Annotated in this window: 68 protein-coding genes and 1 pseudogene (2 of these 69 running past the window's edge); 9 read left to right on the top strand and 60 right to left on the bottom strand. The window is 71.0% G+C overall.

What is annotated here, in order from left to right; genetic code table 11:
• On the bottom strand, positions 1–400 hold the beginning of the coding sequence (gene cobC / locus ACIBEF_RS00290; protein WP_396789832.1) for an Rv2231c family pyridoxal phosphate-dependent protein CobC. 686 nt of this gene lie to the left of the window's left edge; only the first 400 of its 1,086 coding nucleotides appear in the window; its start codon is at positions 398–400; its stop codon lies off the left edge, out of view.
• 121 nt (positions 401–521) lie between these two features.
• Between cobC and ACIBEF_RS00295 the strand changes: the two genes are divergently transcribed.
• Positions 522–2,651 carry a transglycosylase domain-containing protein gene (locus ACIBEF_RS00295; protein ID WP_396789834.1) on the top strand — a complete coding sequence of 710 codons (2,130 nt, stop codon included), beginning with the start codon at positions 522–524 and terminating at the stop codon, positions 2,649–2,651.
• Between the two features lie 42 nt (positions 2,652–2,693).
• Here ACIBEF_RS00295 and ACIBEF_RS00300 read toward each other — a convergent pair whose 3' ends face one another.
• Together ACIBEF_RS00300 and ACIBEF_RS00305 are read right to left on the bottom strand one after the other, a co-directional pair.
• Positions 2,694–3,263: a GNAT family N-acetyltransferase gene (locus ACIBEF_RS00300; RefSeq protein WP_091405515.1), complete on the bottom strand. Its 570-nt coding sequence runs from the start codon at positions 3,261–3,263 to the stop codon at positions 2,694–2,696.
• Entirely contained in the window at positions 3,260–4,663 is a 1,404-nt protein-coding gene (locus tag ACIBEF_RS00305; RefSeq protein WP_396789836.1) for a cobyrinate a,c-diamide synthase, read from the bottom strand. Before ACIBEF_RS00305 ends, ACIBEF_RS00300 begins: the two co-directional genes overlap by 4 nt.
• Positions 4,664–4,868: 205 nt before the next feature.
• Here ACIBEF_RS00305 and ACIBEF_RS00310 point away from each other — a divergent pair, with 205 nt between their 5' ends.
• Complete coding sequence (locus ACIBEF_RS00310; RefSeq protein WP_396790410.1) at positions 4,869–5,690, top strand: SURF1 family protein; 822 nt, start codon at positions 4,869–4,871, stop codon at positions 5,688–5,690.
• A 10-nt stretch (positions 5,691–5,700) separates the two neighbouring features.
• Here the strand turns inward: ACIBEF_RS00310 and ACIBEF_RS00315 are convergent, their stop codons facing one another.
• The 5 genes and pseudogenes from ACIBEF_RS00315 to ACIBEF_RS00335 all read right to left on the bottom strand — a co-directional run bounded on the left by ACIBEF_RS00315 (position 5,701) and on the right by ACIBEF_RS00335 (position 10,993).
• Positions 5,701–7,293: an ATP-dependent DNA ligase gene (locus tag ACIBEF_RS00315; RefSeq protein WP_396789838.1), complete on the bottom strand. Its 1,593-nt coding sequence runs from the start codon at positions 7,291–7,293 to the stop codon at positions 5,701–5,703.
• Positions 7,294–7,549: 256 nt separating this feature from the next.
• The gene (locus ACIBEF_RS00320) at positions 7,550–7,756 is read right to left on the bottom strand and encodes a hypothetical protein (protein ID WP_030333429.1); all 207 of its coding nucleotides are present in this window, start codon (positions 7,754–7,756) and stop codon (positions 7,550–7,552) included.
• Positions 7,757–7,833: 77 nt separating this feature from the next.
• Complete coding sequence (locus ACIBEF_RS00325; protein WP_396790412.1) at positions 7,834–9,177, bottom strand: dipeptidase; 1,344 nt, start codon at positions 9,175–9,177, stop codon at positions 7,834–7,836.
• Positions 9,178–9,213: 36 nt separating this feature from the next.
• A pseudogene (locus ACIBEF_RS00330) lies at positions 9,214–10,125 on the bottom strand (M48 family metallopeptidase); the annotation flags it as partial.
• 106 nt (positions 10,126–10,231) lie between these two features.
• Entirely contained in the window at positions 10,232–10,993 is a 762-nt protein-coding gene (locus ACIBEF_RS00335) for a hypothetical protein (RefSeq protein WP_396789840.1), read from the bottom strand.
• Between the two features lie 223 nt (positions 10,994–11,216).
• On the opposite strand from ACIBEF_RS00335, the gene ACIBEF_RS00340 reads away from it, so the two are divergent.
• Positions 11,217–11,618, top strand: a complete 402-nt coding sequence (locus ACIBEF_RS00340; RefSeq protein WP_355009007.1) for a rhodanese-like domain-containing protein — start codon at positions 11,217–11,219, stop codon at positions 11,616–11,618.
• Positions 11,619–11,769: 151 nt separating this feature from the next.
• On the opposite strand, the gene ACIBEF_RS00345 is transcribed toward ACIBEF_RS00340, so the two are convergent.
• The 16 genes from ACIBEF_RS00345 to ACIBEF_RS00420 form a co-directional block, all read right to left on the bottom strand.
• Positions 11,770–13,311 carry a cobyric acid synthase gene (locus tag ACIBEF_RS00345; RefSeq protein ID WP_396789841.1) on the bottom strand — a complete coding sequence of 514 codons (1,542 nt, stop codon included), beginning with the start codon at positions 13,309–13,311 and terminating at the stop codon, positions 11,770–11,772.
• Positions 13,308–14,300 carry a cobalamin biosynthesis protein gene (locus ACIBEF_RS00350; RefSeq protein ID WP_396790414.1) on the bottom strand — a complete coding sequence of 331 codons (993 nt, stop codon included), beginning with the start codon at positions 14,298–14,300 and terminating at the stop codon, positions 13,308–13,310. Before ACIBEF_RS00350 ends, ACIBEF_RS00345 begins: the two co-directional genes overlap by 4 nt.
• 216 nt (positions 14,301–14,516) lie before the next feature.
• Complete coding sequence (locus tag ACIBEF_RS00355) at positions 14,517–15,281, bottom strand: single-stranded DNA-binding protein (RefSeq protein ID WP_396789843.1); 765 nt, start codon at positions 15,279–15,281, stop codon at positions 14,517–14,519.
• Between the two features lie 58 nt (positions 15,282–15,339).
• Positions 15,340–15,828: a hypothetical protein gene (locus ACIBEF_RS00360; RefSeq protein ID WP_396789845.1), complete on the bottom strand. Its 489-nt coding sequence runs from the start codon at positions 15,826–15,828 to the stop codon at positions 15,340–15,342.
• A gap of 111 nt (positions 15,829–15,939) precedes the next feature.
• Positions 15,940–16,935 carry a hypothetical protein gene (locus ACIBEF_RS00365; protein WP_396789846.1) on the bottom strand — a complete coding sequence of 332 codons (996 nt, stop codon included), beginning with the start codon at positions 16,933–16,935 and terminating at the stop codon, positions 15,940–15,942.
• 337 nt (positions 16,936–17,272) lie between these two features.
• Entirely contained in the window at positions 17,273–17,683 is a 411-nt protein-coding gene (locus ACIBEF_RS00370; RefSeq protein WP_396789848.1) for a GntR family transcriptional regulator, read from the bottom strand.
• A gap of 117 nt (positions 17,684–17,800) precedes the next feature.
• On the bottom strand, positions 17,801–18,052 hold the full coding sequence (locus ACIBEF_RS00375) for a hypothetical protein (RefSeq protein ID WP_396789850.1): 252 nt from the start codon (positions 18,050–18,052) through the stop codon (positions 17,801–17,803).
• 202 nt (positions 18,053–18,254) lie between these two features.
• Entirely contained in the window at positions 18,255–20,342 is a 2,088-nt protein-coding gene (locus ACIBEF_RS00380) for a hypothetical protein (RefSeq protein WP_396789852.1), read from the bottom strand.
• Between the two features lie 16 nt (positions 20,343–20,358).
• Positions 20,359–21,645 (bottom strand): hypothetical protein, encoded by a 1,287-nt coding sequence (locus ACIBEF_RS00385; protein ID WP_396789854.1) that lies wholly within the window; start codon positions 21,643–21,645, stop codon positions 20,359–20,361.
• Positions 21,642–21,968, bottom strand: a complete 327-nt coding sequence (locus ACIBEF_RS00390) for a hypothetical protein (RefSeq protein WP_396789856.1) — start codon at positions 21,966–21,968, stop codon at positions 21,642–21,644. The genes ACIBEF_RS00385 and ACIBEF_RS00390 overlap by 4 nt, the downstream gene beginning before the upstream one ends.
• Positions 21,969–22,083: 115 nt before the next feature.
• Complete coding sequence (locus tag ACIBEF_RS00395) at positions 22,084–22,347, bottom strand: hypothetical protein (protein ID WP_396789858.1); 264 nt, start codon at positions 22,345–22,347, stop codon at positions 22,084–22,086.
• Positions 22,344–22,493: a hypothetical protein gene (locus ACIBEF_RS00400; protein ID WP_396789860.1), complete on the bottom strand. Its 150-nt coding sequence runs from the start codon at positions 22,491–22,493 to the stop codon at positions 22,344–22,346. Before ACIBEF_RS00400 ends, ACIBEF_RS00395 begins: the two co-directional genes overlap by 4 nt.
• Positions 22,493–22,723, bottom strand: a complete 231-nt coding sequence (locus ACIBEF_RS00405) for a hypothetical protein (RefSeq protein WP_396789862.1) — start codon at positions 22,721–22,723, stop codon at positions 22,493–22,495. Before ACIBEF_RS00405 ends, ACIBEF_RS00400 begins: the two co-directional genes overlap by 1 nt.
• A gap of 256 nt (positions 22,724–22,979) precedes the next feature.
• Complete coding sequence (locus ACIBEF_RS00410) at positions 22,980–23,126, bottom strand: hypothetical protein (RefSeq protein WP_396789864.1); 147 nt, start codon at positions 23,124–23,126, stop codon at positions 22,980–22,982.
• Positions 23,127–23,144: 18 nt separating this feature from the next.
• Entirely contained in the window at positions 23,145–23,552 is a 408-nt protein-coding gene (locus tag ACIBEF_RS00415; RefSeq protein ID WP_396789866.1) for a DUF3307 domain-containing protein, read from the bottom strand.
• Positions 23,553–23,591: 39 nt separating this feature from the next.
• A complete protein-coding gene (locus ACIBEF_RS00420) occupies positions 23,592–23,762 on the bottom strand; it encodes a hypothetical protein (protein WP_396789868.1) in 171 nt (56 codons plus the stop codon).
• A 102-nt stretch (positions 23,763–23,864) separates the two neighbouring features.
• On the opposite strand from ACIBEF_RS00420, the gene ACIBEF_RS00425 reads away from it, so the two are divergent.
• The 4 genes from ACIBEF_RS00425 to ACIBEF_RS00440 all read left to right on the top strand — a co-directional run bounded on the left by ACIBEF_RS00425 (position 23,865) and on the right by ACIBEF_RS00440 (position 24,834).
• Positions 23,865–24,092, top strand: coding sequence for a hypothetical protein (locus tag ACIBEF_RS00425; protein WP_396789870.1), 228 nt, complete (start codon positions 23,865–23,867; stop codon positions 24,090–24,092).
• A 137-nt stretch (positions 24,093–24,229) separates the two neighbouring features.
• Positions 24,230–24,406, top strand: coding sequence for a hypothetical protein (locus ACIBEF_RS00430; protein ID WP_396789872.1), 177 nt, complete (start codon positions 24,230–24,232; stop codon positions 24,404–24,406).
• A 30-nt stretch (positions 24,407–24,436) separates the two neighbouring features.
• On the top strand, positions 24,437–24,601 hold the full coding sequence (locus ACIBEF_RS00435) for a hypothetical protein (protein WP_396789874.1): 165 nt from the start codon (positions 24,437–24,439) through the stop codon (positions 24,599–24,601).
• A 14-nt stretch (positions 24,602–24,615) separates the two neighbouring features.
• On the top strand, positions 24,616–24,834 hold the full coding sequence (locus ACIBEF_RS00440; RefSeq protein ID WP_396789876.1) for a hypothetical protein: 219 nt from the start codon (positions 24,616–24,618) through the stop codon (positions 24,832–24,834).
• A gap of 73 nt (positions 24,835–24,907) precedes the next feature.
• Here the strand turns inward: ACIBEF_RS00440 and ACIBEF_RS00445 are convergent, their stop codons facing one another.
• Positions 24,908–25,093, bottom strand: coding sequence for a hypothetical protein (locus ACIBEF_RS00445; RefSeq protein ID WP_396789878.1), 186 nt, complete (start codon positions 25,091–25,093; stop codon positions 24,908–24,910).
• Between the two features lie 27 nt (positions 25,094–25,120).
• On the opposite strand from ACIBEF_RS00445, the gene ACIBEF_RS00450 reads away from it, so the two are divergent.
• Complete coding sequence (locus ACIBEF_RS00450; protein WP_396789880.1) at positions 25,121–25,375, top strand: hypothetical protein; 255 nt, start codon at positions 25,121–25,123, stop codon at positions 25,373–25,375.
• Positions 25,376–25,508: 133 nt separating this feature from the next.
• Here ACIBEF_RS00450 and ACIBEF_RS00455 read toward each other — a convergent pair whose 3' ends face one another.
• The 5 genes from ACIBEF_RS00455 to ACIBEF_RS00475 form a co-directional block, all read right to left on the bottom strand.
• On the bottom strand, positions 25,509–25,883 hold the full coding sequence (locus ACIBEF_RS00455) for a hypothetical protein (RefSeq protein ID WP_396789882.1): 375 nt from the start codon (positions 25,881–25,883) through the stop codon (positions 25,509–25,511).
• Entirely contained in the window at positions 25,880–26,296 is a 417-nt protein-coding gene (locus ACIBEF_RS00460; protein WP_396789887.1) for a hypothetical protein, read from the bottom strand. The genes ACIBEF_RS00455 and ACIBEF_RS00460 overlap by 4 nt, the downstream gene beginning before the upstream one ends.
• A 4-nt stretch (positions 26,297–26,300) precedes the next feature.
• A complete protein-coding gene (locus ACIBEF_RS00465; protein ID WP_396789888.1) occupies positions 26,301–27,188 on the bottom strand; it encodes a hypothetical protein in 888 nt (295 codons plus the stop codon).
• 2 nt (positions 27,189–27,190) lie between these two features.
• On the bottom strand, positions 27,191–27,550 hold the full coding sequence (locus tag ACIBEF_RS00470; RefSeq protein ID WP_396789890.1) for a hypothetical protein: 360 nt from the start codon (positions 27,548–27,550) through the stop codon (positions 27,191–27,193).
• 97 nt (positions 27,551–27,647) lie between these two features.
• Complete coding sequence (locus tag ACIBEF_RS00475; protein ID WP_396789892.1) at positions 27,648–30,809, bottom strand: SGNH/GDSL hydrolase family protein; 3,162 nt, start codon at positions 30,807–30,809, stop codon at positions 27,648–27,650.
• Between the two features lie 51 nt (positions 30,810–30,860).
• Here ACIBEF_RS00475 and ACIBEF_RS00480 point away from each other — a divergent pair, with 51 nt between their 5' ends.
• Positions 30,861–31,307 carry a hypothetical protein gene (locus ACIBEF_RS00480; protein ID WP_396789894.1) on the top strand — a complete coding sequence of 149 codons (447 nt, stop codon included), beginning with the start codon at positions 30,861–30,863 and terminating at the stop codon, positions 31,305–31,307.
• On the opposite strand, the gene ACIBEF_RS00485 is transcribed toward ACIBEF_RS00480, so the two are convergent.
• The 30 genes from ACIBEF_RS00485 to ACIBEF_RS00630 form a co-directional block, all read right to left on the bottom strand.
• Positions 31,304–33,190 carry a hypothetical protein gene (locus tag ACIBEF_RS00485; RefSeq protein ID WP_396789896.1) on the bottom strand — a complete coding sequence of 629 codons (1,887 nt, stop codon included), beginning with the start codon at positions 33,188–33,190 and terminating at the stop codon, positions 31,304–31,306. The two genes, ACIBEF_RS00480 and ACIBEF_RS00485, sit on opposite strands and share 4 nt — an antisense overlap.
• 1 nt (position 33,191) lies before the next feature.
• Positions 33,192–33,446 carry a hypothetical protein gene (locus tag ACIBEF_RS00490; RefSeq protein ID WP_396789898.1) on the bottom strand — a complete coding sequence of 85 codons (255 nt, stop codon included), beginning with the start codon at positions 33,444–33,446 and terminating at the stop codon, positions 33,192–33,194.
• A gap of 14 nt (positions 33,447–33,460) precedes the next feature.
• On the bottom strand, positions 33,461–33,853 hold the full coding sequence (locus ACIBEF_RS00495; protein ID WP_396789900.1) for a hypothetical protein: 393 nt from the start codon (positions 33,851–33,853) through the stop codon (positions 33,461–33,463).
• Positions 33,846–34,130, bottom strand: coding sequence for a hypothetical protein (locus ACIBEF_RS00500; protein WP_396789902.1), 285 nt, complete (start codon positions 34,128–34,130; stop codon positions 33,846–33,848). The genes ACIBEF_RS00495 and ACIBEF_RS00500 overlap by 8 nt, the downstream gene beginning before the upstream one ends.
• 86 nt (positions 34,131–34,216) lie before the next feature.
• Positions 34,217–34,786 carry a hypothetical protein gene (locus ACIBEF_RS00505; protein WP_396789904.1) on the bottom strand — a complete coding sequence of 190 codons (570 nt, stop codon included), beginning with the start codon at positions 34,784–34,786 and terminating at the stop codon, positions 34,217–34,219.
• Between the two features lie 69 nt (positions 34,787–34,855).
• Positions 34,856–35,311 (bottom strand): hypothetical protein, encoded by a 456-nt coding sequence (locus ACIBEF_RS00510; RefSeq protein WP_396789906.1) that lies wholly within the window; start codon positions 35,309–35,311, stop codon positions 34,856–34,858.
• Entirely contained in the window at positions 35,311–35,610 is a 300-nt protein-coding gene (locus tag ACIBEF_RS00515; RefSeq protein ID WP_396789908.1) for a hypothetical protein, read from the bottom strand. Before ACIBEF_RS00515 ends, ACIBEF_RS00510 begins: the two co-directional genes overlap by 1 nt.
• Positions 35,607–35,954, bottom strand: a complete 348-nt coding sequence (locus ACIBEF_RS00520; RefSeq protein ID WP_396789910.1) for a hypothetical protein — start codon at positions 35,952–35,954, stop codon at positions 35,607–35,609. Before ACIBEF_RS00520 ends, ACIBEF_RS00515 begins: the two co-directional genes overlap by 4 nt.
• A 15-nt stretch (positions 35,955–35,969) precedes the next feature.
• Positions 35,970–36,344 (bottom strand): hypothetical protein, encoded by a 375-nt coding sequence (locus ACIBEF_RS00525; protein ID WP_396789912.1) that lies wholly within the window; start codon positions 36,342–36,344, stop codon positions 35,970–35,972.
• 81 nt (positions 36,345–36,425) lie between these two features.
• Positions 36,426–36,683 (bottom strand): hypothetical protein, encoded by a 258-nt coding sequence (locus ACIBEF_RS00530; RefSeq protein WP_396789914.1) that lies wholly within the window; start codon positions 36,681–36,683, stop codon positions 36,426–36,428.
• 11 nt (positions 36,684–36,694) lie between these two features.
• Entirely contained in the window at positions 36,695–37,603 is a 909-nt protein-coding gene (locus ACIBEF_RS00535) for a hypothetical protein (RefSeq protein WP_396789916.1), read from the bottom strand.
• A gap of 65 nt (positions 37,604–37,668) precedes the next feature.
• On the bottom strand, positions 37,669–38,061 hold the full coding sequence (locus ACIBEF_RS00540; RefSeq protein WP_396789918.1) for a capsid cement protein: 393 nt from the start codon (positions 38,059–38,061) through the stop codon (positions 37,669–37,671).
• Positions 38,062–38,070: 9 nt separating this feature from the next.
• Positions 38,071–38,574, bottom strand: a complete 504-nt coding sequence (locus tag ACIBEF_RS00545; RefSeq protein ID WP_396789920.1) for a hypothetical protein — start codon at positions 38,572–38,574, stop codon at positions 38,071–38,073.
• Positions 38,575–38,621: 47 nt separating this feature from the next.
• Positions 38,622–39,467 carry a hypothetical protein gene (locus ACIBEF_RS00550; RefSeq protein WP_396789922.1) on the bottom strand — a complete coding sequence of 282 codons (846 nt, stop codon included), beginning with the start codon at positions 39,465–39,467 and terminating at the stop codon, positions 38,622–38,624.
• Between the two features lie 34 nt (positions 39,468–39,501).
• Positions 39,502–40,872, bottom strand: a complete 1,371-nt coding sequence (locus ACIBEF_RS00555; RefSeq protein WP_396789924.1) for a phage portal protein — start codon at positions 40,870–40,872, stop codon at positions 39,502–39,504.
• Positions 40,869–42,452, bottom strand: coding sequence for a hypothetical protein (locus ACIBEF_RS00560; RefSeq protein WP_396789926.1), 1,584 nt, complete (start codon positions 42,450–42,452; stop codon positions 40,869–40,871). The genes ACIBEF_RS00555 and ACIBEF_RS00560 overlap by 4 nt, the downstream gene beginning before the upstream one ends.
• Position 42,453: 1 nt before the next feature.
• Complete coding sequence (locus tag ACIBEF_RS00565; protein ID WP_396789928.1) at positions 42,454–42,873, bottom strand: hypothetical protein; 420 nt, start codon at positions 42,871–42,873, stop codon at positions 42,454–42,456.
• A 102-nt stretch (positions 42,874–42,975) separates the two neighbouring features.
• Entirely contained in the window at positions 42,976–43,224 is a 249-nt protein-coding gene (locus ACIBEF_RS00570) for a hypothetical protein (RefSeq protein ID WP_396789931.1), read from the bottom strand.
• A gap of 489 nt (positions 43,225–43,713) precedes the next feature.
• Positions 43,714–44,637 carry a hypothetical protein gene (locus ACIBEF_RS00575; protein ID WP_396789933.1) on the bottom strand — a complete coding sequence of 308 codons (924 nt, stop codon included), beginning with the start codon at positions 44,635–44,637 and terminating at the stop codon, positions 43,714–43,716.
• Between the two features lie 348 nt (positions 44,638–44,985).
• Positions 44,986–46,005, bottom strand: coding sequence for a tyrosine-type recombinase/integrase (locus ACIBEF_RS00580; RefSeq protein ID WP_396789935.1), 1,020 nt, complete (start codon positions 46,003–46,005; stop codon positions 44,986–44,988).
• Positions 46,002–46,250 (bottom strand): hypothetical protein, encoded by a 249-nt coding sequence (locus tag ACIBEF_RS00585; RefSeq protein WP_396789937.1) that lies wholly within the window; start codon positions 46,248–46,250, stop codon positions 46,002–46,004. Before ACIBEF_RS00585 ends, ACIBEF_RS00580 begins: the two co-directional genes overlap by 4 nt.
• Before the next feature lie 75 nt (positions 46,251–46,325).
• A complete protein-coding gene (locus ACIBEF_RS00590) occupies positions 46,326–46,997 on the bottom strand; it encodes a DNA cytosine methyltransferase (protein WP_396789939.1) in 672 nt (223 codons plus the stop codon).
• Positions 46,994–47,560 (bottom strand): restriction endonuclease, encoded by a 567-nt coding sequence (locus tag ACIBEF_RS00595; RefSeq protein ID WP_396789941.1) that lies wholly within the window; start codon positions 47,558–47,560, stop codon positions 46,994–46,996. The genes ACIBEF_RS00590 and ACIBEF_RS00595 overlap by 4 nt, the downstream gene beginning before the upstream one ends.
• Entirely contained in the window at positions 47,557–47,814 is a 258-nt protein-coding gene (locus ACIBEF_RS00600; RefSeq protein ID WP_396789943.1) for a hypothetical protein, read from the bottom strand. Before ACIBEF_RS00600 ends, ACIBEF_RS00595 begins: the two co-directional genes overlap by 4 nt.
• 10 nt (positions 47,815–47,824) lie before the next feature.
• The gene (locus tag ACIBEF_RS00605; RefSeq protein WP_396789945.1) at positions 47,825–48,178 is read right to left on the bottom strand and encodes a hypothetical protein; all 354 of its coding nucleotides are present in this window, start codon (positions 48,176–48,178) and stop codon (positions 47,825–47,827) included.
• Positions 48,175–48,375: a hypothetical protein gene (locus ACIBEF_RS00610; protein ID WP_396789946.1), complete on the bottom strand. Its 201-nt coding sequence runs from the start codon at positions 48,373–48,375 to the stop codon at positions 48,175–48,177. The genes ACIBEF_RS00605 and ACIBEF_RS00610 overlap by 4 nt, the downstream gene beginning before the upstream one ends.
• A 536-nt stretch (positions 48,376–48,911) precedes the next feature.
• Positions 48,912–50,258: a replicative DNA helicase gene (dnaB, locus tag ACIBEF_RS00615; RefSeq protein ID WP_396789947.1), complete on the bottom strand. Its 1,347-nt coding sequence runs from the start codon at positions 50,256–50,258 to the stop codon at positions 48,912–48,914.
• A gap of 94 nt (positions 50,259–50,352) precedes the next feature.
• Positions 50,353–50,805 (bottom strand): single-stranded DNA-binding protein, encoded by a 453-nt coding sequence (locus tag ACIBEF_RS00620; protein WP_396789949.1) that lies wholly within the window; start codon positions 50,803–50,805, stop codon positions 50,353–50,355.
• Positions 50,802–51,107: a hypothetical protein gene (locus ACIBEF_RS00625; protein WP_396789951.1), complete on the bottom strand. Its 306-nt coding sequence runs from the start codon at positions 51,105–51,107 to the stop codon at positions 50,802–50,804. The genes ACIBEF_RS00620 and ACIBEF_RS00625 overlap by 4 nt, the downstream gene beginning before the upstream one ends.
• Positions 51,104–51,576 carry the 3' portion of a Rad52/Rad22 family DNA repair protein gene (locus ACIBEF_RS00630; RefSeq protein WP_396789953.1) on the bottom strand. 361 nt of this gene lie beyond the right edge of the window, so 473 of the gene's 834 nt are visible here — the last part of the coding sequence; its start codon lies beyond the right edge, outside the window; its stop codon occupies positions 51,104–51,106. Before ACIBEF_RS00630 ends, ACIBEF_RS00625 begins: the two co-directional genes overlap by 4 nt.

Genomic DNA, 51,576 nt, shown 5'->3' on the forward strand with positions numbered 1-51,576 from the left:
CGGCGGCGTCGAGCAGCACCCGCTCGACCGGGTGTCCGGCGGCCCGCAGCGCCGCCTCCGGCTCGGTGAACTGAGGGTGCACCACCACGGGGCGGCGCACGCCGCGCAGCGCCTGAGCGATCAGCACGAACCCCTCGGCGGCGCCGGCGGTGAGCAGCACCTCGTTCGGGTGACGGCGGTGTCGGGCGGCGACCGCCGCCCGGGCCGGCGCCGGGTCCGGATAGCGGGCCAGGTCGGTCAGGGTCGCGGCGATCGGGTCGGCCAGCCAGGCGGGCGGTCGCGCCCGACGGACGTTGACGGCGAGGTCGATCAGGCCGGCGGTCGCCTCCGCGTCGCCGTGATGGGCGAGGTCCGGCTCGACCCCGGCGGGTGGGGCGACCGCGCTCGGCTGATCAGACATGTCCGCGATCCTGCCGGGAAGGCGGCCGGTGGGACAGCCGATCTCGGCGTAAGCCACGTCACCACTCGTCGGTTTAAGAGTTCTTCTCATGTACGAATCGGAAATGTCATAACTTGACCAGGTGAGCAACCGACCCCTTGCTGCCGCTGGTCGTCTCGTCCCTCTCCTCCGCGCCGGGCTGATCGCCGGAATCGTGATCGCCGCCGTCGCCTACCCGGTCGTCGCCCTCACCGGGCTCGGCGCGAAGGCCACCGCGCACGCCGTGGACCAGAAGACCCGGGTGCTGAAGACCGCCCTGCCCGCCGAGACCTCGTACGTCTACGGCCCGGACGGCAAGACCGTGCTGACGATGTTCTACGAGGAGTACCGGCAGTACACGAAGCTGTCGGACATGTCGCCGAACATCCAGCAGGCGATCATCGCCGCCGAGGACTCCCGCTTCTACCAGCACCACGGCGTCGACCCGAAGGGCGTGGCCCGGGCCTTCGTCTCCAACGCCCGCTCCGGCGGCTCCCAGGGCGCGTCGACGCTGACCATGCAGTACGTCCGGATGGCCCTGCGGGACAGCGCGACCACGCCCAAGGAGGTCCAGGAAGCCACCCAGCAGACCAGCCTGCGCAAGGTCAAGGAGATGCGGATGGCGCTGGACCTGGAGAAGGAGGTCAGCAAGGACGAGATCATGGAGCGCTACCTGAACTCGGCGTACTTCGGGCACCGGGCGTACGGCATCTACGCCGCCAGCGAGATCTTCTTCTCCAAGACTCCGAAGGACCTCACCCCGGTCGAGGCCGCCACCCTCGCCGGACTGGTCAAGTCCCCCTCGGAGTACGACCCGGCCGACTCCGACCAGAAGGAGGCCACCGGGCGGCGCAACTACGTGCTGGACCGGATGAGCCAACTCGGCTACCTCTCCCCCGACTCGGCCACCGCCGCCAAGTCCGAACCGATCCGGCTCAAGCTGACCACCCCACCGCACGACTGCGCAGCGGTGCCGGAGAAGTACAACAGCTGGGGCTTCGCCTGCGACTACCTGAAGAACTGGTGGAGCGCCCAGCCCGCGTTCGGGGCGAACCGGCTGGAACGGATGGACAACCTGCGCCGGGGCGGCTACCGCATCGTGCTCAGCATCGACCCGAAGATCCAGGAGGCAGCGGAGAAGAACGTCGGCGCCAAGGAGGCCACCGGCAGCCCGTTCGCCAACGGGATCGTGGTCTCCGAGCCGGGCACCGGGCGGGTGAAGGCCATGGCGGTGAACCGGACGTACTCGCTGGACCTGGCCGACAACCCGCAGAGCTCCAACCCGGAGGCCGGGCCGAATGTGAAGGCCAACTATCCGAACACTGTGGCACCGCTGCTCGGCGGCGGTGACCTGGCCGGCTACCAGGCCGGATCGACGTTCAAGATGTTCCCGATGCTGGCCGCGCTCGACGCGGGCATGACCCTCTCCACCTCGTTCAACGCCCCGTACCGCTACCGCTCCGAGGTCTACGACGGCTGGGCGCCCTCCAACGCCAGCGGCGCCATGTCCGGTCAGCAGACCATGTGGTCCGGCTTCGGCAAGTCGGTGAACACGTACTTCGTCTGGCTGGAGGAGAAGGTCGGCGCGGACCGGGCGGTCCGGTTGGCCGAACAGCTCGGGCTGCGGTGGCGCACCGACGTCGACCGGGACCACGCGTCCCCGGACAAGGCGAAGAAGTGGGGTGCGTTCACCCTGGGCGTCTCCGACGCCACCCCGCTGGAGATGGCGAACGCGTACGCCGCCATCGCGGCCGACGGTCGCTACTGCGAGGCCATCCCGGTGCAAGCGATCATGAATCGGGACGGCACGCCCGCCACGTACGCCACAGCGGGCGGTCTGCACCGTGAGGTGGCCAAGCCGCGCTGCCGGCAGGTCGTGAGCGCGGACGCGGCACGGGCGGCCACCGACGCGGCCCGCTGCCCGACCGGCGACACCCCGGCGCGCGGCAGCTGCGGCGGCTGGTCCACCGCCGACAGCGTGCGGGGCACCGTCGGACGCCCGGTGGCCGGCAAGACCGGTACGACCGACAGCACCCGGTCGGCCTGGTTCGTGGGCTACACCCCGGAGTTGGCCGCCGCGAGCTTCATCTCCGACCCGGACAACCCGTTCAACGCGGTCGGCGACGGGCAGTCCCAGATCCCGATCAAGGCGGTTTCGGAGACCCTACGCGACGGTTTGAAGGGCACCCCGACCCGTCAGTTCACCCCACCGTCGGACGCCATAGTCGGCTGAGCTGCGCGCGGCTCGGCGCAGGTCCGCGCGGGTGCGCGCGGCTCAGCGCAGGTCGGCGGCGACGAACGACCACAGCTCCAGATCCACCCGGCCGCCGCTGACGAAGCCGGCGTTGCGCAGCAGCCCCTCGTAGCTGAACCCGGCCTTCTCGGCGACCCGACGCGAGGCCAGGTTGCCGGGAGCCACCCGCAGCTCGACCCGCTGGAAGCCGTGCTCCAGGATCAGCGCGATGGCCACCGCGTCGACCGCCTCGGCGGCGAAGCCGAAGCCCCGCGCGTGCGCTGCCATCGCGTAGGAGATCTCGGTGAGGCGGGCGCCCCAGTCGGTGCGCCGGGTCCACAGCGAGCCCACCACCTGGTCGTCCTCCCGCCGGAGCACCGCGTAGTGGTCACCCTCTCCGCTGTCGCGCCGCTGCCGGGCCAGATCGGTGCACCAGGCCAGCCCGTCGATCGGGCCGGAGTCGTCGGGCAGCGGCAGCCAACGCCGGGTGAGCTTGTCGGCGAAGATCTCCCCGGCCGCCGCCGCGTCGGCCGCTGTGAGCTGCCGCACCTCGGTACGCGGGGTGGAGACGGTCAGCGCCGGAAATCGGCGCACCGCCACCTGACCGATCACACCGACACCTCGCCCGACTGCGCGGGCACCACCTCGCTCGTCGGATCGGCCGCCGCCGCGGCGACCAACCGGGCCGCCGTCGCCGGATGGCTCGCCCAGTGCAGCGTGAGCTGCGAGGCGTGCACGTTGCGCCAGACGAAGCCCTCGGGCGTGCCGCCGTCCCAGCTCCAGGCCGGGCGCTGACCGGCGCGGGGGGTGAGCACCGCGCGGTGCGCCTTGTGCCCGACCAGCACCGTGCCGGTGGCGGCGACGACGCTGTCGGTCTGGGCGGTCGCCTCCCGGTAGCCGGCCACCACCCCGTCACGGCTGACGCCCACCGCGTCCAGGACGCCGCACATCGGCAACCCGTCCAGCTCCCGGGCCAGCCAGAGCAGCCCGGCGCCCTCGGCGACCACCGGACGCCCGGTCCGCGCCAACTCGGCCACCGCGATGCAGAGCCGCCGGTTGGCCGACAACTGCTCGGCGTACGCCTCGGGCAGCGCGCCGCCGACGACCAGCGCGCGGGTGCCGACCGGCAGCGCCTCGTCGCGCAGCGGGTCGACGACGACGACCTCGGCGCCGGCGGCCCGGAGCAGCTCGGTGGTCTCCGGGTGGCTGAAACTGCCGCCCGGCCCACCGGCCACCGCCACCAGTGGGCGGTTCGCCGGGGGTGTGAACGTGCCGAGGGCCTCCTCGGGGGACCACGCCGGCGCCGGCAGCGGCGGGGCGGAGCGGGCCAGCCCGAGCAGCCGTTCCAGGTCGACGGTGGCGGCGACGGCCTCGCCCAGCCGGCGGACCGCTCGGACGGCGTCGGCCGAACCCTCGACCACCGGGGCCACGCCGTGCCGCCGCGACGGCAGTACCGCCGGCAGGTCCTGTCGACGCAGCGCGCCGTAGACCGGCACCCCCACGTCGTCCAGCGCCTCGCGCAGCATCCCCTCGTGCCGCGACGACGCCACCCGGTTGAGGATCACCCCGCCGAGCCACAGCTGCTCGTCGTACGAGCGGAAACCGTGCACCAGGGCCGCCACCGACTGGCCCATCGCGGCCACGTCGACAACGAGCACCACCGGGCTGCGCAGCGCGGCGGCCGCGGCGGCGGTGGACTCCTGCTCGGGACGGCCGCCGACCGAGTCGTACAGGCCCATGCTGCCCTGCACCACGGCCAGCCCGGCACCGGCGGCACCGTGCGCCACCAGCGGGGCGAGCCGGTCGAGGCCGACCAGTCGGGGGTCGATCACCCGACCCGGCCGGCCGGAGGCGAGACCGAGGTAGGCGGCGTCGACGTGGTCCGGCCCGAGCTTGAACCCGGCGACGTCGACCCCTCGCTCGGCCAGGGCGGCTAGCAGCCCGATCGCCAGCGCGTTCTTACCGTGCCCGGAGGACGGCGCGCTGAGCACCAGGCGCGGCACGACGGTCATCATCGACTCCTCGCGAGCGGCGGCGGGTACGCGACGGGACGACCGAGGCCGATCCGTCGGCGTGACGATACCCGCCCGGCTGGAGGCGCGAGCACCGCCAACCGGGGTGCCCGGCCCGGCCCTGGCCGGACCCCCGGTCGCCGGTCCCGGCCCGTCCGGCCCGGTCCAGGTCAGTGGCGCCGGTCATACGAGTAGCCTCGGTGCCGTGTACCGGTTCCTGCTGAGCCCACGCTGGCTGGGCGCTCTCGCGCTGACCCTGGTCGCGGCCGCCGTCATGGTGTTCCTCGGCAACTGGCAGCTCGACCGCTACCGGGGGCGCACCGAGGTCAACGAGCGGATCGACGCGGGCCAGCGGATGGCTCCGGTGCCGCTCACCGACGCGCTGCGCGCCCCCGCCGGCGGCGCGGGGACGGCCGGTCCGGCCCCCGCCGAGGACAAGGTCTGGACCCGGGTCACCGTCACCGGCCGGTACGACCCCACGAACACCGTGCTGGTCCGTGGCCGCACCGTGGACAGCCGGGTCGGTTTCGAGGTGCTCACCCCGTTGGTACTCGCCGACGGCACGGCGGTGCTGGTGGACCGGGGCTGGATCCCGCCGGCACCCGGTGGGGCGACCGCCCATCCGTCGGTGCCGGCCGCGCCGACCGGCGACGTGACGGTGGTCGGCCGGGTGCACGAGACCGAGAGCGGCGCCGGCGCGGTGGCCCGACGCGACGGCCTGCTGGAGATCCGGCGGATCGGGGTGTCCCGGCTGGCCGGCGAGCTTCCCTACCCGGTCTACGGCGCGTATCTGCTGCTCGACGAGCAGACCCCGGCAGCCGATCCGGTGTTCAAGGCGGTGCCGGTGGGGCATGCCAACAACTGGCAGAACTTCGGCTACGTCGTGCAGTGGTGGCTGTTCGCGGTGATGGCGCTGTTCGGCTACGGCTGGGTGGCCCGTCGGGAGGCCCGCCGGGCCGCCGGAATCGGCACCACCCCGGCTCCGCTGGACCGGGCCGCCGAGCCGACGCCGACCGCTTCCGCCTGACCTCGCCCGGTCAGCCGGTGACGCGGCCGGCGTGGATGGCACGGACCGCGTCGATGGTGTCCGCCTCGGCGGCGGACTTGTCGTCGCGATAGCGCACCACCCGGGCGAACCGCAGTGCCATCCCACCGGGATAGCGCGAACTCGTCTGCACCCCGTCGAAGGCGATCTCCACCACCTGCTCGGGCCGGACCCGGACCACCCAGTCGCCGCGTTCCACGGCGAGGTCGAGGAACCGTTCGGTCTGCCACCGCAGCAGCTCGTCGGTGAGCCCCTTGAACGTCTTGCCGAGCATCACGAAGTCGCCGGTGTGCGCGTCACGCGCGCCCAGATGCAGGTTGGACAACCAGCCCTTGCGTCGGCCGCTGCCCCACTCGACGGCGAGCACCACCAGGTCGAGGGTGTGCCGCGGTTTCACCTTGACCCAGGCGGCACCGCGCCGGCCGGCGTCGTAGGGGGCGTCCGGTGCCTTGACCACAACGCCCTCCTGCCCGGCGTCGAGCGCGGCGGCGAACGCGGCGGCGGCCTGCTCCGGGCCGTCGACCTCCATCCGACCGACCAGCAGCGACGAATCCACCGAACCGGCGAGGGCGGCCCACCGCTCCCGGCCGGGACTGTCGATCAGATCCTGGCCGTCGAGGTGCAGCAGGTCGAAGAAGTACGGCGTGAGCACCGTGGCGCCCGTGCTGGCAGCCGCCGCGAGCACCGCCGGAGCGACAGGTGTGCGCCCGGTGGTGCTGGGGGTGGTGCGTCGGGCGGCCCGGCTCGACGTCTGCTGGAACGGCAGTGGGCGGCCGGTCTCGTCCAGGCCGATCGCCTCGCCGTCGAGGACCAACTCCCGGCCCGGCAGGGCACGGACCGCGGCGACCACCTCGGGCACCCGGGTGGTGATCTCGTCGAGGCTGCGGGTGAACACGGCGATGTCGGTGCCGGAGCGGTGCACCTGGATGCGGATGCCGTCGAGCTTGACGTCGACCACCGCCGGCGTGCCGGTCGCGGCGAGCGCCTCGTCGACCGAGGGGGCGCTCTGCGCGAGCATCGGCGCCAGCGGGCGGCCGACCTGCAGACCGAAGCCGGCCAACTCGGAGGCCCCTCCAGCCAGCGCGGCCACCGCCACCGCCCGGAGATCACCGGCGAGCAGCAGCGCCCGGCGGACCGCCGCCACCGGCACCTCGGCGGCCCGCGCCACCGCGTCCGCGAGGAGGCCGGCCTGGGCGCCCTGCCGTAGCTCGCCGCTGAACAGGCCGGTGAGCAGCCGCTGCTCGTCTGCCGTCGCCGCCGCGTAGAGGGCGCCGAGCAGCGCCCGACGCCGAGCCTGTGAGCCGGAGCCGTGCACCGCGGCGATCTGCGCGATGGCCGCGTCCACGCCGGCCACCGTCAACGTCGGCTCGGCGGCCGGCGGCGGCAGGTCACGCAGACTCGCGTAGCCGACGCCGGTCTGTCGTTGGCGCAGCTCACCGGCGAGATAGCCGGCCCCGGGCTCGACCTCGTCGGGGTCGAGCCGGCGCAGCGCGTCAGCGAGCAGCTCCACCTTGGCCCGTCGGCCGCTGGTGGCGCCGACGGCGGCGGAGGTGGCTGCCAGATCGAGGAACCGCACGCAGCTCATCCTGCCAGTCACCTCCGACACCGCCCGGGCATTGCCGTGCCCGGGCGGTGTCGGCAGGGTGCCGCCCACTCACTGGACGACGGATCAGGGCCTGGGCGTGTGTCAAAGTCCTCGGTCGAGCCGAGGCGGAGTCCAGGCGGCGATCCGGCAAGGCGGAGATTGGCTCGGATACCGGTGTTGTATCCGAGCCAATCTCCAACGCGGCCGGTCGTCGTCTGGGCCCGCCGCAGGCCGGCCAGGGGCTTTGACACACGCCCTAAGCGGAGACGGGTTCCTCGATGCGCAACCCCCGGGCGCGGACCTCGCCGGCGACCCGGGAGAGCACCGAGTCGAGGGCGACCAGTGCGGCGGAGAGCTCACCGAGCTGTTCGTTGAGCGTGTCCTCGGACCACGCGGAGACATCGACATCTCCCAGCGCGCTGACAGCGGCCCCCAACCGGGCCATCACCTCGTTCGTACTCATGTACGAAAGGCTATAACAGCTGACCATCCGACACGCCGTAAACTCCCAGATCAGGCCCAAAGTTGCCGTTCTGACACCTAACTGCTCACCGCCGCCACGTTGCGCAGGAGCAGTGCCTCGGCCAGGCAGACCCGGGCGAACTCACCCAGGTGCAGACTCTCGTTCGGCCCGTGCGCACGGGCGTGTGGGTCCTCCACGCCGGTCACCAGGATCGCCGCCTTCGGGAACATCTCCTGGAAGGTGGCGATGAACGGGATCGAGCCGCCGACGCCGATGTCCACCGGGTCGGTGCCGTCCCAGGCGGTCCGGAAGGCCGAACGGGCGGCGTCGAACATCGGCCCGGACGCGTCGATCACGCACGGGTCACCGTCGTGTTCGAAGGTGACGGTCACCTGCGCACCCCACGGTGCGTGCTGCTCCAGGTGCGCGCGCACCGCCGCGTACGCCCGCTTGGGGTCGTCGCCCGGGGCGAGGCGGATGTTGAGCTTCGCCTTCGCGGCCGGGACCAGGGCGTTCGGCGCCTCGCCGGTGGACGGCGCGTCGACACCGAGAATGGCCAGCGCGGGCTTGGTCCAGAGCCGGTCGGTGATCCGGCCGGTGCCGATGAACTGCACGCCGTCGGCGAGCCCGGCCTCGGCCCGGACCCGGTCCTCCGGGTAGTCGACGGTGGCACCCTCCCGGCCGACCAGGCCGTCCACAGCCACGTCACCGGCGTCGTCGTGCAGCGTCGCCAACAGCCGGACCAGCGCGGTGAGCGCGTCCGGCACGGCACCGCCGAACATGCCGCTGTGCACCGCGTGGTCCAGCGTGCGCACCTCGACGAAGCAGTTGACGATGCCCCGCAGCGAGGTGGTCAACGCCGGTACGCCGATGTCCCAGTTACCGGAGTCGGCGATCACGATGACGTCCGAGGCGATCTCGTCGCGGTGCTCGGCCAGCAGTTGCTCCAGCGAGTCGGAGCCGTACTCCTCCTCGCCCTCGATGAAGAGGACCACGCCGACCGGCAGCGCGTCACCGTACGCGCGCAGCGCCGCCACGTGCGCCATGATGCCGGCCTTGTCGTCGGCCGCGCCCCGGGCGTAGAGCCGGCCGTCCCGTTCCACCGGCTCGAACGGGTCGGACTCCCACAGCGACCGGTCGCCGACCGGCTGGACGTCGTGGTGGGCGTAGAGCAGCACGGTGGGCGCGCCGGGCGGGGCGGCCCGACGGCCGATCACCGCCGGCTGGCCGCCGGATCGCACGATGTCGACGTCCAGGCCACAGCCGCGCAGCAGCTCGGCGACCGCCTCGGCGGAACGTTCCACGTGTGAGTGGTCGAAGCCCTCGAAGGCGATGCCGGGAATGCGGACGAGTCGTTCCAGGTCGGCCCGGACGCCGGGCATCTCCCGCTCGACGGCGGCCCGTACCTCGGACTCGGTCATGATCGGTGAGGTCATGACCGGCATCGTATGCCGGCCTTACCGGGGTGTGCCGGCGGAGCCCGTACCGTCACCGCTGTCCGCGGTGCCGGCGCCGGCCCGCGCGCCCGGGGCGGCCCGCCCGGCGCGGTGTGCGCGGCCCGCCGCCTCGGTGGCGGCATCCATCCAGGAACGGGCCCGACCGGCGGTGCCGCCCACCCACTCGCCGACGTCGCTCGCTCCGTCGCCGAGCCGGCGCAGCAACCCGACCAGTGGGTCGGTCGACCGGCTGAACTCCTCCCGGTACGACTCGGCAGCCGCCTTGATCTCCTCCGACACGCTCGTCGAGCTGTCGTCCTCGCGGCGCGGATAGTCCCCCGCCAGCACCCGCCCGTACGCCCCGGAGTCGATCCACTGGCGCAGCGACGCCGCCCGCGCCACCGGCACCGGGTGGGTGCTCCACGCCGTCATCCGGATCTTGTGCAGGCTGTCGCGCAGGTCGCCGCCACCGGCGTACTCGGCGGCCTGCTCCAGGAAGGCCGTGGTGTCGACCTGGGACAGGTCACCGCCGCCGGCGAGCTTCATCAGAAACCGCAGCGCGGCGGCCGGGTCCTGCCCGGCGAGCAGGCCGGCCCGGTCGGCGGAGAGCTCAGCCTTGCGCCACCACTCCAGCATCGCCGCGATGATGGCGCGCAGCGCGATCGCGCCGACCGGCAACCAGCTCAGGTTGGCCGCCCACCGGGTGAGGATCATAAGCATGGTCTTGTAGACCGCGTGCCCGCTGCCCACGTGGCCCAACTCGTGGCCGAGCAGGCAGCGCAGTTCGTCCTCGTCGAACTGCTGCACGCAGGCGGAGTTCAGCACGATGAACGGCCGCTCCAGCCCCACCGCCTCGGCGCCCAACCAGGGCGACTGGGTCACGTACAGCTCGGGCAGTTCGGCCACGTCGAGCGCCGCAGCGGCCTCGGTGTAGCGCGATCCGACGCCGAGCTGGCGCGTCCGCTGCCGTCATGGTGGCTCCCCGTTCGCCGTAGCTCTCCGCATCGTGCCGCAGACCGTGGCCCACGTCCATGCCCGCTCATCGCAGCCGCACGTAGTACCGGTCCGCGTCGTACGGCAGTGTCGGCGCGCCGTCCACCACCAGGTCGGCGTGGGTCGCGGTCTCGTCGACGGCGAAGTGCGCCCGCTCCCCGTCATGCCAGCGGCGCAGCTCGGGCAGGATCTCCGGCCCGTCCCGGGCGACCGCGCGAGCCACCCGCAGCGACGCGGGCGCGGTGACGAACACGGCCAGCGTCAGCTCCGGCCGGACGACCGCCCGAGCGGCGCTGACCCCCTCGACCACCAGCACCGGAGCCACCGGAACCGGAACCGGCCGGGGCAGGAAACACCGCCGGACCCAGCTGTACCGCCGGTAGGCACCCGGCTCACCGACACGCAGCGGGGCGAGCACCCCCTCGTCGAGCCGGGGCCAGAAGGTGACCTGGTCGTCCCACCCGTCGAGCAGGTCGTCGGTGTGCACCACCGGCGGTCGGCCGCCGAGCGGCCCCGCCAGGGCGTCCGCGAGCTGCGCGGCGAACCGGCTCTTACCCGCGCCACTCGGCCCGTCGACCGCGACCAGCCGGGTCCGCCCCAACCGTGCCGGGCCCGCGAGCACCCGACGAGCCAGTTCGGCGTACGCCTCGACAACCGCGACTGTCGGTCCGCCGGTTCCCGGGGTCAGCGCAGCCTCCGAGTGCAGCGCGGCTTGGCCAGGCGCGACCTGGCGTGGCCCGACCTGGCGTGGCGCATGACCCGAAGTATGCCGCGACGGCCGCTGACCACGGTGATCGCTCGGGTTCATTGAAGGCGCGGTATCCCTGTCGACCGGACACCGCGACTTCCTTGAAGCCGTGTCGATCATGCCGGGTGGGACGGCATGGGGGCCACTGTGACACGTCCGGCTGACCGCCCCGGTCGGCCACCGTCACGTCCGGGGGAATTGGGGCGGCGACGGGTGACGGGCGGCCCGTTCGCCGCCCGGGGTGCCACCAAATCGGCATGATCGGGTGGTGCTCCGAGACGTGATGAGCCCCGGTATAGACGCCCTGCTCGAACAGGCCCGTGCCGGGCTGCACCGACTGACTCCGCAGCAGACCGTCGAGGCGGTCCGCGGCGGCGCGTTGCTGGTCGACACCCGTACCGAACTGCAGCGCCGCGAACAGGGCGACCTGCCGGGCGCGGTCGTCGTCGACCGGACCGTACTGGAGTGGCGCCTCGATCCGGCCAGTGCCTGGCGGATCCCGGAAGCCACCGGGTACGACCGGGAGATCATCCTGGTGTGCCGACAGGGTTACAGCTCAAGCCTGGCCGCCGCCAGCCTGCAGACCCTCGGGCTGCGCCGGGCCACCGACATGATCGGCGGCGTGGACGCCTGGCTCGCCGCCGGCCTGCCCACCACCGACCGTCCCGCCGACATCCGCCCCTGACTCCTCCGACCCCGCCCCTCAGGTTCCGTTGCGGGCGGTCGGTCCGCGCACGATCGTGCTCGATCCGGGAAACGGGCCCCTCCTCGGGTGGACGTGGGCCCCCACGACGAGGATCGGGCACGACCACCCTCCACAGGGGACGGTGCACCGGTCAGGAGGGTGGAGGGCCGGGTGGGATGAAGGGCAGGTCGGCGGGTGGGCCGGCTTCGATGAGACGCCAGAGGGCATCGGTGTCCAGGTGTTCCTCGACCAGGTCGCCGAGCAGGTCGAGCGAGTTTTCCCGGGCGGCGGCGAAGCTGGTGGCCGGTGCGACCTGGAACCCGCTGCGACCGGCCAGGCGAGCCGCCTCGGTGAGGAACCACCTTCGGAACTCGTCGGACTCGAACGCCCCGTGCCAGTGCGTGCCGTGCACCACGCCGAGCACGGCACCCTCTCCGACGCCGTCGTCGCTGGTCAGCAACGGGGTCAGGCTCGGGTCGGCCTGTGAGACGTACCCGTGGTGGATCTCGTAGCCCCGCACCGGAAGGCCACCGGGGCCGGTGCCCACCGACTGCCGGACGGTCTTACGCGGGTCGAAGGTGATGTCGATGGGCAGCAGACCGAGCCCCGGCACGCTGCCCTGCCGGCTCTCCACCGGATCGTGGATGGCACGGCCGAGCATCTGGAAGCCCCCGCAGAGGCCGAGCAGCGGCTTACCGGCCGCCACATGGGTGGCCACCGCGTCGGCGAGACCGGTCTCGCGCAGCCACCTGAGGTCGGCGACGGTGGACTTGGAGCCGGGTAGGACGACCAGGTCGGCGGCGGCCAGGTCGGCCGGTTCGATGGTGAGGCGCACCCGGACGCCCGGCTCGGTGGCGAGCGCCTCCACGTCGGTGGCGTTGCTGATCCGGGGTAGGCGGACGACGGCCACGTCCAGCCATTCCCTGCCGTGCGGGGCGGCGGGTCGACCGAGCACCCGACCGTAGGCGAGTGAGTCCTCCGCGTCGAGCCACAGGTCCAGTGACCAGGGCAGCACCCCGTACGTGGGGCGGCCGGTGACCTGACGCAACATGTCCAGACCCGGCTGGAGCAGCCCGAGGTCGCCCCGGAACTTGTTGATCACGAATCCGGCGATCAGCGCCTGGTCGGCCGGGTCGAGCAGGGCCACGGTGCCGAACATCGAGGCGAAGACACCGCCCCGGTCGATGTCGCCGACGACGATGGTGGGCAGGTTGGCGTGCCGGGCCAGCCCCATGTTGACGTAGTCACCGGCCCGCAGGTTGATCTCCGCAGGGCTGCCGGCGCCCTCGCAGATCACCACGTCGTACGTCTCGCGCAGCTCGGCCAGCGCGGCGTACGCGGTCTCGGCGAGCCGGGGACGCAACTGCCGGAAGGTGCCCGCGGTGATCGTGTCGACCGCCTCGCCCAGCAGCACCACCTGACTGGCCAGGTCGCTGCCCGGCTTGAGCAGCACCGGGTTGAACCGCAGGTCGGGTGCGAGCCCGCACGCCGCAGCCTGCATGGCCTGAGCGCGCCCGATCTCGCCGCCGCGCCCGTCCGTCCCGACGACCACCGCCGAGTTGTTCGACATGTTCTGCGCCTTGTACGGCGCCACCTTCACGCCCTGCCGGTGCAGCCAACGGCAGATGCCGGCGGTGAGCACGCTCTTGCCGGCGTCGGACGTCGTGCCGGCCACCAGCAGCCCGCCGCTCACCGCCCACTCCCCCGCCGACCCACGGCGCCGATCAGTGCACGCCTGCTCACCGCGCCAACCAGCCGGCCGAACGTCACCGGGTACGCGGCGGCCAACCCGACGGCGGCCAGCCCCACCGCGCCGGAGATCCGGGCGGCCCGCTTCAGGTGCCGCGCCTCCGGGCGGGGACCGTCGCCGAGGAACGGCCGCACCTCGGAGCGCCCAAAGTAGACGTTGCGACCACCGAGGCGGACCCCGAGCGCGCCCGCCATCGCCGCCTCGCACTGACCGGCGTTGGGGCTCGGGTGGTCGTTGCGGTCCCGCCGCCACACCTGCCAGGCGCGCTGCCGGTCCCCGTGCGCGACCGGCGCGACGGCGATGGTGAGCAGCCCGGTCAGCCGGGACGGCAGGAGGTTGAGCGCGTCGTCCAGCCGAGCGGCCGGCGTGCCGAACCGCGCGTAGCGCGTCGACCGGTGCCCGACCATCGCATCGAGGGTGTTCGCCGCGCGGTAGCCCAGCAGCCCGGGCAGGCCAGCGACCGCACCCCAGAGCAGCGGAGCGACCACCGCGTCGGAGGTGTTCTCCGCGACCGACTCGACCGTGGCACGGGCCAGCTCCGACTCGCCCAGCGTCGACGGGTCCCGCCCGCAGAGGTGACCGAGACGTCCCCGGGCAGCGGGCAGGTCACCGTCACGCAGCGTACGACCCATGACGGTCGCCTCGTGCCGTAGCGTGCGACCGCCCAGCACGGTCCAGGTGCCGGCCGCCACCAGCACCGTCCGGATCACCGGCCGGTGGCGGGTAGCCGCCGCGGCGACCGCCCCGAGCAACACCGGCCCGCCCACGGCCAGCACGGTGAATGCCGTACCCGCCGTTCGGTCCGGGCGGTAGAGGTGGCGCTCCAGCGCGCCCGCTGCCTGCCCGAAGCCGGCCACCGGGTGCCACCGGCGGGGGTCACCGAGCACCCTGTCCAGCGCGTACCCGGCCAGCAGCCCCACCGCGTTCGCCATCGGCGCTGTCCGTCGCACCCGCACCACCTCCGGCCGGCCAGCCTAGACGAGCATCCCGTGAACCAGCCCAACCCACGGTGCCGCCCCGGCAACGAGAACCCGTGGAGTGACAGGCCGGCAAACCCGCCGACGTCCTGTCACCCGGGGTGACGACGCTGGTCGCGCCGCCACCCCGCCCCCGTCGTGCCGCTCAACCGCGACGGCCGAGCCGACCGGTCAGGCTGGCTGCGGAATCCGGCCCCGACCACGCCGCCCTCGACCGGGCTGCGCCGGCTCCGGCTGCCCCTCATCGGGCACCGACCCCAACTCGATGTCCAGGTCACCGTCGGCGTTGTCGTCGTCCGCATCGGGCGACGGGGCGAGCTCGTCGTCGAGCGCCGGCGCAGCGTCTGCCGGCCCGCCCGGTCCGCCGCCCGCAAGCGCTCCGCCGTCACCGAAGACGCCGCCGCTCGGGGGGCTGTCGTCGTCCGCCGGGACGTTGCCGAACGGGCTGGTTCGCAGCTCCGCGTAGTCGGGCAGCTCGAAGTCGTCGTCCAGCGGACTGTCGTCGGGCAGCGCTGGCGCCTGCCCGGCCGGCACCGGCTCGGTGGGCTCGCCGTGCACCCGGCTCTCGGCCTCCGCATCCTCCACGGTGCTGGTCGCCATGCTCGGCCGGTTGCGCAGGAAACGGGCGCGCCCCCGGGACAGGTCATGGCCGACGGCCACGGCCTCCAACTCGTAGAGCGTGCGGTGGTTACCGCCGTCGTCGGTCCAGTCGCGGGTGTAGAGCCGCCCGCAGACCACCACCGGATCGCCGACCATGACGGAGGCCGCCACCCCCTCTGCGAGCTTGCGCCAGCAGTTGACGCGGACGCGGAGCGAATTGCCGTCAACCCACCGGCCGCTGTCCCGGTCGAGTCGGCGGGCGGTGGAGGCGACCTTGAAGTTGGCCACCAGGGTGTTGCTCTGGGTCGTACGCCGCCACTCGGGCGTAGTCAGCACATTGCCGACGACCGTGGCGGACGCCTAAGGCTTATTACCCGGCGTCCGCCACACCTTCCTACTGCTGGTCCGCCCTGGGAGCGAGGCGCATGTTGATGCGTCGCACGGCAGCGGCCGTGGCGGGGTCCATGCCGGTCGGGAGCGGGACGGTGTCGCCGCCCCCTCCGACAGCGACGGCGGCGATGGTTCGGTAGGTCTGGCCGGTGGGCCGGTTGCGGTGCGGCAGGTACGACACCGACGGCGGGGCATCACGAATGGCTTTCTCGATCCGTTCGGTGTGCTCGTCGAGCCGCCGGTCGATGTACCTCTGGAGCCGGATTTCGCTGGTCCGGGCGAGCCACGCACTGAAGGCGACGATTGACACGCAGACCGCGAGCGCGTAGGCACCGCGGTTGACGTCAATGGGTGTGGTGCTGTCGAAGACGTAGGCCGAGGCGGCGGCGGCGAAGCTGCCGGCGGACAGGGCGAGGAGGCCAAGGCAGGGCAGGCTGCTGGCGTCGGCGGACGGTTCGCTCTGTCGAGTGGCCATACCTTCGGTGGTGCGCATTCTGATCAGCTCCGATCGGGTGGCACTGGGACGGGGTGTGATCGGAGGTCGGAGTCGCGGTACCGGCCTCCCGTGCCGTTGCCCGCTGTCGCGCTGCGGGCGGGGCGGGGCTCAGGCGGGTCCGGGCTCGATGTGCTCGCTACGGCCAGCGGGGATGTCACCGCGGGCACGCAGATGCTGGAGCCGGTGCAGCACGGGTGCGCTGTAGGCGCCGCCGACGGTGAGGGCGACCAGTTCCTGGCCGGTGGGCGGTGGCGGCTTGACGCTGCCGGCGGTGACGGCTTGGCCGTCGGGCCCTGCTGGGGTGGGGCACGGCTTCGCGGGGTGGCTGCTGGCGGTGGGTAGCCCGGTGCGCCGGTCGGTGATGGTGCGGACGACACCGCGGCCGTGGTCGGGTGCGGTGTTGTCGTCGCGGTCGCTGGTGCACTGCGGTTCGCGGTCGTCCGGGGTGTCCCCGGCCCGGGTGGGGGCCGGGCCGGGGAGCATGGTGCCGGTGGCGGCGACGGGCCCGATGACCGGTAGCTCAACCACCTCGACGACCTCGACCACCGGTGCCGGGGCCGGCTGCTGCTCGGCCGGCGGGTCGGTGGTGGTCGGGGTGTCGACCGGGGCGGGCTCGGTGGGTTGTGTCGGCTCGGTGGGCGCCGGGGTGACGACCGGTGCCGGTGTCGGTTCGGTCGGGGCCGGGACGACGACGGGTGTGGGTTCCGGCGTGGGGGTGGTGGGCGCCTCGACCGGTGGGGCGTCTGCGGGTACCTCGACCGGGGCGTCGGTGACCGGGGTGGTGGGCTCGTCCGGTGCGGGCTCGGGCTCCTCGACGGGTTCGGATTCTTGCTCAGGCTCGGCGGGCGCCTCGGGCTCCGGGTCGGCTGGCGCTTCCTCGGCCGGCGCCTCGTCGGGTTCCTTCGTCGGCTCCGGTTCGGCGGTCGGCTCGGTCGTCGGCTCCGGCTCGGGCAGCACCTCGTCGACGACTTCGCTCACGACGGTGTCCAGCGGCCCCCCCGGCTGCTGGCTGTCGTCGGCGTAGGCGGGCGCGGCGAAGGCGATGGCCCCGGCGACGCCGCACGCCGCACCGAGGATGAGACGTCGGATGGTGCTGGTCTTCATGGCTTCACCGCCCCCCGGGGTGTTGCGCCGCGTCCGATCGATGGGACTAAATCGCTGCTGTTGCTTCCTGGGTGAAAGGTCACACCAGTGTTGTCTCGATCACCGTGAGCTGCCATCCTGCCCGCGGTGGATGCGCGGCGCGACCTGTGTCGGCGATCTTCGTCCGTTCGGCTCGGCGGGAATCCCGCGTAGTTCCTGTCCGGCCGTCCGCTTCATCCACACTGGGAGCGCTTCTATCCGTGCAACTTGCGTTCAGCATCCGTAACTTCGGGTCGATCAGACACGGCCACGCAGCTCCCATGGCCTGCGTCCCACGCTACCAAGATCGCCCGCCGGCCTAGCTGAACGTGAAGCGTGTCCGGTCCGCCGCGTACTTCCCGCGCTCCCGGCCACCGACCACCACCACGACGATCGGCACCACGACCCCCGGCTCGATGCCCAGCTCGGTGCGTTCGGCGTCGGTGGGCATTCGGGCGATGAACTCGGCGCCGCGCGGCACGCTGACCTTCGTGCGGTCCCGCTCTTCGACCACCCAAGCAGGGTATCCGCGCACGGTGCCGATCAGGCCCTCAACCTTGAGGACGTCCATCGACCGCTGGATCGTGTCGGTGCCCACGCCGTACTCCTGGGCGAGGTGTCGAACGGACGGCAGGTCGTCGCCCGGCCTGAGCTGCCCCGACTGGATGCGCTCGCGCAACTCGTCGGCGATCTGTCGGTACACCGCTCGCTCGGCGGCGTGGTTGATCACGCTGGAGCACGCTACGGATCGACACCAACATGTACGGACATGGCCCTTAGGCCCAAAGGCCCAAGACGAAACCCCCGACCATCTGGCCGAGGGCTTGATGCGGGGGCGGCGCGATGGTCAGCGGCGCCCCCGCATCAGGTTCAGCAAGCGACGGCCGGGACGATGGCGCTTCCCGCTGCTCTCACATGTACGGCAGTCGCGCCAGTGCTGGCCATCAGGCGACATGTGGATTCCGCCGCCCTTGCAGCGGTCGCACCGGGCGTTCGGCCAGATCAGGCACTCCAGCAGGTACAGCCCGGCGAGTCCGAGAATGACCAGCACCACCGTGGTGGTGCCGGGTGGCAGGGAGCCGAGCGACAGGACGGGCACAGGGGACCTCCAAGCGGGTCTTTTCAGGGGGTTGGTCGGGTCAGGCCGGAAACCCCTCTACGGGGGCCTACAGCCCAGGTCAGAGCGCCCTACCCCTCTACCTACGCCGGTAGAGGGCCGGTCTACTTCCGGCCCGGTTCGGCCCTTCAGTAGAGGGAGGGCCGAACCGGGTCAAAACAGCCACCTGGTAGAGGGGTGGGGTCTACGGACGACTGAGAAAGTCCACCGGCAGCGCGCCGAGCAGGTCCGACTTGTACCAGCCGTTCCGGTTGGTGTTGCCGATCTTCACCTGGGTGGTGGACCGCTTCACTCCCGCCGCCGCCAGCTCGGCCGCCATCTGGTCCGGCGTGTACGAGCCGTAGGTTCCCTCGTCCACGTTGACCAGCCCGGCCAGGACGTCGCTGGTGTGCATCCGGTCGCTGTGCCGCATCACGTCCAGGACGTCGGCGAGTATCTGCGGCACCCGGTACCCGGCGTCGTCGGCGGCCTCCAGCACGTCCGAAGCAGCGTCGCCTTCCAAGGTGCCGGCAGCCTGCCGCAGCTCACGCCCCTTCTGGCCGATCGCCAGGAATGCCGGCATGTCCATGTAGTCACAGCGCACCGTCACGTACGATCCCGGGCCAGTGAGCAGCACCCCGACGCCTTTGTGGTACTCCTCCAGCACCGACGCGTCGGCGCCCATCGCGGCCTTGCCCTTGCCCAGCACCATGTCTGAGCTGGGCTTATCCGTGACCTGGGTGCAGAACCGGTAGTCGATGACCTCCCGCAGCTTCGTCGGTACCGACTCCGCGTCGGGCCGCTGGCTGGCAAAGTTGGGGATGTAGCCAGCGGCCCGACCGCGCCGCACGATCCGCGCCATGCGGTTGACGGCTTCCTCCCGGTCCTCCTTGTCCATCGCGGTGAGGAACTCCTGCAACTCGTCGATGGTCACCATGGTCACCGGCAGCTTGTACTTCTGGCTGATGTACGGGGTGAGCTTCCCGTCGGGGCAGATGTTCGGCGGCAAGCTGCCGAGCAGGGCGAATCGGCGCTCCATGTCGGCGAGGATCTCCGCCAGCATGTCGAGGAACGCCTCCAGCGCGTCGGGCTCGGCCCCGAGGACCAGGCGATACGCGACGGCCCGCATCGCCCGCCAGTCCGCGCCACCCTTGCCGTCGGCCAGGAAGTGCCGCACGTGCGGGTCGAGCACCCCCGCTGCGCTGGGCAGGCGTTGCGCCGAACTCTTGCCCCGGCCGGGCAGGCCGCCGAAGAACAGCGAGTGCTCCAGCAGCGACAACTCGATGCGCTCGCCGCGGGCGTCCCCGCCGAACGGAATCGGGTCCCAGATGCTCCACTGATCGGCCTTGACCAGCGGAGACGGGGTGTTCGGACCGATGTACGGGTCGTCGTCAGCGACCCACAGCTTGATCCGCGCCGCGTGTCCGCCGGCGTTGGCGCGCACCCGACCCATGAGTACCTGGATTTCGTCGACGCCCAGCTCAGCGGCGAGAACGTCCCGCTTGGCGATGGCGTCGGCGGCGGTCTTGCCGCCACCGCGGGGCATGTCGACCACGGCAGCCCAGCCGCGCCCGTCGCGCATGATCGGGGCGACGCGCCGCAACTCCACCTCGCCCTTGAGCAGGCCGGCGGCGCGGAACGCCTCGGTGAGGATCTGCATGTTCAGGTCTTGGGTGGCGTCGGGGTGCGGCGAGTCGAGGATCGGAGCCTCGGCCTTCCCCTTCCACCCGGCTGCCGTTGCCGCGGCGGTCAGGGCCACGCCGAGCCCGTACAGCACTTCCGGGCCGACGATGGCGGTGACGGTGGTGAGAGCGACGGCACTGCCGGCGCTGCTGTATCCGAGCCGCTTGACGCGCCGCAGCGCCACCTTGCCCCGCTCCAGCGTGTTGTCGCGCACGTCGGTCCACTGGCTGCGCAAGGTGGCGTCCTCGATGACTTTTGCGTACTCGCTCGCGGTGATCCACCGGCCGAACCGGTACGCGCCGCGCCCGGCCCCGCGCACGGTGCGGACCGCGATCCGGACGCCGTACTTGGGTGAGCGCCAGAGGTGCCAGCGGGAGCGGTACGAGACGCGGCGGCCGACCGCACGGACCTGCCCGGCGAGCGCGGTGCGGGACTTGGCCCAGTCGGGCAGCACCGGCCCCCACTCGCCGTCGGGCGTCTGCGCGTAGACGTCGCCCTCCAGGGCGTCGGCCGCCCGGCTTACCTGCTTCGGCGCGGTGGGCGCTGCATCGATGGCTGGCTGGCGGGGGAAGGGGAGCACCTCCCCGAGACGAGCTGCGGTGTCGGTCATGGTCGTTGCTCCTTGTTCAGTTGCTGAGGTTGTGGCCGTTGACGGAGGCGGTCTGCTTCGGGAGGTGCCGGCTGATGGTGTCCGCAGAAAGGTTCAACTTCTTCGCCATCTCGGCGACCGTCAGGCCGGGGTTCTTGGCCGCAAAATTCGCGACCTTTTGCGCCGACGACGGACGGCCCCGGCTGCCCGCAGAAGTCGACGTTTTTGCGGTCGGCTCGGCGGGTCGGCGGGCCGGCTTCGGCTCGGGCAAATTGACGATGATTTGCGGCTGCGGCCGTCCCATCCGGCGGGGCCGGCGGGTGACGTTCGGACGCCACCTCGGGCGGTGCGCTGCCGGCACCTCGGCGGTCGGCGTCGGCTCGGTGATGGCGTCAACGATGACCGCCAGGTCGTCAGCCGGCGGCTCAGGTGCTGGGGCAATGGCGGTCTTCTCCGCCTCCCGGTCGACCGCCTTCTCGTGCCGGCGCAACTGCCGCTCAGCCTTCCGAGCCCGCCGCTCTTCGTTGTAGCCCTCCCACGCGGCGCGCGGGTCACGCTCCCCGTGGTCGATGCTCCACCGCTTCGCCTGCCACGACCGCCACGGGAACGCCCGGCGCCGCTGCGGGGAGAACTCCACCCCACCCTCGTCGATCAGGTTGGCGTCCTCGGCCAGCAGCTGCACGTGCTGGGCGCGTCGGGTGTGCAGCCCCCACAGCCACGGGCTGAGCAGGGACAACAACGCGAACGCCACGGCGGCGGCGGTCGGCTGCATGCCGTCGGCGAAGTGCGCGTAGTTGATCGCACCCACCACGGCGGCGATGCCCCACGACGCCCGCCGCAGCGACGCCGCAGTGGCGTGTGCCCGCAGCATCAACGCGTCATGCGCGTGCCACTGCACGTACACGGCGATGGACTCCAAGGCGGCGGAGAACGCCACCGCGAACGCGACCTTCGACGGGGTGTTCCAGTAGGCGGGGGCGATCTCTTCGAAGGCGTACGCGGCCTGGGCGTAGGCGGCGCCACCGTTGATGAGCAGCAGCGGCAACACGGGCCGCAGCTTCGCCATGAACTCGGCGCGGGCCTTGCGGTTGCGGTCACGCCGCTCGGCCTTCTCCGCGCGCAGGATGGTGTCGCGGCGCCGCTTCTCCTGCTCGTCGGCAATGGCCTGCCGGCGGGTGAACTCGGCGTGCGCTTCCTGCTGCTCGCGGGCGAGCTGCGCCTCTAGTCGGGTGCGCTCCAGGTCGAACCGGGCCTGCTCGCGCTGGGCCGCGGCCCTGGCGGCTTCGAGCTCCGGGTCGACGGGGGCGCGTCGGAACGTGATCACGCGTTGGCCTCCTGCTTCAGGCTCAGGTCGGCGAGGGTGGGGGCGGTTGTGGTGGCGGTGACCGCGGCGGGCTGCTGACGCTCCAGCAGCACGGGCAGGGTCACGTACCAGCGGTACACGGCCTTGGCGCGGCGCCGGGCCAGCCGGTACACGCGGGGGCTGGCCCACACGGTGATGGCGAGCAGGACCACGAAGAGAGCGCGGGCGGCCTGGGCGAGCTTCTTGAGCAGCCACCAGACGAGCTGGGCGCCGCCGACGAGGATGAGTTCCAGCCAGCCGCCAGCGACTCGGTTGCACCCGCACTTGCCGTTGATGGCACACATCAGCGGACCGCCTTCGTGCACACCTTGACGTGCTCGATGATCGCCTCAGCGACGTCGGCGGGCGTGATGCCGTTGGGGACGATGATCAGCCGGCACTTCTTGCAGGTCAGCAGGGTCATCGCGCCAGCTCCTTGCGCTGCGGCGCGGACACGGCGCGACGCTGGACGGGCGGTACGGGGGCCGGCTCGGCGGGGCCGAACTCGTCGAGCAGGATCGCGACCCCGGCGACGACCGTGGCGAGCATCGGCACACCCCCGACAGCGACCAGCACCATGGGCGGCTGCCCGTCGACAGCGGCGTACAGGGCGATCTCCCACGCGGCGGTGAACGGCATCGGGGCGAAGATCGCGGTGCAGATCCGGGCGCTGAGCGTGTTCATCGCGCACCCCCGGCCTGAGCTGCGGTGACGCACATGCCGGCCGCGCCGATGTCGCACGGCTCGTGGGTGTGGTTGTAGCCGACGGCGAACGCCATGAACGCGGCACCGACGAGCAGGGTGCGGGAGATCCAACGCGGGACGGCCATCACTTCACCGTCACGGTGGTGTAGTAGATGGCCCGGTCAGCTCCGGTGAGCTGGTAGACGTCGCCGTGGTCGCCGTCCTGGGCGGCGACGATGCGCAGCGCCTCGTCGTCCACGTCGGCCTCGGTGGCGTTGAAGATGACGCTGTCGGTCTCGGTCTCGCGGACGAAGATGTCGAGCCGCCACACTTCGGTGGGCTGCGCGGGCGGGCCCGCGTCGGGGATCATGCTCATGGGTCAGGACTCCGTTTCCTGATCAAGGCCCTCGGTGTGCGGTGGAGTCGCGTACCGGGGGCCGCCTACGTTGTGGTCAGCGGTACGGGCGGAAGACGCAGCACCGCGCGCAGTGCGTGCCGCCCTGGTGCCGTGACGCCACCGCCAGAAGTGCCAGCAGGTCCTCACCGTTGCGCCTCCTCTTGTCGTGGTCGCCTGCTTGGCGTCCTCCGCTGGCCGCCCGGACCGGTGTGGGCCGGGCGGCGTACGCAGGTCGTCAGCGGCGCGGCGGGTTCTGGCGGAGGTCCATGTCCGCGCTGTACCGCCTGTCCTGCGCCTTGCGGATGTCGGCCATCGCCCGCTCGGTGGCGGCGCTGCCCTTGCCGTCGGTGCTGTACGTCCCGCTCGTGTCCTTCTTGCCCATGGCTGGGTTCCCTTCAGGTCAGACGGAGATGATGAGGGCGGCCACGAACAGCCACCCGACGTGCCAGGACTGGTCGAGGGCGTACAAGCCGCCGCCCCTCTCCAGCCAGGCCGGGTTCTTGCGGAGCCGGTCGGCCATCCACCGCAGCGGGGTGCGCCGGTCGGCGATGTAGTGGGTGATCGCGCTGACCGCCAGACCGGCGACCAACGGCAGCGGGTTGGGCTGCCATCCGGTGACTAGGGCCGCCGCCAGGATCGCCACCGCCGCCGTGGCGGTGTAGGTGGCGACGTGCTTGGTGCACGCCCACCGCCCCGACCAGCCGTCCTCGTGCTTGTGGTCGGCCTGGTGCTGGGTCTGCACCCAGTGGTCGGCGACCTGGTGTGCGGCGTAGAGGGCGACGAAGGCGGTGGCGAGCGTGGCGGACATGTCACTCCTTCCCGGGCTGGAAGTTCGGTGGTCGCGTGGTCAGCGCCGGTACCAGGGGATGTTCTTCTCGGCGGCGATGACGCGGTCGTTCGCGTCGAGGAAGGCGTCGGTCTCCGCGCGGTCCCGGCGGCTGATGCGCTCCAGCTCGGCGCGGGCGTCCTTGTGCTCCTTGATCGCTGCGGCCTTCTGCGGGTCCTTGCTGCCGAACATGCCCATCTCGTTCCTCCTGAGGTTCGCTTGCATGTTTGTGTGTCTGGTGAGACGCTAACCCCGGAACCCGTCCTGTGTCAACTGAGACAAGGAGCTGATAGCGTGACCACCGTGCCTCGCCCCAAGACCGTCTACACCGACGAGCAGCAAGCCCTGCTCGACGCCTTCATCGAGAAGGCGCGGAACGCCGAGCGCGCCGAGGACGAGGCGTGGGAAGCCCTCAAGGCGGCCCGAGACGCGAAGGTGCTCGACACCGACCTGACCGGCGACGACACCCCGCCTCGATTCAACCGGGCCACCCTGAACCGCAGGTACGGCCCGCGCACCTAACCCCTGACATGCCGAAAGACGGCCCCGCCACCTCCGATCTGGAGGCAGTGGGGCCGTCTTCGTGTATCAGTTGACACGCTCTTACCTACCCTGTAGTGTCTCAAGTGAGACGCAAACAGGATGCAGGGGAGACGGACATGGTGAACATCGGATGCGAGATCTGCGGAGCCGACAACGCCCGCACCGTCCCCGCCCCCAGCGGCGGCACCATGGACGCCTGCGAGGACTGCGAGACCGACGCGAACGCCCAGGCCGCGCTCGACGCCCGCTGGAACCAGATGCTCGACATCCCGCTCATCCCGCTCCCCGCCTGACCCCACCTCTTGCTGATCGGAGCGCACACCATGCAGCCCTCGAACACTGAGCACAACTGCACCGACTGCGGGTTCACCTTCACCGGTGGCCGGGTGCAGATCATCGACGGCAAGGCGTACTGCTACAACGACGCGCCCACCACCGAGGCGCAGCGCAACAACCGCGCCTACCTCGCCATCCTCAACAACCGCTGACAGGGGAGCCCGTCATGGACGCCAGCACCCACGCCCTCGCCGCCCTCCGCGACAGCCTGAACCGGCAGCGCACCCTTGGCCAGCTCACCCCCGGCGACCGGGTGAAGGTGGGCGGCCAGGTGTTGACGTTCGAGTCGGCCACCGTCGGCGGCGGGTACGCGCAGGTCTACTTCGCGGGCATCGACCAGCCGATGCCCGTGGACGCCGACACCCTGTTCTTCCTCGCCAACTGACACAGCAAACGACAAGCACGCCCCCTGCCCAGCCGTGAGGCCGAGCAGGGGGCGCAGTGCGTTGCGGGGAGGGTTACCGGTCGAACGGCTTGTCCGGGGCGTTGGGGATGACGTACACGCCGAACGCGCCGAGGATGGCCAGTGCCGTGGTGATGCCTTCGGTTGCGGTCAGGACGTTGTCGCCGAGGGCGACGGTGAGTGCGGTGCCACCGGCGACGACACCGGCGACGATGGTCTTGGCGTACTGGCTGACGCGCATGCTGATCCTCCTGGGTACGGTGCATGGATGGCTGGGTTTCCGCAGCTCCGCGAGGCGGGCTGGTTGTACGGCGACGACCCGTACCTCCCGCTGGCCCTGGTCAGGCTGTTCGAGCGGATGGACGGCACGGGTTGGGAGGTGTGGCTCGACGTGAACCACCCGCGCGAGGGCGAGAAGCCGTTGACGGTGGTCGAGCACCCCGATGAGGAGTCCGCGCGGGCTGAGCTGGCGCGGCTGTACAGCACTGGCGAGTGGCGGATCCGGCAGCCGGACGCGCTCTAGGCCGAGTGACAACCGTCTATTCCCGGGTGTGTAAGGATCGCGCTCCGTTCCGGATAAGCCGAAAACCCTTATGTAGCAACGGTTTTGGGTGCCGTGTAAGGATCGAGGCGACTTCCGGATAACTTTGATCTTCCTACAGGTGGCGGCCGTTGATGGTGCCGCCCGGGTCGCGGACCATCGCCCGCAGCTGCTCCAGCTCGATCCCGGGGGTGAGGATCGCCGAGCGCCACGTCCGCAACGTCGCCACCGCCGCGTCGATCTCCCCGGCCAGCTCCCGCATCTGCTGACGGGCCTTCGCCAACTCGTTGCGGGCGGCGAGGGCTTCCCGCTCCGCCTCGCTGGTGCGTTCCTGTAGCTCGTTGACCTGCTTCAGGGCCGAGTCGGTGAGCAGCGCGACGGCGTCCGCGCGGGTCTTCGGCCGGTTGAACAACCCCCCGACCAGGGTGGTGATGATGCCGGCCACCCCGCCGCCGCTCACACACGTCAGGACCAGCGCCCACCCCGTCACAACCGTTCCCCCGCCTGCTTCACAGCCCTGATCCCTCGGGCCACCTGCCATCCCCGCCACGCCGACGCGACCGCCCACGACAGGCAAAACGCCACCGCGAACGTCGCCTCCGGCCGACCGCTGGCGAGCAGCGCCAGCCCGTACAGCAGGGGCGCCGCTGTCTGCCCGTGCATCGCGGCCAACTCCAGCACGAGCGCCCGGTAGGTGTCGGGGAGCAGGATGCTGACCAGGCCGATGGCGCCGGAGGCGAACAGCAGCAGGTACCACGTCCACAGGACCCACGTGTCGACGAGCTGCTCGACGGTGGTGGGTGGTTTCGCGCCGAGGACGAACGCGCCGCCGGCCAGCGCCGACAGGATCAGGAACATGACCTCGTGTGGTCGGTGCCGGCCGGTGACGATGATGGTCGGCACCCGCCTACCCCTGGTCGGCCAGGCGGCGGGCCACCTCGTCGACGAACTGGTCGGCGGCCAGTTCACCCGACTGCGCGGCCCGGACCAGCTCGGCCAGTTCGGCGTCGCGGGTGCGTTCCTCGGCAGCCAGGGCCTCGATGCGGGCGATGACCTGCTTGGTGTCGAGGCCGCCGATCTGCGCGGACAGGGCGGTGAGCAGGGAGGTCACCTTCGCCTGCCACTCTTCGTCGCGGATGCGCCACACCGTCGGGGAGAGCACGGTGCCGGTGGCAGTTTTGCTCATGCCGCTGTTGTAGAGCCGGATGTTGTCGCGGATCTCCATCAGCGCGGCACGTTCGGTGGCGTCCATGTCGTCGTCCTCCAGGGTCAGCCCCAGCGCGATGGCCAGGATGCGTTCCATCAGCTTCCGGTTGCGGCAGTGCCGCCGGTCGATCGTCAGGTGCCAGTGCCACAGGTGGGAGCTGTCCGAACTGGCGGGGCGGTCGCGTGGGTTGTCCCAGCCGTCCACGATCTTGTCGCCGTTGACGTTGCCGTAGAACTCGACCACCTCGTTGAGCTGCCCGGCCTTCATCGCGGCGAGCAGCCGCTTGCACTGGGCGATCATCTGAGTGTCGGAGCCGGGCGTGAAGTCGATGCCGGCGACGTGTCTGGCCTGCTCAGCGGTCAGCCCGGACTGCACGGTGTAGGTGCGGCTGGTCGAGTAGCGGGACTTCAGCAGCCACTCCTGCGAGCGGTGAGCGCCGCGTAGGTGCGCGTTGTCGCCCTTGGATCCGAACGCGGCGCGGGGCCGGTTGGTGCGCCGGCACAGCTCGTCGCCGAGCCAGTCGATCTCGTCGGTGACGATCTCCCGCGTCCAGTAGGACTCGGCCTGCAACTGGGCGTAGGTGGGCATCGTCAGCACCTCTCCACGATCAGTTTGGACGAGGCCGTGGAGAACGCGTCCATGGTGATGTTGCCGGTGCCGGACAGCCGGACTGCCGTCACACCGACCGTGATCTGCCCCGATACGTTGGTGAACGTGCCCAGCAACACCGTGATCAGGTTGGTGGTGAGGCACCCCTGGTTGGTCGTGTCGAACTGGGTGCCTGAGATCGTCAGCGACGCCCCCGCCTCCCGGCGCAGCCGCAACTGGACGGTGTCACCGGCCACCGACGAGCGCACGTGCTGGTGCGCGGTCACCTTGTACCGGGCAGCCGCCACGGCGGTGAAGGTGAACGACGTCACCACGGTCTCGGTGGTCGTGAACGGGCCCACGCTGGCACCCGAACCTCGAAGAACCTCGCCCACCCACCCAGGGGCGATCGACGACCGAACGTCGTCACCAGCGGCTAACGGCACAGCGCCTCCCCTCTCACAGGCCCACGATCGCGGGCACGGCAACCTGCACGGGTGTCCCCGCCGCGTGCGGCTTGACGATTCCGTTCACCGACCGGACGACCGTCGCGGTCTGCGGGCTCGACGCGCCCGTGATCGTCGTGACCGTGACCCGTTCCCCGCCCACCATCAGGTCGAACGGGAACGCCGCAGCGCGGACCGTCCACAGGCCCATCGCCGCCGGGGTGGCCAGCAGCATCGTGGTAGCGGTGGACGTCACCGACGACGACAGGGTTGCCCCGTCAGCCGTCACCCGCTGCGGGCCGTCGACCACGGCGAAACTCCACGCCGCCGCCGGGTCAGACGTCACCACCGCCGACCACGCCGTGGGGCTGATCGTCTCCGTCCAACCCATCACCAGCCGGTCGATGGTCTCTGGCGGGTGCGGGAATGGCGGGTTGGTGCGCACGATCCGCGAGCCAACCCGGCAGGCCAGCCACGCCCCGACGAGGTCCCGGTTCGCGGCCAAGTCCAGCGGGAATGTCTGCTCCTGCAGCCCCGGCAGCGTGCCCTGGTACACCCGCAGTGACGCGTGGTCGCGCAGCTGCCCGTCCGTCTCCACGTTCAGCGACGACGAATCGTCGTACAGGCCCACCTTCTGCTGGTGGGGCACGTTGTCGACGGTCACCTCGATGCCGTCCGGCCTGCTGATCGCCCAACGGTTCCGCAGCCGCTGATCGTCGAGGGCCGGCGCGAGCACCTCCACCTGCCCGCCCGACGTCACGCAGTACGTGGCCAGGTCAACCGTCATGGCGACCGGCCGGTTGTGGCGTGCCCCGTGCGGCAGGTACGCCAGCCCGAACCCGTCCTCGGCCAGGAGGCCCTCGTCCGCCTCGGCCGCCTCCTGGAGCAGCTCCAGCACGCCGACGGTGCCCTGCGGGCCGAGCCGCTCGCTGGCACCAGGGAACACCGTGACGGGGATGCCCTCCTCCGCGCACAGACGCACGATCCGCGCCGAGGCGGTCTCGCCCGCGTACCCGAACGCGGCAGCAACGGCGGTGTCCAACGGTGGCGGTATCACCCACACGGCGATGTGCTGCTGTGCCATGTCCGCACCGCCCTGCGCAGCCGCGGTCAACCCCAGGGTGTCGATGGCGGGGAGCGTCATGTTCCCCGCAGTGGTCCCGAAGTTGACCATCACGCCGTCGACGTACACGTTCCACGACACCTTCGCGGCGTTCTGGTAGACGTCCCAGCGGACGTGGTGCGGCTGCCCGTCGTAAAGGGTCGCAGCGGTTGCGGTGACCTCCGATTCGCCGTTCATGGCCACGTCGACACCGCGCACGCTGGGCAGCAGCAGCAACTGCGGCCACCCCAGCGAACCGCCCAGGTAGGACGGGTTCGCGTCGACCGTGGCGTCACCCGAGTCGGTGCCGCTCCGGTACATGAAGTCGATCACCCAGCGCCCCGGGCTGGCCGGCATCACCACCCGGCCCCAGATGACCGTGAGACCGGCGCTCCCGGACCGGGACAGGGCCTCCGGCAGCCACGGGGCCATCTCACCGCGACCCCACTGGGCGAAGGTCAGCACCGCCCCGGACGGGTGGGTGCCGGTGAAGGGGAACATCGGCGACCGGCCAACAGTGGCCGCACCTTCCCGCACCGACTGCCCGTCCTCCAACGTCCAGTACGCCACCGGTGACGTGGTGGGGATGTACCGGGCCGGCGCTGACCGGGCTGGCTTCGAGCCCTGCGACAGGCGGCGCAGGATCCCCGACGCGGTCACCCGCACGAACGAATCCATGCCGTCGGTGGTCGGCACGAACACGGGTTGCCACTGGTCGGCGTACCCGGCGAGCCGGTCGTACCAGATGCCCGCCCACCGGATCCGGTGCAGCAGCGGGGTGCCCCGGTCCACGTTCGGGAAGTAGATGGAGAGCGGGTTACCGGGTATCAGCGCCCCGTCCGGGCTGTCCAGCGTCAAGGTGCCGGAGGTGGGCGATGCCTGCCGGGCACCGGCGGACAGCCCCGCCCGGACCCGCACCGGCTCAGCCCGAGTTCGCGAAGACAGGTCCGTCCACGACCAGGCGGTACGGCCAGCGGACAGGTTCGCGCCGAACGCCGCCCACACCTGCGTCTCGAACCCATCCTCCGACTCCTCGTCACCGAGTATCGCTGCGGCGACCAGGTCAGCGATGAGCGCGTGGCCGGCGTTGCTGAAGTGGACTTCGTCGGCGTAGAGGCCGGCGGCGATTGCGGCCGGGGTGCCCTGGTCGGGGATGCTGGGCCGCAAGTCGAGGACGAGGACGTTCGCGTCGGCCAGGTCCACGGCGTCGATCTGGGTCATGTAGTTCGTCCAGAGGGTCGCGTCGGCGGTGCCCCGCTTCGGCATCTTCAACAGCAGCACCGTGCCGGTGAAGCCAGCCGCGCGGGTGTCGGCGATCATCTGGTTCAGCGCGGTCTTGAACTGCGCCGCCGTCGTGCCAGAGGTCGAGTCGTTCGCACCCCACGGCATGATGAGCAGTTGTGCGCCCTCCACCGCACCCAGGGCCGTCCACCACGCGTTTGAGCCGGTGAACGTCGCCAGCGTGGCACCGTGCCGGGCCGCATCGACCACCCGCACGCCCGACGCGGTGTCGCCGTTGTAGGTCATCAGCCCTTCGGGGTACACAGGCCCCGGAGACGTCACCGTTGAGGCGGCGCGGGCCACCACCACGCTGTGCGCACCAGCGGTCAGGGTGCCCGAATCCCAGATGAGCTGACCACTGATCACGGTCGCGTTGACCCCGTCGACGACGGTCTCCGCCCCACCGTCGACCTTGATGGAGTACTTACCGACCGTCGCGCCTTTCGTGCCGTAGAGCTTCGCCCTGGTGCCCGTGAACGTGAACGTCACCGACTCGCCCGCGACGATCGCGGCAGCGCGGATACCCAGCCCATACGAGGCAGTGGTCACCCCACCGGTCGCCGTACGCGGGTAGTCGCCGTACGGCGGGCTGACCCGCGGCGACGCCGAGATATACGGCACCGCCGCACCCGTCACCCCACCCGGCTGAAGACGCGCGCGGAGCTTCTGCTGCAACAGGTACTGCCAGCGCAACAACGTCGACGTCGCCCCGGTGCCCTCGCTGTTGGAGTCACCGATCACCACGATCGAGGCGACGGACGACGACGCGTCCAACCCGAGTGGACTACTCACCTACGCCTCCCGTCGATACCAGCGGTGGCGCGGGCTGCGCACACTGTCACGGTGACCCGTCTTCGCCTGTGGCTGACCCCGGCAACCGTCGTCATCGCGCTCGCGCTCGCCGCCGTCGCCGTCGGCTTCTCCCTGCGCGGCGTCGACACCATCCAGGGGTGGTTCGCCGACCCGACTCCGGCCGCCAGCCCGCAGCCGACGTACACCGTGCCCGGAGCGATCCGCCTTCCCTCCGGCCAGTACGCCGCCCAAGGGCAGGGCTGCCAGGGGACGACCGTCCGACCTGACGCGCAGATCGTCGTCACCGACCCGGGCGGTGCCACCATCGCCTACGCCCCACTCAGCCCTGGGCGGCTCGTCGACGGGACGTGCGAACTGCCGTTCACGCTGACCCTGCCCGCCGGCAAGGGCGAGTACGGCATCGACTTCCCGCAGTACGGGCTGATGCCCTACACCGAGCACGAGATCGCCGACCTGCTGGAGCTGACCATCGGCTAGGACGCCAACGCCGCGTTCGGGTCACCGCCGTAGTCGATGCGGATGTTCTCCCGCAGCCACCGCATGAACGAATCCTCCGCGCCGCCCACGAACGCCAGCGCCGGCACTCCCGGCTTCGGCGCGGTCGTCGACAGCCCGTAACCGCCGGCCGGCACCGCCGCCAGTGGCGTCCCCGCCACCAAGGTCGTCACCCCGCCAAGCTCAGAGCGCAGCGCCGGCAGCTCCCCCCGGATACCCCGGATCAGGCCACCCATGATTGACGACCCGGCCGGCTCCAACAGCTTCCGGTCGCGGTCCGGCGGGCCCTTCCAGTCAGGGATCACGCTCGTCACGTAGTTCAGCGTCGACTGCAGCGCACCGAGGGCTGAACGGATGCCGTTGATCAGCCCGTTGATGATGCTGCGGCCGGCGTTGTAGAGCAGGCTGCCGAGGTTGCCTACCGCTGAGGTGATCCGCCCCCGCAGGCCGCTGAACGTGCTCGCCACCGAGGACAACGCCCTGCGCGCGCCACCGGTCAGCTTGTCCCACAAGCCGGTGAACAGGCGGATCGCCGACCCGATGAAAGCCTCGATCCGCTGCTTCACAGTGGCGGTGCCGCCGGTGAAGATGTTCACGATGTGCGCCCACCCTGCGGCGATGGACTCCCGGAGGTCCTTGACCCACTGAAACAGCCCACCGAACGCGGCACCCAACCCGTAGATCAGGTCCCCGGCAACCCCGATCACGTGGTTGATCAGGAAGAAGATCACGTTCAGCGCGTCGGCCGCCGCCGGGGCCAACGCCGCCATCACCCCCAGGAACGTCCCCAGAGCCGCACCCAGTGGACCCAGGTTCAACGCGATCACCTCGATGATCGGGCCGGCCGCCTGAACCGCCGCCAACAGGCCAGGCATCACGGCCTTCACGAAGTCGGCGAACCCCTGTGCCAGGCCCGGGATGTACGGGCCGATCGCCGCGAACATCTGCTCCAGCGACGGGCCGATGTCGATCACGAGCTGCTTGAGGATCTCCATCGCCCTCAGCAGTGGGCCGGGCTTGCCCGGTTCACCCAGCAGCGGGGCGGCAGCCTTCGACAGAGTCGACTTCATCGTCGCGCCGAGGTCCGCCGCTGCCGCCTTGAAACGCGGGTCGTCCTTCACACCCACGATGCCCAGGGCGATCACACCACCGCCGAGCGCGGCGAGGATGCCGCCAGCGAGAGCAGCGCCGATCAGCGGCCCAGCCACAGCTGCAGCAGCGACCAACCCAACGAACGCGGCCGGGCCGGCGAGGGTGGAGATGCCACTGCCGAAGCTGCTGACCACACTGCTCGCCAGAGTCCGACCGATGGTTTCACCGGCAGTGGTGATCCTGCCGTCACGCAACGGCTTGTCCAGGTCAACGTCGACGTCCGCCTGGATGCGAGCGCGGACGGTCCGGGACACCTCGGCGACCTGCGCCCGCAACTGCCGCTCGTACTCGGCGCGGCCGGCCGGCTCGGTGGGCACCTCAGCGGACAGGCTGGCTTCCACCGCGCTGATCGCGGCAGACACCTCCGCACGCAGGTCGTCGGTGTCCGCCCCAACGTCGATCTTCACCGCTTCGCGGGTCAGCGAACCGAGTTCCCGGCGGACGTCGTCCTGCAACGCCTTCGTCAACGGGTCCAGGCGCACCGGCAGCGTCGGTTCCTGACCTGGGCGGACCGGCAGCTCATCGGGCACGTCACCGGGGCGGATGACGGGCTTCACGGGCACGCTGACCGAGGCGCCCGCGAAGGCATCCTCAATCATCTTGTCCAACTTGCTGCCCGCGAATTCCTTCGCGATGGCCTTCTGCAACGTCCGGGCGAACCCCCGAGCTGAGGGGATGATCGCCACGTAGGCGGTACCGACCTCCGTAGCCACGTCACCCCCCAGCGTTGATCAGTCCGAGTCGTTGCAGGCGGCCGACGTACTCGCGGCGGCGCTTCTCTGCCCGTGCGTCTGGTCGCGGCACCGGTTTCGGCTTCGGGCCCTTGCCACCACCGCGCTGCCAGTTCGCCCCGGCCAGCAGCTCCACGACGCTGGCGAGCAGGTGATCCGCCGCCGCCCACCGACCGGCCTCACCGTGCAAGGCCAGGCCGAGCGGCGAATCGGGCGGCAGGTGTCGGATCAGGGCCAACAGTTCCCGCCGGGTCAGCTCGCCGGTGACGGCTTGGCGGAGCGACGTGCCGGGGTAGTAGCGGCGGAGCGACGCTTCGACGGCCTCGCCGTGCTCCCGGATGAGCTGGGCGAGGCCGGCGATTCCCCCGGCTTCGTCCCCGAGTGGGCCTGCCAGCGGCGGAACAGCTCACCCATCGCCCCGACGGGCTGCGGCAGCTTCTCGAACCGCCCCCACTGATCGGCGCCGAGGCCGAGGCGGAACAGAGTCCGGATGGCCTCCACGTCGCCCTGGTCGGCGGCCTCCATCACCCGCCAGTCGGTGTCCTGCGCGTGGGGCAGTTGGAAGCCCTGTCCGCCGTAGGTGAACTCGTACGGGTCTTTGCGGTGCTCGGCGACGTACGCGTCGAGATCGAAGACGTCAGTCATGGGCGGGCGCTCCAGTGTCGGGTGCGGGCGGGTTCCACAGGTCGGCGGCCCGGTCGTCTGCCGGGCTCCGCGTCGCTGGTGGTTTCTTGCGGGCGGCAGCGAGCAACGCGCTGACCTGCTTGTTGCGGTCGGCCGAGCCAGTCCGGGCCGGCTGAGGCTGGATCAGGCAGCACAGCAGCGCGACGGCCTGATCACCGGTGAAGCCCTCGTCAACGAGGGCGGTGAACATGGAGTGAAGGTCGGCGGCGTACTGCCGCTGTGCTTCGGTGGTGGCCACGGGTGGCCCCCTTCCTCGCGGGCGTGCGGGCTTGAGCACCGGCGGGCCCCGCGCCCGCTGACGGACCCGCCGGTGCGATCAGGGGGCTACGGCGTCGCCATCTGGGCGTCTATGAAGTACCGGTACGCCACCACGCCCGAGTTGTCCACGTACGCGGACAACGTCCACTCGTAGACCGTAACGTCACCCGAGGACCAGACCACGTCACCGCGTTCGGTCACCTCGGCCTTCGGCAGGAACACGCGCTGCACGCGGGTCGCACCGTCGGTGCCGTGCAGCACCCACGCCCGCACGTCCGTCGCCGCCGGCTTCTCCGCAACGCTCGCGCCCTCGGTGGTCGACGTGATGGTGCTCCCCGGGTACTGGATGCCCAGGGTGAACAGCGACGTCTCCGCCGCCGCGAACGTGAACGTCTTCGTGAACTGGCCGGGGATCCGCCTGGCCAAGGCGTTGCCCTGCCAGATGAACACGTCGGTGCGGTCCTGGTTGGTGGCCTCGGTCAGGCCATCACTGGAGATCGCGCCGACTTCCTTGTACCCGGCCGCCAGCGAAGCAGTGGCGTTGGTCGGGGCGGTGATCACACCCGGGCTGGTCGCAGCGTGCGTGGCCACGAGGCCGTCGGTGTACGCCCGGATCAAATCGATGTTGACCGGCATGGGTCATCCTCCTGCGTGCATGGTGAAGGGCCCGACGGTCGCCGGGTACTGGTCGCGGGCGCGACGTGACTACGCGGGCCGGCCGCGCATACCGATCTCGACGGTGAGCTGAGTGATCGTCCGGGCGGCATCCGCCGGGTCCGCCGCCGGCGTCGGGCCCACGAACGTGGCCACCCGGTAACAGGTCACCGGACGCGGCCAATCCGGCACCGTCACGTCCTGGCCGCGAACACCGCGCAGCAACGCCCACACCAACTGGGCCAGGTCGTTGCGGTTCTTCTCATCAGTGGTCGCACCGGTGGAATACCAAACCTGCGCCTGCAAACGAGGCGAGTCGGCCACCCTGTGTAGCTCCACCCCGCCGAGGCGGCGGATCCGCACGTACTTGCTCGGCGACACGCCCGGGGTGACTTTCGTGCCGACCGTGACGCCGGCAGCGTAGGGCTCGGACCGCTCAGCCAACCGGGCGCGCAGCCACGTCACCGCGACCAGTTCGGCGTCCGGGTAGAGCGCGACCGCGTCCATCACGCGTCCCGGGCTGCGTCGATGCTCGACGTCAGGATGCCGTGCTTTGCCTCTACCGCGAGGCCGGACGGGTGGTCGAGGACCACCCGAGCGCGGGCCCGCTCCGAGCCTGCCAAAACCGTCACGGTAACCGGCAGCGCGATCCGACCCGGTACACCCTCCACACGTATGCCGGCAGCCTCGACGACGTCCGCGACCGCCAACGCCTTGCGGCCGAGCATCTCCTGCATGCCCTCCGACCGGAGCAGGTCGCGCATGCCTCGCCGATTCACCCGCACCCGCTCCACCTTGATGGTCATCCGTCGACCCTCCTGAGCAGGAACTTTGAGTGCCCCGAGCGTCCACCGGGGATGACCCGCCACACGTTCGGCTGGCCGTCGATGTCGTAGGTGATGCCGTCGAAGACGACCCGCTCCAGTGCCGCGACCTCAAGGTCATTGGTGTGCACCTGCCAAGCCGAGGTGACTGCGTTTCGGTCAACCACGTCCTCGCTTGCCGGCGCCGGCCGAACATAGGCGGCCCTGTCCCGGCTCGTCGCGCCCTCGTCTGGGTCGTAGGTGAGGACTTCGTTGCCGTAGCCATCATCAACACGACCCGGCGTCACGATCGTGATCTGGTGCGGCAAGAGGTAAGTCGGCAGCACGGCACACCCCCTCCACTAGACCGTGCAGCCAGTGCGGATCGTGAAAGCACCCGACCGACGCACGCCCAGCGCTCGCCACAGTCGATCCACGTCGTCGGGGGTGAGGAACGGCCCAGCGAGAGTCTCGGATGCGTAGGTAACCGTCTCCGAGAAGTCGTCGAGTTTGAGGTCCACCGACCGGCGCCCGTCCGCGTTGCGAATCATCCGCCTGGCCACACCCAGCGCGACCGGCTTCAGCGGCGACAGGTCGAGCAGCGCGTCGTACCGGTCGGCGCCCACCTCGCTGCGGATCAGGGAGGTGACCAGCTCCAGCGCGAGCGTTCCGGTCGCCACCGGCACGGCCGCCTGCGCCCAGGCGTCCAACTCGGGCAGAGTGAACAGCTCCGGCACCACGCACCCCTCTCAGCTCGACGCAGGTTGGTTGCAGGTGGGCCGGACGGCGGGGAGGAATGCCGTCCGGCCCCGCATCGGTCAGCCCTGCGGGTCAGCAGCGACGCCCGCCACTGCTGTGCCGTCGTCCTCGCCGATCAGCCCCATCTCGCTGAGCCGATCCAGCTCGGCCTGCGGAGTGCCCTGCGGCATCACCGCGCCCCGGTACAGGTACTGGATGCGCCCCTCGGCGTCGCGGACCTGCACCAGCGGCGCCAGCACCACGAGCTGCTTCGAGCCGCTTCGGGTGCTGGTCGAGGTGCTGGCGTTCTTCGTGGTGGTGCTCTTGGCCTCGGCCATCAGTTCTCTCCTCAGACGCCCGTGATCTTGATGGCCGCGTTCGGCTCGGTGATGTACGGCACGAACACCGCCCGAGCGCGCAGACGCCACTGGTCGTTGTGGTCCTCGCGCATCGTCTTCGACTGGATGAGGTCACCGGCGGCCTGGTAGCCGCCCTGGAGATCCTCGGTCGCGATGCCACCCAGCTGGGTGGAGTCGAGCACCCACGCGCCCGACGCCGGCAGGTTCGGCGTCGGCAGCACCCGGAGGCCCGCGATGACGTTGAACTCGCCCGAATAGACGGTGTTGCTGGTCGTCTCCCGCTGCATTGCGCTGATCAGCACCGGGTCCGAGGACAGGTACGCCCAAGTCGCGTCGTTCACGAGCAGGGTGTCCGGCTCGTAACCCTGGTTCAGGGCGGCGACGTCGGCCTTGGCCAGCATCAGATCCTGAAGGATCTTCGGCGAAGCCGTCGACCACGCCGCCGACGCGGCCCGGGTCTGGGTCACGGCGGAGGCGATCAGCGACAACGCCACGCTGTCGACGTTCTTCGCCGCCGCGTTGACCAGCTTCAGCATCGCCCGCTCCGCAGCGGCCATCCGCTGCCGGGTGACCGCCTCGTCGGTGACCAGGGTGTCCTGACCCCACTTGACGATCTTCACGAGCTGCGTCGGCCCCGGCGTGACGGTGGTCAGCGGGTACTCGCCGCCCGGCGACACCGCCTCGACCGGACGGTCCGGGTAGATGCCCTCGTTCTGCTCAAAGCCGATCGCGCCGCCGGACACGGACTCACGCCCGGACAGGATCGACGCGGCGATCAGCCGCTGCTCGGCGAGGGTCCGCAGCCGCCGCGCGACCACGGCCGGGTTGTTGAGGAAACGGCTGACGGTCAGGTAGTCACCCGACAGCGTCGGAGCCGCCGGAGGATAGGTGTAAGGCACAGTCCACCTCTGGGAATCCGGAGGAGGCGAACAGCCTCACTCCTAACTGGGAAGGAAAGGGCAGGTCAGCGGGAGAACTTGACGCGAACCTTGTTGCCGTTCGAGGCGGTGGTCAGCGCGACCCCGACCAGCGCACGGGCTCCGGTCACGTCGGCGGGCGTCGGGGTGGTCACCGCCGCCAGCGTTGACACCTGACCGGTCGCGGCGCACACCACTAGGTCCCCGGCGGTGACCGTGCCCGACGCGGTGAGTTCCTGGACGCCGTCGCAGAAGATCGTCACCTGATCGCCGGAGACCGCGTCGAACGCGGCGACGCCCAGCCAGTTGAGGGCGGTGGCGCCGGCGACCGCGACGGTCCCCACGCCGGAGACGGCCACCATCTGGCCGCCCGTGATCGTGCCGGAGGCGGTCGCGACCAGCGCGTTGCCCGGCTTGCGGATGGGAAGGTACTCGGCCATGTCGGTGGCTCACTTCTGGGCCGCAGGCCCGTAGATCGACTCGTACAGGGCGTCGTCCTCGGACTGAGGCGACGGTGGACGCGGACCCTGACCCGGGTCCGGTCGCGGACCGGCGGGCGGCTTGCCCAGCGCGGACCGCAGCTTCTCCGCCCGGGCCAGCAGCGCCTCCTCGTCGGCGATGCCCTCGGGCAGGAACTCGTGCAACTCCTCGGGGAGCTGCGTCTTCGCGATCACCTTGTATCGGGCCACCTGAGCCGCCAGCTGGTCGGCTCGGGCGGCGGCGTCGGTGGCCGCCTTGTTCGCCTTCTCCAGGTCGGACAGCTTCGCGTCTTCCGCCTCCTGGGCAGCAGCGTGGAGCCTCTCCAGTTCGGCCTCGCGGGCGCGCAGTTCGCGCCGGTACTTCGCGGCCTCCTGGTTGGCCTTCGTGACCCGGGGGTCGTCAGCCTGGGCGGTATCGGTGCTGGTGCCGGCCGGCTCGGTCTCCTGGACTTCGCTGGTCTCTTCGTCGGACATGTGCCCTCCAGGGGCGGTACTTCCACCGCCCTCCAGGGGCGGGAAGATCAGGTGATGTACCCGAAGCGCCTGAGCAGGCGTTGGGCTTCCGAGCGGTCACCGTTGGCCTCGCGCAGGATCTGCTCCGGCATCAGACGCGGCCTCTTGCCGGCGTTCGTCCGGGTGAACTTCCGGCCGCCAGCGGTGTAGACACCGCGGCGGGCGTTCACCACCTGGGCGATGTCGGCGCCGGAGCGAATCGCCTCCGCGCCCGCGACCGTGAACAAGCGGTCCTGCTCGGCTGCAGTCAGGCTTTCGAAGTAACGTCGCGGGTCCGTCCGCAGGTCATCGGCGGTGTCTTCCCGCGCCGGAATGTGCAGGCAGTCGCAGCGCGGGTGACGCTCGAACCCCGTACTCCACTCGTACCTGCGGCCAGCGAGAACCGCGCAACGGCCGCATGAGGCACCGACCAGCATCCGCACATACCCGCCCGCCTGCGGGCGGGCGGTCAGTGCCACCTGGTCAGCCACCCGACCAGCGTCGGCGACCTGCGTGCGAACCAGCATGTTCAGCCCCGCGCCGGCACCGGTAAGTGCCTGCTCGACGGGCACGCCGCGCTGGATGCCGACCAGCGTGCTCACCGCGGGTTGATACAGCAGCCCGCCCAGATCGCGACCATCCGACGCCACACCAGCCAACGCAGCGGCCGACACTCGCCCGACAGCCCGCGGCGTGACGCCCTGGGCGTCGAGTACCTCGTCGAGGTAGCCATCCGCGCGGGCCGCCACCGCCAACTGGGCACCCGTGAGCACCGTCAACAGGCGCGGCAGCAGCGAACGCCACGACACCGCGATCCGGCCCGGGTCAAGCTGCGACCACAACCGGCCCGCCTCACCGGCCGCGACCAACGCCAACCGGCGACGGAACCGCGAATGCTCCCGAGCGACCTCAACCAGCGAGGGCATCGACAGCACCAGCCTGACCAGCAGGCAGGCTACGGGCGATCTCCAGCACCGGGTCGCGGGCAGCCACCCGGTCGTCCATCTCCGCCATCCGGCGGCGCTGCTCCGGCGTGTAGCCCATGTCCTCGCGGGCCATCTCCACCGGCAGGATCGGCGCACCACCGGTCAGCTTCTGGATCGCGTCGGCCTTCTGCGCCACCGTCGGCGTCGCCGGATCCCGCCACATCGTCTCCAGCGACCGGGCCCGCTCGTCCCACTCGCCGGTCTGGATGCGCAGCACCAGCCGCATCACGTCTTCCCAGGCGCCACCGAGGTACGTCTGCTTGCGCTCCACCCGCTTCACCAGCTGCGTCTCCGCCGAACGGATCGCATCCGCCGACGTCGGGTTATCGCCGGTGAACGCCATGTAGTGCGGCGGCAACGCCAACTGCTGCGCGGCGACCTGGGCCAGCATGCGGATCGTGTTGTGGAAGACAGCCAGGTCCGCCTCCGGGAACTGGCCCATCTTCACGTTCGGGTCCTCGTTCGCCCACAACCGGCCCGCGATCGACGACCACGTCGACAGCGGGTTGCCGTTCTCGTCGACGAAGTCCTCGGCCTTCACGCCGACCGCCCAGCGGCGCGGCATCGCGTGGAACTCTCCGGACACCATCATGTCCGTGGCCATCTTGTTCGCCGCGTCCGCCAGCGGCAGCACGTCGTGGAACTCCGACACGCCATCCGGGCGCAGCAGCCGCGGCCGGTTCACCAGCGGCACCACCGGCACCCGACCCATACCGTGGTCGTCGGTCGACACCACCTGCCACTCGCCGCGGCGGAACACCAGCAGCCGGGTGGAGTCAGGCAGATACAGCGTCGCCCACTTCTCCATCGACGGCGTGCCGGGCTCTTCGTCCCACCGCTTCAGAGCCGACAGCACCCGCCGGGTACGCGGATCGCGCCGCGCCACCACCTGCTCCGGTGACTCCACTGAGATGATCGGCGCGTCGTCCTCGTCATCCCCAGCGCCGACGATGACGAACGCCCGGCCGAGGATCAGCGACTCCAGGTGCCCCTGTTGGGACTGCTCGTCGCAGTTGTTGGCCTGCCACACCGCCCACAGATCCTCGTCCCGCGCGGAGCCCCCGGCGTACCGGAAGCCCTCCACGTCGAGGCGATTCTCGTAAGCGTCGGCGCCCAACCGCGGCCAGTTGATGACCAACTGGGTGATGCGGTCCCCGACCTCCTTCTCCAACGCCGGGGCCATGTAGCGCAGGGGCTGCTCGCCCTCGTAGTAGGCGTCATAGACGCGCAGGCGCTCCAGGCACGCCCAGCGGAGGCCGTCGAGACGGCGGACCTCGTCGTCGAGTTCGCTCACCGTCTCACCACCATCCGCCGCCTGGGCTGCTCAGCCGTCCAACCAGCCGCGATCGCGTCTGCGCGGGCCTCGTACGCCAGCGCGGCACCCACCACGCTGTCGATCTTCCGGTTCGACCGGTCGTGCTCCTTGCGGACCAGCCGGTGCCCGCCCTTGCGCCGCACATACGCGTTGCCGAAGTGCTCGACGAACACCGCGTCGCCGGAGTGCCACACCGCCCCGTTCACCAGGTCGGTGCGGAGTCGGTCCAGTGCTGCGGCCATCTGCACGTCCCGGCGCGTCTCCCACGACAGGACCCGCTCAGCGCCCAACTCCTCAGCGAGGCTGTCGACGTCGGAACGCCACTCGTGGGGGTCGGCGTACAACCGCACCACCCGGTATCGGGCGAACGCCTCCCGGACCGCGGCCAGCACGTCCGAACGGGGAACCTCCCACCAGTTGCCCTCCGGCCCCGACGGCTTCGCCCAGATCCCCACCGGGAACATGAACCCGTCCGACATACGCGTGCCGATCAGCACCGTCGCGTCGTCACGCAGCGACCCGTCGAACCCGAGCGCCACCGCGGTTCCAGGCTCGACGACTTCGGCGCGGGCCTGCCGCTCGACCACGTCCAGCGGGATCCACGCGTCCTTCGTCGACAGCGGCCGGTTCAGGTAGTACCGGGCCGCCTCCGCGTCGTCCACGCATATGCGCGGGTCGCGCATGTTCCGGTAGATCCGGTCCAAGTCCAGCCAGCCGGCGGCCTCGCCGTAGACCTGCCGCAACTGCGCCTTCGTGTGGTCCTCGTCGTCCAGGTCGATGCGTCCCTTGGCCTCACGGTGGTCCATCAGCACCGACGACGACAGCTCACCCTTACGCCAGGCGGTCAGGGTGTCCTCGAACACCGACTGCTCACCCGGCCGGTACGCCGTGGAGGTCTGCATCAGCCACGGCTGGTCCCGCTTGCCCAGGTTCCGGCTCACGGTGCCGTACATCGACTTCAGCTCACGCAGCACGTACAGGTGCGTCTCGTCGGCGCACACCCACGTTTCCTTGCCGCCGTCCTTGCTGGCTGACCCGGACGTGCACGCCCGGATCTCACCGCCGTGCGGCAGGTACAGGGCCGTCGCCGACTGGTAGTTCCGTGCGCCGGAGATCGCCCCGTACACCTCGGGGTGGGTGTCCTTACCCCACTCGCCGCAGATGTAGGCGATGTTCTCGAACGTGTTCCCGGCCTGCGACTCCTCAGTGGCCAGGCACTTCAGCAGCGGTGTGCGCACCGGGCGGCCCACCGGCTGACCGGCGGCGTTCCACCCGTCGAACCGGACCGGGCCGAGCGCCTCCGCCACCCCGATCCAGCCGGCCAACTCCGACTTCGCCCGCCCCTTCGGCCGGGACAACACCGCCTCGTCGTACAACCGCCGGCCTGTGACCGGATCGATGCGGTACGCCTCGACGAGGAACCGCAACCACTCCCGGTCCAGCTCGATCGGCTCCCCGGCGATGTCACCCGGGCCGTGGCAGCAGTGCTCAGTGATCCAGTCCGCCACCTCGTACCCAAGCGAGGGGACATGGCCGTCGAACAGCGGCTTCCACGGCACGTCAGCCTCCGGATGCCTCGCGGAACTTCTCCAGCGCCGTCACCGTGCCCGCCTTCTTGCCGCCTGGCACCGACGGCGCCTGAGCGCCACGCGCCCCGCGGTACTGCGGACGCTTCCCGGTCGCGACGTCCGGCAGCCGTAGCGCAGCCAGCAGCTGCTTCATCAGGTTCGCCGTGGCGTTCGCCTGAGTCAGCGCCGCGTCGATCTTCAGCTCGTAGTCGTCGGTCTGAAGCCGGTGCGTCAGCCGCGCCCACGAGTCGATGTCACCGCGCAGCAGCCCGTCGAGCCTGTCCAGGCGGTCCTTCGCCCGGCACGCCTCCAGTAGCTGCACCTTCTGCGCCGGATCCAACTCGTACTCGTCGGCGATCGACGACCACAGCTCCCGGCCGCCGGCACCCAGCCCGATCGGAATGGCAGTCACGCTGAGTCACCTCCGAACGAGAAGTCAGGGGTCCGGACTGCGAGCCACCTCCCCGGCGGTCCTGTGGCCTGCGGCTTTGGGGGTCACCCCCCCACCCTTCGATCACCCTGGGTGAGGTTCGCTGAGGTAGTCGATGACCGCGATGTCAATCCAGTCGGCGCGCTCTCGCAGCTCACCGACGGTCGTGTGGTACGCGACTGCGGTCTCGTACTGCTCGGGGGTTAGCTCGTCGCCCATGGCCAGGGCAAGGGCTTCTACCTCGTCGGCTCGGCCGCGCATGAGGGCGACGAGGTCGGGTGCGCTGAGGTAGACGGTGCCGTCGATGGTGCGGGCGTTGATGGTCGCGCTCATCGGTTACGTCGCCACCCTCGGTTGCACGGTTGATGCTCAGGCCCACGCCATGTGATGCGGTCGTCGGTGTGCCCGAGGTCCCAGGCTTGGCCGGGCAGGATTCGCCGGCTGTCCATGACGCAGGTGGGTGCGGCGCAGTCGACCTCGCCGCGGTCTACCTTCGGCTTCCACCGTTGGCGCTCGGCGAAGTGCGCTGCGTCGTACCCGCGTTGCTGCCTGCTCCCTCGCGCCTGGTCTGCCTCGCGTCTATGCGTGGCACATCGCCCGCCTGTTGTGAGTTGGGGGCAGCCAGGTTGTGAGCAGACGCGCATCGCTCGGGCCACGATCGCCTCCGCGCTGGTCCGGTGCGGGCAGGCTGTCCGCCACAGTCAGCCTGCCCGCTCTCCCGCCCCTCGGGTACGACGAAGCCCCGCCAACTCGGGGGAATGGCGGGGCTCCGAAGACACTCGTTCTGCTGCGGATCTATCGTCCGTCCTGCTCAGAGGGTTGTCAAGCTGCGACGCTCGTGGTAGACCGCGTCGCCTCGGACAGCACGGCGCGCACCTCGCCGACCCGGTACAGCGGCCGTCCCCGCTCATCCTGCCCGTGCGCCTCGATGCGACCCCGGTGCGCCAGGTTCCGCACCATCGACGACGTCACCGGCCGGTCGAGCACCGTCAGCGCGGCGGCGATCAACGCCGCGTGCCCGAGCACCCCGTCCGCTTCCCCGAGCAGCCACACCCGACGCTGCCGCACATCGTGGCGGGCCTTGCAGGCCGGGCAGCGCACCGTCCCGTCGTCGGTGCGCGCGTACAGCTCCTCAGGGCAGGCGCCCGCGTCGGTGTCCGCCCAGCACGGGCCGGCATACCAGAGCGGCGGCGGGGCGTCCACGATCCGCACGATGGTCGCCGCGGCGGCGGACAGCGCGGTGAGCGCCTCTTCGGCCTCGCGGCGGTAGCGCAGCCACTCCAGGTTGCCGAGCAGGAACGTGGCTGCGCGGGCAACCGGATGCGGGATGCTGCGCCCGTAGACGACCGAGCAGGATTCGTGTCGGCAAACGCCCTGAGAGCCACACAGAGGGCCGAACGCCGGTCCCGGAAGGGTAGGCGCTACCCCGCGCGTCTCGGCTACGTGGCGGGCCCACGTCACGATGTCGTTCATCGCCCGCTGCCCGCGCTGGCGGGCGTTGGCGTCGTACATCAGCGGCGTGACCTTCAGTCCGCCGTCGGGACGCCCGTCGGGGTCGTCGTCGGGCAGGGTGCGTCCGTGCCGGTCGGAGTAGCGGGCGAGCCGGGCCACGGTGGTCTCCGCCTCGGCGGCGGTGTTGATGGCGTCGCGCAGGTATCGGGCGGTGTCGGCGGTGCAGCGGGGGCACACGTAGGCGGTGTCCCGCACGGGGTTGCCGCACAGGTCGCAGGTGGTGTCGGTGGTCATCTGGTGGTCCCCCCGGGTTGTAGGCTGGCCGGTGATCGACGCGGGCGTCCTACTGGGGTGTCCGGGGTGGGCCTCCGGGTGGCGAAACCGGGAGGCCCACCGTCGTTTCAGCGGCCGAGCCAGACGCGCATCCACCAGACCGGACCGACACGGCGGTGGTCGCTTGATGACCAGTAGCAACCGGAGCGGCATCGCATCCACCGACGGCCGTCGGGGCGGCACTTCCCTCCGCAGATCCCGCAGCGGACCTTCGGTGGGTCGAGGTTGAGCTTGGCTTGGTCCATGTCGTTGTCCTCCTCGTTGGTGCCGCTCAGCGCGGCGCGGTGGTGTCGTCGGTCAGGTGACGGGCTACAGGCCGATGCCGGCGGCGGGGTTCTTCCGCCACCGATCCACCTCCTCCAGGTAGCCGAACAGGGCGGCGCTGCCCTCTTTCCAGCCGCCGTGGCGGGCGATGCGCACCAGGTCGGCGTCCGGGGCGGAGTACGCGGCGGTGGCGAACCCCCGCCGCAGGGAATGCCCGGAGTACGCCTGCGCGGCGTCCAGCCCGGCAGCCTCAGCGGCCTTGCGGACGATCGCGGCGACCGTCTCACCGGTGATGCGCCCGTCGGGGTCGCCCTTGCCGGTGGCGACGTGCCCGAGGCGGCCGTGGCGGTCGATGCGCAGGAACAGCGGCCCGGTGTCGCGGCCGTGGTGGGCGAGGGCTTCCCGCCACTGAGCCACGCTGCGCACGGGGCAGGTGGCGATGTTGGAGCCGTACGGGACGGCCACGATCCTCCCTGCCCCGTCCTTGTCGGTCTTGGACAGCCGCACGGTGACCTGGATGCCCTCGGGGTGGGGCTCCAGGTCGGCGAGGTTGAGGGCGGCGATTTCGGAGCGGCGGGCTCCCATGGCGAAGCCGAGGACGATGACGGCGCGGTCGCGGACGCCGACGATCGTGGTGGGGTCGAGGGTGGCGACCATGGCGCGTAGGGCGTCGAGGGTGAGGGCGGGTGCCCGTTTGGTGGTGCCGCCGGTGCGGGCGTAGCGGCGCCGGTAGCCGCGTAGGACTTCGCGGGCTCCTCGGCGGTCGGGTTCACCGTGGCCGGCGGTCTGGTGGGCTTTGGTGATGGCGGCCATGGCTTTGCCGATGGATGAGGGGGCGAGGTCGCGGCCGGCGAGGTGCGCGGCGTATTGGGCGAGGGTTTGGGCGGTGGCGGGTAGCGGGGTGCGTTGTTCGGTGGTGCACCAGCGGGTGAAGCGGGTCCACTCTTCGCGGTAGGCGCGGCGGGTGCTGGGTGGGGTGGCTTCGTCGATGAGGGCCCATGCGTCGTCGGAGAGGTGGGTGTCGCGGGTGGCGGGTGCCCGGTCGACCGGGGTCAGGTCAGTCATCGCTGAAGCCGGGTCACGAAGCGGTGGGCGCTGACCGATCCAGAGCGGCGGCGCGACCGGCAGGCCGCGTCGCAGTACGCGGCGTCGGCCCGCTTGCGCGCCTTCCGGTGGGGCTTGCCGCACGGCCCCTCGGCCTTCTTGCACCCCGGGCACCAGTCGATCGGGTCGATGAAGTCGCCGCACTCGGCACACCGGCGACCCTGTGGGGTCACGTCGGCCTCCAGTCGAGGAAGGCTCAGGCTCATGTCGATCTCTCTTTCTGGTCCTTGGGAATGTCAGTTATCACGGAGCAGGTACGGGATTGTGGGAGTTATCCGGGGTCATGCGGCGAAGCCCAGGACGAGCTGCCCAGTCGGGACCGCGGCCATCAGGTGCTTGCCGACGTACTCGGAGTAGGCCGGCGGGATCGCCTCGGACAGGCCAGCGATGGTCATCCAGTCGATGCCCATGGCTTCCTCGCCCGCGGCCTTCGGCAGGTTGGTGCCCCAGTGCGGGGTGCGGCGCCGCAGTCGGGCCTTGCCGCCGTACACCCCGATGACCGGGCGGTCGCTGTGCCGGCAGGCCGGCTGCGGCAGCGGCAGGCTGGACTCGAACAGGCGGTGCCGCTTCAGCCAGTACTCCGCGGTGCCGAGGTCGAACATCGACCCGCAGAGGGTGATCGGGTCGATCAGCGGCGCGCCCTCGACGTTCTCGATGACCCAAGGCTTGCCAAGCTGGATGAGCAGGGCTCGGGTCTGCGGGATGAAGTCGGCGTACGTGTGCGGGTTGGACCGGCCCAGCGCGCTGTGTGCCTGGCAGGGCGGTGAGGCGTGGATGGCGTCGAACTCGTGCCCGTGGGCGGCGAGGTACTCGACGGCGTCGCCTTGTACGAACTCGTACGGGTACCGCGGCTGGGGCTTGATGTCGACGCCGACGACATCGAATCCGGCGTCTGCGTAGCCGCGGCCGGCGCCGCCCTCCTTGCAGAAAAGATCCAAAATGCGCGGCTTCACGACGCCACCCCCGCGGGCAGGTTGATGGTGTGGGTGTCGGCGGGAGGCACGGCCCGGTACGGCACCACCGTCGGCGCGGGCAGCAGCGACGGCGGCGCGTCGCACGGTGAGGCGAGGCCGAGCACGTCGTGCGGGGTGATGCTCAGGTCGGGCTGGATCACGTCGGGTCGTCCGCAAGATGGGCAGGCGTCTGGGCCTTGTCCGAGGTCTGCGCCAGCGATCTCGTCGAGCAGGAACGGCCGGCACGGCTGCGCCCGCGCCCGAGGCACCTTCGGCCCGAGCAGCTGGGTGTAGGTGACGCCTCGGCCGCGGGGTCCGTTGGCGGCGAGCAGCGGGATGGCGCCGACCCAGCCGGCGACTTCGACGACCCGGTTCCACTCGGCGGGTCCGAGGGCGCCGGACCGCTTCGCCTGGATGAAGAGGAGCTGGCCGCGCATGAGGGCGACGAGGTCCACCTTCGACGCGCCCTTGGAGCCGGCGGCGCGCATCACTTCGTAGCCGTTTTCGCGGAGGTCGTCGCGGATCTTGTGTTCGAAGCGGGTACCGGCGGCGTAGTGGCTCATGCCGGCACCCCCGGCAGGCTGTCGATGTCGCTGCCCTCGAAGGTCCGGTTGTGCAGTTCGGCCATGTGCTCGGCGATGGCGCGGGTGGTGAAGTCGGCGACCATCGTTCCGCCGGCGCTGGGCGGCTGGTTGGTGACCATGACGCACCAGCCGCCGATGAGGTCGTTGGGCTGGGCGTACCAGCGGGCGGCGAAGATCGCGGCGTCGTGGGTCAGTTCGGCGTCGGTCGGCTCGGGGGGCAGTGGCTGCGTCATGGCGGGCTCCTCAGGGCTTGGGGCGGACGAGTGGGTTGGTGGTGTTGGCGCGGCCGAGTCGGCGCAGGGCGTCCCGGCGGCTCGCTGTCACGTCCGGGCGGGCCTCCGGCGGGCGGATCCGCTCGCACTCGGCGCGGGTGGCCGGCGCCAGGTCGGCGAGGATCCGCTGCCACGTCGGCTCGTCGACGGAGGCGGCGACGTCACGCCAGTCGGTGAGCACCGGGTCAGGTGCGGCAGCGATGGACTGGACGTCGTGGGCCTTGTTCTCGGCTGCGATGCGGAGGTTGTCTTCGGTGGTGGGGACGAGCTCACCGCGGTCGGCTGCGAGGCGGCGGGCGATGCGCGGGTTGAGGGGTCCGGTCACTTCGTGCCTCCGTGGCGTGCGTGGGTCTCGGGTTGGAGGCAGCGGGCGCAGTAGTCGCGTCCGCTGTCCTCGTACGGGTGACCGGCGGTGGCCGCGGTGGGCTTGGCTGCGGGACCGCGGAACTGGGCGATGTCACCGGAGGTAATGAGCGCGTCGATGTAGCGACTGGGCGCGGTGGGCTTCCGCTCGGAGATCACCCGGTCGAAGATCTGACGGGCTTCCTCCTCCTCTGCACCCAGTGCGGCAGCGATGCGCGCGGTCGGCGTGGCAGAAGAAGAGGAAGAAGTACTGGAAGAGACTTGGTTGTGTGCACCTGGTGCACTAGCCCGGTGCATCTCCTGCACTAGCTCTGGTGCATCTCCTGCACTAGCTAGTGCACGTCCTGCACTAGCAACCCGGGCATTGGGGACTAGAGCTAGTGCACGTCCTGCACTAGCTGGGATCGACAACTGGTAATGCGTTCGCTCCTTCTTCGAGCGCGCGTTCTCCTTCGTCGGCCGCGACCGGACCACCCACCCGTCACGCTCCGGAGTTTTTTCGATCTCGTTCAGGTGGCCGGTGACCGCTCGGCGAGAAAGCCCGGTCCGGTCAGCCAGACCTGTCAGCGATGGCCCGTACTCGGCTGGCACGTACCCGCCCGGCCAGTTGGCGACAACGGAGAGCGTGAGCAGGATCAACCGGGCCGGCGCCGGGAGCTCCGACGCCAGCACGGCCCGCTCAAACTCCCACCGCTTCATGCGATGGCCATGTCGACGAACCGCGACACGTGCAGCTGAGCGGCGGCGGTGATGGTGTCCTGGGGGCCAGACCGGTTCTTTGCGACGATCAGGTCCACCTCGCCGGCCCGCGGCGACTCCTTGTCGTAGTAGTCATCGCGGTGCACGAAGATCACGAGGTCGGCGTCCTGCTCCAGCGCGCCTGACTCGCGAAGGTCCGACAGCATCGGTCGCTTGTCGGTGCGCTGCTCCGGCCCGCGGTTGAGTTGGGCGACGGCGATCACCGGCACCTGGAGCTCCTTGGCGAGCAGCTTCATGCCGCGGCTGATCTCGGCGACTTCCTGCTGCCGGCTCTCCGACTTGCGGGCCGGGGTCATCAACTGGAGGTAATCGACGACGATCAGCGACAGGCCCTTGCGCTGGGCGAGCCGGCGGGCGCGTGCGCGGATCTCGGTCATGTTCACCGACGGCGTCGGGTCGATGTGCAGTGGCGCGGCGGCGAGCTCCTGCTCCGCCTCGGCGAGGCGCTGCCAGTCGAGGGTGCTGAGGTGCTTGGCGTCGCGCAGCGCGTGCAGCGGGATCAGCGTCTCAGCGGACAGGATCCGCTGGATGAGCTCGTCCTCCCCCATCTCCAGGGCGAAGAACGCGACGGGCTTGCCTGCGCGGATGGAGATGTTGCGGGCGATGTCGACACCGAAGACGCTCTTGCCCATGCCAGGCCGCCCGGCGACGACGACGAGTTGCCCGGGGCGCAGACCGCCGGTGAGCCGGTCGAGGTCGACCAGTCCGGTAGGCAGGCCGATCACGGAGTCGGGGTTCGCCGCGGCGGCGGAGATGGCCTCCAGGGTGGGGCCGATGAGCGCGGACAGCGGGGTCAGTTCCCCGGAGTCGTGGCGGGTGGTGGCGTCGTAGAAGTTCTGCCCGGCCTGGTCGACGGCCTCGGTGTACTCGATGCCCGGGTTGAGGGCGAGCCCGACCATCTTGGTGCCGACCTCGGCGAGGCGGCGGCGGCCGGCGTCGTTGCGGATGCGCTTGGCGTGCCAGCCGGCGTTCGCGACGGTGGGGACGGCCTCGATGCATTCGAACAGGTAGGGGGCGCCGCCGACGCGCTGGAGGTCGCCGGTGGTGAGCAGCTTCGCGGCTACCGCCGCGGCGTCGGTCGGCTCTCCCTTGACGTAGAGGTCGGTGATGGCGCGGTGGATGGTGCCGTGGACGGGCCGGTAGTACTCGTCGGCGGTGACGAGTTCGATGACGTCGGCGATGGCGTCGCGGGCGAGCATCATGGCGCCGAGGACGATCCGCTCGGCGGCGGTGTCTTGGGGCGGGGTTCGCCGCAGGTCTTGGTCTTCGGCGGTGATCGTCATCAGGTCCCCCCTGAGGGTTGAGCGGTCGTGGGTGGTGCCGGATGGTCGGAGCCCCTCACCGACGGATGCCGATGCGGGACTCCGGCGAGCCGGATCAGAACGGGATGTCCTCGGTGGCGCCGGGCTTGCCGCCGGTCGACCACTGGTCGTCGCTGCTGCCGCCCCGCGGGGCCTGCCCGTTGCTGCCGCGGCCGATCTTCTTGACCTGGGCGGTGGCGTAGCGGAGGCTCGGGCCGATCTCCTCGACGTCCATCTCGAAGACGGTTCGACGCTCGCCGTCCTTGTCGTACGACCGCTGCTTGAGCCGCCCGTAGACGACGACGCGCGCGCCGCGCTCCAGGGACTCGGCGACGTGCTCGGCGGCGTCACGCCAGATCGAGCAGGCTAGGAACAGCGGCTCGCCGTCCTTCCACTCCTGCGACTGCTTGTCGAAGGAACGGGGGGTCGACGCGACCCGGAAGTTCGCCACCGCGGCCCCAGAGGGGGTGAACCGCAGCTCGGGAGCATCGGTCAAGTTGCCGATGACGGTGATGAGGGTGTCGTTCATGACTGGCCTTTCTGGCTGTTGGTGTGGCAGGGGCATTCGCAGTTGGTGGCGGTGCAGTGGCGATGCCGGCGGCCGTAGCAGGACGGTCCGAGCAGCAGCCGCCGCGAAGTGCGAATGAGCCGCCGGACTTCGCCACGGGTGATCCGTTCGGACCTCGGGGCCCGGACCGTCTCGCGGTAGCCGCAGTGGAGGCAGTGGTGCTGGGTGGTGTTGGTGGCCCCGTCGGCGGGCTCGACGGTCAGCGCCTTGGCGCACTTCGGGCAGCGCTGGTCGGACCGCTGCTCGTCGACGTGGCGGTTCATGCGGCCGGCGCCTTGCTGGCCCGCGTGAGCTGCTCTTTGCGGTTGCGCAGGGCCGTGATGACCGCCTTGGCCTGCTCTCGAGTGAGGTCGGCGGAGCTGACCACCTTGGGCAATCCGAGGATCTTGGCAGTGGCCTCGAGCCGCCGGTCGCGGTTGGCGTCGCCGTCGTAGCCGAGTTCACGCCAGAGCGCGTGCATGGCCCGGTGCTGCGCCGTCTCGACCGGCGGGACCTGTGCGGGCGGCTGCTCCGGCTCGGCCCGGTCCTCCACGTCCTGTGCCGGCTCGGGCTCAGGCAGGACCGGCGCGTCGTCGGTGGGCAGAGCCGGACTGGTGGGCGCTCCCACCTGCGGCGGGTGCACCAGCGATCCGACGACCACCTGCGCCGTGCCCCCGCCGTTGTAGAGCGACAGCCCGAACTGGTCACCGAGGTTGACCGCGCACCGCTTCAGACCCTGCGACAGCGCGGTCT

It is taken from the genome of Micromonospora sp. NPDC050795, from assembly GCF_044456785.1.
GTDB lineage: Bacteria > Actinomycetota > Actinomycetes > Mycobacteriales > Micromonosporaceae > Micromonospora.

Coding starts and splice junctions, on each gene's coding strand:
- ACIBEF_RS00430 (WP_396789872.1), top strand. CDS start 24,230: ATGGTGAACATCGGATGCGAGATCTGCGGAGCCGACAACGCCCGCACC.
- ACIBEF_RS00545 (WP_396789920.1), bottom strand. CDS start 38,574: ATGTCCGACGAAGAGACCAGCGAAGTCCAGGAGACCGAGCCGGCCGGC.
- ACIBEF_RS00495 (WP_396789900.1), bottom strand. CDS start 33,853: ATGACTGACGTCTTCGATCTCGACGCGTACGTCGCCGAGCACCGCAAA.
- ACIBEF_RS00510 (WP_396789906.1), bottom strand. CDS start 35,311: ATGGACGCGGTCGCGCTCTACCCGGACGCCGAACTGGTCGCGGTGACG.
- ACIBEF_RS00580 (WP_396789935.1), bottom strand. CDS start 46,005: ATGACTGACCTGACCCCGGTCGACCGGGCACCCGCCACCCGCGACACC.
- ACIBEF_RS00395 (WP_396789858.1), bottom strand. CDS start 22,347: ATGAACACGCTCAGCGCCCGGATCTGCACCGCGATCTTCGCCCCGATG.
- ACIBEF_RS00335 (WP_396789840.1), bottom strand. CDS start 10,993: ATGAACCCGAGCGATCACCGTGGTCAGCGGCCGTCGCGGCATACTTCG.
- ACIBEF_RS00365 (WP_396789846.1), bottom strand. CDS start 16,935: ATGAAGACCAGCACCATCCGACGTCTCATCCTCGGTGCGGCGTGCGGC.
- ACIBEF_RS00530 (WP_396789914.1), bottom strand. CDS start 36,683: ATGGCCGAGGCCAAGAGCACCACCACGAAGAACGCCAGCACCTCGACC.
- ACIBEF_RS00570 (WP_396789931.1), bottom strand. CDS start 43,224: ATGAGCGCGACCATCAACGCCCGCACCATCGACGGCACCGTCTACCTC.
- ACIBEF_RS00505 (WP_396789904.1), bottom strand. CDS start 34,786: ATGCCGGTCAACATCGATTTGATCCGGGCGTACACCGACGGCCTCGTG.
- ACIBEF_RS00340 (WP_355009007.1), top strand. CDS start 11,217: ATGAGCCCCGGTATAGACGCCCTGCTCGAACAGGCCCGTGCCGGGCTG.
- ACIBEF_RS00315 (WP_396789838.1), bottom strand. CDS start 7,293: ATGAGCTGCGTGCGGTTCCTCGATCTGGCAGCCACCTCCGCCGCCGTC.
- ACIBEF_RS00465 (WP_396789888.1), bottom strand. CDS start 27,188: ATGCCCACCTACGCCCAGTTGCAGGCCGAGTCCTACTGGACGCGGGAG.
- ACIBEF_RS00620 (WP_396789949.1), bottom strand. CDS start 50,805: ATGAACGACACCCTCATCACCGTCATCGGCAACTTGACCGATGCTCCC.
- ACIBEF_RS00450 (WP_396789880.1), top strand. CDS start 25,121: ATGGCTGGGTTTCCGCAGCTCCGCGAGGCGGGCTGGTTGTACGGCGAC.
- ACIBEF_RS00400 (WP_396789860.1), bottom strand. CDS start 22,493: ATGGCCGTCCCGCGTTGGATCTCCCGCACCCTGCTCGTCGGTGCCGCG.
- ACIBEF_RS00625 (WP_396789951.1), bottom strand. CDS start 51,107: ATGAACCGCCACGTCGACGAGCAGCGGTCCGACCAGCGCTGCCCGAAG.
- ACIBEF_RS00540 (WP_396789918.1), bottom strand. CDS start 38,061: ATGGCCGAGTACCTTCCCATCCGCAAGCCGGGCAACGCGCTGGTCGCG.
- ACIBEF_RS00440 (WP_396789876.1), top strand. CDS start 24,616: ATGGACGCCAGCACCCACGCCCTCGCCGCCCTCCGCGACAGCCTGAAC.
- ACIBEF_RS00390 (WP_396789856.1), bottom strand. CDS start 21,968: ATGTGTGCCATCAACGGCAAGTGCGGGTGCAACCGAGTCGCTGGCGGC.
- ACIBEF_RS00420 (WP_396789868.1), bottom strand. CDS start 23,762: ATGTTCGGCAGCAAGGACCCGCAGAAGGCCGCAGCGATCAAGGAGCAC.
- ACIBEF_RS00515 (WP_396789908.1), bottom strand. CDS start 35,610: ATGACCATCAAGGTGGAGCGGGTGCGGGTGAATCGGCGAGGCATGCGC.
- ACIBEF_RS00415 (WP_396789866.1), bottom strand. CDS start 23,552: ATGTCCGCCACGCTCGCCACCGCCTTCGTCGCCCTCTACGCCGCACAC.
- ACIBEF_RS00360 (WP_396789845.1), bottom strand. CDS start 15,828: ATGCGCACCACCGAAGGTATGGCCACTCGACAGAGCGAACCGTCCGCC.
- ACIBEF_RS00305 (WP_396789836.1), bottom strand. CDS start 4,663: ATGACCGTCGTGCCGCGCCTGGTGCTCAGCGCGCCGTCCTCCGGGCAC.
- ACIBEF_RS00325 (WP_396790412.1), bottom strand. CDS start 9,177: ATGACCGAGTCCGAGGTACGGGCCGCCGTCGAGCGGGAGATGCCCGGC.
- ACIBEF_RS00575 (WP_396789933.1), bottom strand. CDS start 44,637: ATGACCACCGACACCACCTGCGACCTGTGCGGCAACCCCGTGCGGGAC.
- dnaB (WP_396789947.1), bottom strand. CDS start 50,258: ATGACGATCACCGCCGAAGACCAAGACCTGCGGCGAACCCCGCCCCAA.
- ACIBEF_RS00320 (WP_030333429.1), bottom strand. CDS start 7,756: ATGAGTACGAACGAGGTGATGGCCCGGTTGGGGGCCGCTGTCAGCGCG.
- ACIBEF_RS00405 (WP_396789862.1), bottom strand. CDS start 22,723: ATGAGCATGATCCCCGACGCGGGCCCGCCCGCGCAGCCCACCGAAGTG.
- ACIBEF_RS00445 (WP_396789878.1), bottom strand. CDS start 25,093: ATGCGCGTCAGCCAGTACGCCAAGACCATCGTCGCCGGTGTCGTCGCC.
- ACIBEF_RS00600 (WP_396789943.1), bottom strand. CDS start 47,814: ATGACGCAGCCACTGCCCCCCGAGCCGACCGACGCCGAACTGACCCAC.
- ACIBEF_RS00380 (WP_396789852.1), bottom strand. CDS start 20,342: ATGACCGACACCGCAGCTCGTCTCGGGGAGGTGCTCCCCTTCCCCCGC.
- ACIBEF_RS00435 (WP_396789874.1), top strand. CDS start 24,437: ATGCAGCCCTCGAACACTGAGCACAACTGCACCGACTGCGGGTTCACC.
- ACIBEF_RS00350 (WP_396790414.1), bottom strand. CDS start 14,300: ATGGCGAACGCGGTGGGGCTGCTGGCCGGGTACGCGCTGGACAGGGTG.
- ACIBEF_RS00595 (WP_396789941.1), bottom strand. CDS start 47,560: ATGAGCCACTACGCCGCCGGTACCCGCTTCGAACACAAGATCCGCGAC.
- ACIBEF_RS00585 (WP_396789937.1), bottom strand. CDS start 46,250: ATGAGCCTGAGCCTTCCTCGACTGGAGGCCGACGTGACCCCACAGGGT.
- ACIBEF_RS00410 (WP_396789864.1), bottom strand. CDS start 23,126: ATGGGCAAGAAGGACACGAGCGGGACGTACAGCACCGACGGCAAGGGC.